At 63.5% G+C, this 56,678-nt stretch carries 54 protein-coding genes and 1 pseudogene (1 of these 55 running past the window's edge); 31 read left to right on the forward strand and 24 right to left on the reverse strand.

From position 1 onward, the window contains the following. Positions 1–219: 219 nt before the first annotated feature. The 3 genes from NKI15_RS27985 to NKI15_RS27995 all read right to left on the reverse strand — a co-directional run bounded on the left by NKI15_RS27985 (position 220) and on the right by NKI15_RS27995 (position 3,458). Positions 220–1,071, reverse strand: a complete 852-nt coding sequence (locus NKI15_RS27985) for a sugar phosphate isomerase/epimerase family protein (protein WP_023692014.1) — start codon at positions 1,069–1,071, stop codon at positions 220–222. Between the two features lie 125 nt (positions 1,072–1,196). Then, complete coding sequence (locus NKI15_RS27990; protein WP_352514965.1) at positions 1,197–2,384, reverse strand: Gfo/Idh/MocA family protein; 1,188 nt, start codon at positions 2,382–2,384, stop codon at positions 1,197–1,199. 18 nt (positions 2,385–2,402) lie between these two features. Then, entirely contained in the window at positions 2,403–3,458 is a 1,056-nt protein-coding gene (locus tag NKI15_RS27995; protein WP_023733624.1) for a sugar phosphate isomerase/epimerase family protein, read from the reverse strand. A 398-nt stretch (positions 3,459–3,856) separates the two neighbouring features. On the opposite strand from NKI15_RS27995, the gene NKI15_RS28000 reads away from it, so the two are divergent. The 5 genes from NKI15_RS28000 (at position 3,857) to NKI15_RS28020 (ending at position 8,088) form a co-directional block, all read left to right on the forward strand. Next, on the forward strand, positions 3,857–4,744 hold the full coding sequence (locus NKI15_RS28000) for a sugar phosphate isomerase/epimerase family protein (RefSeq protein ID WP_023669836.1): 888 nt from the start codon (positions 3,857–3,859) through the stop codon (positions 4,742–4,744). 9 nt (positions 4,745–4,753) lie between these two features. Beyond that, entirely contained in the window at positions 4,754–5,923 is a 1,170-nt protein-coding gene (locus NKI15_RS28005) for a mandelate racemase/muconate lactonizing enzyme family protein (protein WP_023700157.1), read from the forward strand. Positions 5,924–5,925: 2 nt separating this feature from the next. Next, positions 5,926–6,642, forward strand: coding sequence for a FadR/GntR family transcriptional regulator (locus NKI15_RS28010; protein ID WP_023686625.1), 717 nt, complete (start codon positions 5,926–5,928; stop codon positions 6,640–6,642). A gap of 85 nt (positions 6,643–6,727) precedes the next feature. After that, a complete protein-coding gene (locus NKI15_RS28015; protein WP_023686626.1) occupies positions 6,728–7,708 on the forward strand; it encodes an NAD(P)-dependent oxidoreductase in 981 nt (326 codons plus the stop codon). Positions 7,709–7,920: 212 nt separating this feature from the next. After that, positions 7,921–8,088: a hypothetical protein gene (locus NKI15_RS28020; RefSeq protein ID WP_245275068.1), complete on the forward strand. Its 168-nt coding sequence runs from the start codon at positions 7,921–7,923 to the stop codon at positions 8,086–8,088. Between the two features lie 22 nt (positions 8,089–8,110). Here the strand turns inward: NKI15_RS28020 and NKI15_RS28025 are convergent, their stop codons facing one another. Then, complete coding sequence (locus tag NKI15_RS28025) at positions 8,111–9,406, reverse strand: amidase (protein WP_352514977.1); 1,296 nt, start codon at positions 9,404–9,406, stop codon at positions 8,111–8,113. A 116-nt stretch (positions 9,407–9,522) separates the two neighbouring features. Here NKI15_RS28025 and NKI15_RS28030 point away from each other — a divergent pair, with 116 nt between their 5' ends. Next, positions 9,523–9,870, forward strand: coding sequence for a GFA family protein (locus NKI15_RS28030; protein WP_352514964.1), 348 nt, complete (start codon positions 9,523–9,525; stop codon positions 9,868–9,870). 88 nt (positions 9,871–9,958) lie between these two features. On the opposite strand, the gene NKI15_RS28035 is transcribed toward NKI15_RS28030, so the two are convergent. Further along, on the reverse strand, positions 9,959–10,165 hold the full coding sequence (locus tag NKI15_RS28035; protein WP_352514978.1) for a hypothetical protein: 207 nt from the start codon (positions 10,163–10,165) through the stop codon (positions 9,959–9,961). On the opposite strand from NKI15_RS28035, the pseudogene NKI15_RS28040 reads away from it, so the two are divergent. Beyond that, a pseudogene (locus NKI15_RS28040) lies at positions 10,098–10,397 on the forward strand (DUF4437 domain-containing protein); the annotation flags it as partial. The gene NKI15_RS28035 and the pseudogene NKI15_RS28040 overlap by 68 nt on opposite strands. Positions 10,398–10,424: 27 nt before the next feature. Here the strand turns inward: NKI15_RS28040 and NKI15_RS28045 are convergent. The 7 genes from NKI15_RS28045 to NKI15_RS28075 form a co-directional block, all read right to left on the reverse strand. Continuing rightward, positions 10,425–11,510, reverse strand: coding sequence for an ABC transporter ATP-binding protein (locus NKI15_RS28045; RefSeq protein ID WP_023669844.1), 1,086 nt, complete (start codon positions 11,508–11,510; stop codon positions 10,425–10,427). Then, on the reverse strand, positions 11,510–12,613 hold the full coding sequence (locus NKI15_RS28050; RefSeq protein ID WP_023704246.1) for an ABC transporter ATP-binding protein: 1,104 nt from the start codon (positions 12,611–12,613) through the stop codon (positions 11,510–11,512). The genes NKI15_RS28045 and NKI15_RS28050 overlap by 1 nt, the downstream gene beginning before the upstream one ends. Then, entirely contained in the window at positions 12,610–12,831 is a 222-nt protein-coding gene (locus NKI15_RS28055; protein WP_023704247.1) for a hypothetical protein, read from the reverse strand. Before NKI15_RS28055 ends, NKI15_RS28050 begins: the two co-directional genes overlap by 4 nt. Further along, on the reverse strand, positions 12,828–13,787 hold the full coding sequence (locus tag NKI15_RS28060; RefSeq protein ID WP_023682998.1) for a carbohydrate ABC transporter permease: 960 nt from the start codon (positions 13,785–13,787) through the stop codon (positions 12,828–12,830). The genes NKI15_RS28055 and NKI15_RS28060 overlap by 4 nt, the downstream gene beginning before the upstream one ends. A gap of 1 nt (position 13,788) precedes the next feature. Next, positions 13,789–14,694, reverse strand: a complete 906-nt coding sequence (locus tag NKI15_RS28065; protein WP_023682997.1) for a carbohydrate ABC transporter permease — start codon at positions 14,692–14,694, stop codon at positions 13,789–13,791. A gap of 68 nt (positions 14,695–14,762) precedes the next feature. After that, complete coding sequence (locus NKI15_RS28070) at positions 14,763–16,079, reverse strand: ABC transporter substrate-binding protein (protein WP_023669849.1); 1,317 nt, start codon at positions 16,077–16,079, stop codon at positions 14,763–14,765. Between the two features lie 358 nt (positions 16,080–16,437). Continuing rightward, complete coding sequence (locus tag NKI15_RS28075; protein ID WP_023704248.1) at positions 16,438–17,121, reverse strand: TetR/AcrR family transcriptional regulator; 684 nt, start codon at positions 17,119–17,121, stop codon at positions 16,438–16,440. Positions 17,122–17,232: 111 nt separating this feature from the next. On the opposite strand from NKI15_RS28075, the gene NKI15_RS28080 reads away from it, so the two are divergent. The 3 genes from NKI15_RS28080 to NKI15_RS28090 are packed head-to-tail and all read left to right on the forward strand — an operon-like array spanning position 17,233 to position 19,716. Next, the gene (locus NKI15_RS28080; RefSeq protein WP_352887617.1) at positions 17,233–18,426 is read left to right on the forward strand and encodes a Tm-1-like ATP-binding domain-containing protein; all 1,194 of its coding nucleotides are present in this window, start codon (positions 17,233–17,235) and stop codon (positions 18,424–18,426) included. A 13-nt stretch (positions 18,427–18,439) separates the two neighbouring features. Continuing rightward, positions 18,440–19,303, forward strand: coding sequence for a phosphoenolpyruvate hydrolase family protein (locus NKI15_RS28085; protein WP_023704250.1), 864 nt, complete (start codon positions 18,440–18,442; stop codon positions 19,301–19,303). Beyond that, complete coding sequence (locus NKI15_RS28090; protein WP_023669853.1) at positions 19,300–19,716, forward strand: cupin domain-containing protein; 417 nt, start codon at positions 19,300–19,302, stop codon at positions 19,714–19,716. The genes NKI15_RS28085 and NKI15_RS28090 overlap by 4 nt, the downstream gene beginning before the upstream one ends. A 170-nt stretch (positions 19,717–19,886) precedes the next feature. On the opposite strand, the gene NKI15_RS28095 is transcribed toward NKI15_RS28090, so the two are convergent. Beyond that, complete coding sequence (locus tag NKI15_RS28095) at positions 19,887–21,077, reverse strand: M24 family metallopeptidase (protein ID WP_023704251.1); 1,191 nt, start codon at positions 21,075–21,077, stop codon at positions 19,887–19,889. A gap of 363 nt (positions 21,078–21,440) precedes the next feature. Here NKI15_RS28095 and NKI15_RS28100 point away from each other — a divergent pair, with 363 nt between their 5' ends. The 6 genes from NKI15_RS28100 (at position 21,441) to NKI15_RS28125 (ending at position 27,415) form a co-directional block, all read left to right on the forward strand. Then, positions 21,441–23,045 (forward strand): ABC transporter substrate-binding protein, encoded by a 1,605-nt coding sequence (locus NKI15_RS28100; RefSeq protein ID WP_023704252.1) that lies wholly within the window; start codon positions 21,441–21,443, stop codon positions 23,043–23,045. Between the two features lie 270 nt (positions 23,046–23,315). Next, positions 23,316–24,302, forward strand: a complete 987-nt coding sequence (locus tag NKI15_RS28105; protein WP_023750075.1) for an ABC transporter permease — start codon at positions 23,316–23,318, stop codon at positions 24,300–24,302. Then, a complete protein-coding gene (locus tag NKI15_RS28110) occupies positions 24,299–25,129 on the forward strand; it encodes an ABC transporter permease (protein WP_023704254.1) in 831 nt (276 codons plus the stop codon). Before NKI15_RS28105 ends, NKI15_RS28110 begins: the two co-directional genes overlap by 4 nt. Continuing rightward, the gene (locus NKI15_RS28115; protein WP_352514963.1) at positions 25,126–26,127 is read left to right on the forward strand and encodes an ABC transporter ATP-binding protein; all 1,002 of its coding nucleotides are present in this window, start codon (positions 25,126–25,128) and stop codon (positions 26,125–26,127) included. Before NKI15_RS28110 ends, NKI15_RS28115 begins: the two co-directional genes overlap by 4 nt. Then, positions 26,124–26,909 carry an ATP-binding cassette domain-containing protein gene (locus NKI15_RS28120; protein WP_352514962.1) on the forward strand — a complete coding sequence of 262 codons (786 nt, stop codon included), beginning with the start codon at positions 26,124–26,126 and terminating at the stop codon, positions 26,907–26,909. The genes NKI15_RS28115 and NKI15_RS28120 overlap by 4 nt, the downstream gene beginning before the upstream one ends. Next, positions 26,906–27,415 carry an L-2-amino-thiazoline-4-carboxylic acid hydrolase gene (locus tag NKI15_RS28125; RefSeq protein ID WP_352514961.1) on the forward strand — a complete coding sequence of 170 codons (510 nt, stop codon included), beginning with the start codon at positions 26,906–26,908 and terminating at the stop codon, positions 27,413–27,415. Before NKI15_RS28120 ends, NKI15_RS28125 begins: the two co-directional genes overlap by 4 nt. 10 nt (positions 27,416–27,425) lie before the next feature. Here the strand turns inward: NKI15_RS28125 and NKI15_RS28130 are convergent, their stop codons facing one another. Genes NKI15_RS28130 through NKI15_RS28150 form a run of 5 tightly spaced genes read right to left on the reverse strand, consistent with a single transcriptional unit; the run spans position 27,426 to position 32,463 of the window. Further along, positions 27,426–28,208 carry a DeoR/GlpR family DNA-binding transcription regulator gene (locus NKI15_RS28130; protein WP_023686645.1) on the reverse strand — a complete coding sequence of 261 codons (783 nt, stop codon included), beginning with the start codon at positions 28,206–28,208 and terminating at the stop codon, positions 27,426–27,428. A gap of 2 nt (positions 28,209–28,210) precedes the next feature. After that, positions 28,211–29,014 (reverse strand): HAD-IIB family hydrolase, encoded by an 804-nt coding sequence (locus NKI15_RS28135; protein ID WP_023692036.1) that lies wholly within the window; start codon positions 29,012–29,014, stop codon positions 28,211–28,213. A gap of 7 nt (positions 29,015–29,021) precedes the next feature. Further along, positions 29,022–30,314 carry an iron-containing alcohol dehydrogenase gene (locus tag NKI15_RS28140; protein WP_352887622.1) on the reverse strand — a complete coding sequence of 431 codons (1,293 nt, stop codon included), beginning with the start codon at positions 30,312–30,314 and terminating at the stop codon, positions 29,022–29,024. A 14-nt stretch (positions 30,315–30,328) separates the two neighbouring features. Beyond that, complete coding sequence (locus NKI15_RS28145; RefSeq protein ID WP_352514959.1) at positions 30,329–31,786, reverse strand: xylulokinase; 1,458 nt, start codon at positions 31,784–31,786, stop codon at positions 30,329–30,331. Next, complete coding sequence (locus NKI15_RS28150) at positions 31,786–32,463, reverse strand: beta/alpha barrel domain-containing protein (RefSeq protein ID WP_352514958.1); 678 nt, start codon at positions 32,461–32,463, stop codon at positions 31,786–31,788. The genes NKI15_RS28145 and NKI15_RS28150 overlap by 1 nt, the downstream gene beginning before the upstream one ends. 161 nt (positions 32,464–32,624) lie before the next feature. Here NKI15_RS28150 and NKI15_RS28155 point away from each other — a divergent pair, with 161 nt between their 5' ends. The 5 genes from NKI15_RS28155 (at position 32,625) to NKI15_RS28175 (ending at position 37,077) form a co-directional block, all read left to right on the forward strand. After that, positions 32,625–34,013, forward strand: a complete 1,389-nt coding sequence (locus NKI15_RS28155; RefSeq protein ID WP_352887626.1) for an ABC transporter substrate-binding protein — start codon at positions 32,625–32,627, stop codon at positions 34,011–34,013. Between the two features lie 67 nt (positions 34,014–34,080). Beyond that, positions 34,081–35,004: a carbohydrate ABC transporter permease gene (locus NKI15_RS28160; RefSeq protein ID WP_352514957.1), complete on the forward strand. Its 924-nt coding sequence runs from the start codon at positions 34,081–34,083 to the stop codon at positions 35,002–35,004. 10 nt (positions 35,005–35,014) lie between these two features. Further along, on the forward strand, positions 35,015–35,848 hold the full coding sequence (locus tag NKI15_RS28165) for a carbohydrate ABC transporter permease (RefSeq protein WP_352514956.1): 834 nt from the start codon (positions 35,015–35,017) through the stop codon (positions 35,846–35,848). A 12-nt stretch (positions 35,849–35,860) separates the two neighbouring features. Further along, the gene (locus NKI15_RS28170; protein WP_023672937.1) at positions 35,861–36,916 is read left to right on the forward strand and encodes an ABC transporter ATP-binding protein; all 1,056 of its coding nucleotides are present in this window, start codon (positions 35,861–35,863) and stop codon (positions 36,914–36,916) included. Beyond that, entirely contained in the window at positions 36,913–37,077 is a 165-nt protein-coding gene (locus NKI15_RS28175) for a hypothetical protein (RefSeq protein WP_023672938.1), read from the forward strand. The genes NKI15_RS28170 and NKI15_RS28175 overlap by 4 nt, the downstream gene beginning before the upstream one ends. Before the next feature lie 22 nt (positions 37,078–37,099). Here the strand turns inward: NKI15_RS28175 and ggt are convergent, their stop codons facing one another. Genes ggt through NKI15_RS28200 form a run of 5 tightly spaced genes read right to left on the reverse strand, consistent with a single transcriptional unit; the run spans position 37,100 to position 43,653 of the window. Then, positions 37,100–38,686 (reverse strand): gamma-glutamyltransferase, encoded by a 1,587-nt coding sequence (gene ggt / locus NKI15_RS28180; RefSeq protein WP_352514955.1) that lies wholly within the window; start codon positions 38,684–38,686, stop codon positions 37,100–37,102. A gap of 39 nt (positions 38,687–38,725) precedes the next feature. After that, on the reverse strand, positions 38,726–40,027 hold the full coding sequence (locus NKI15_RS28185) for an NAD(P)/FAD-dependent oxidoreductase (protein ID WP_352514954.1): 1,302 nt from the start codon (positions 40,025–40,027) through the stop codon (positions 38,726–38,728). A 2-nt stretch (positions 40,028–40,029) separates the two neighbouring features. After that, positions 40,030–41,412, reverse strand: a complete 1,383-nt coding sequence (locus NKI15_RS28190; protein WP_352514953.1) for a glutamine synthetase family protein — start codon at positions 41,410–41,412, stop codon at positions 40,030–40,032. A 14-nt stretch (positions 41,413–41,426) separates the two neighbouring features. Continuing rightward, entirely contained in the window at positions 41,427–42,704 is a 1,278-nt protein-coding gene (locus NKI15_RS28195) for a glycosyltransferase (protein WP_023707564.1), read from the reverse strand. 10 nt (positions 42,705–42,714) lie between these two features. Further along, the gene (locus NKI15_RS28200) at positions 42,715–43,653 is read right to left on the reverse strand and encodes a GntR family transcriptional regulator (RefSeq protein ID WP_023698838.1); all 939 of its coding nucleotides are present in this window, start codon (positions 43,651–43,653) and stop codon (positions 42,715–42,717) included. A gap of 235 nt (positions 43,654–43,888) precedes the next feature. On the opposite strand from NKI15_RS28200, the gene NKI15_RS28205 reads away from it, so the two are divergent. The 9 genes from NKI15_RS28205 (at position 43,889) to NKI15_RS28245 (ending at position 51,830) form a co-directional block, all read left to right on the forward strand. Continuing rightward, on the forward strand, positions 43,889–44,953 hold the full coding sequence (locus NKI15_RS28205) for a polyamine ABC transporter substrate-binding protein (RefSeq protein ID WP_023686655.1): 1,065 nt from the start codon (positions 43,889–43,891) through the stop codon (positions 44,951–44,953). A gap of 94 nt (positions 44,954–45,047) precedes the next feature. Beyond that, positions 45,048–45,890 (forward strand): ABC transporter permease, encoded by an 843-nt coding sequence (locus NKI15_RS28210; RefSeq protein WP_352514976.1) that lies wholly within the window; start codon positions 45,048–45,050, stop codon positions 45,888–45,890. Positions 45,891–46,076: 186 nt separating this feature from the next. Next, complete coding sequence (locus NKI15_RS28215) at positions 46,077–46,868, forward strand: ABC transporter permease (RefSeq protein WP_023704267.1); 792 nt, start codon at positions 46,077–46,079, stop codon at positions 46,866–46,868. Next, positions 46,865–47,938 (forward strand): ABC transporter ATP-binding protein, encoded by a 1,074-nt coding sequence (locus NKI15_RS28220; protein WP_023704268.1) that lies wholly within the window; start codon positions 46,865–46,867, stop codon positions 47,936–47,938. Before NKI15_RS28215 ends, NKI15_RS28220 begins: the two co-directional genes overlap by 4 nt. A gap of 10 nt (positions 47,939–47,948) precedes the next feature. After that, positions 47,949–49,223 (forward strand): glycosyltransferase, encoded by a 1,275-nt coding sequence (locus NKI15_RS28225; protein ID WP_023704269.1) that lies wholly within the window; start codon positions 47,949–47,951, stop codon positions 49,221–49,223. After that, positions 49,220–49,570, forward strand: coding sequence for a cupin domain-containing protein (locus tag NKI15_RS28230; RefSeq protein ID WP_352514951.1), 351 nt, complete (start codon positions 49,220–49,222; stop codon positions 49,568–49,570). The genes NKI15_RS28225 and NKI15_RS28230 overlap by 4 nt, the downstream gene beginning before the upstream one ends. Before the next feature lie 21 nt (positions 49,571–49,591). Next, positions 49,592–49,933, forward strand: a complete 342-nt coding sequence (locus NKI15_RS28235; RefSeq protein WP_023701449.1) for a cupin domain-containing protein — start codon at positions 49,592–49,594, stop codon at positions 49,931–49,933. Between the two features lie 23 nt (positions 49,934–49,956). After that, a complete protein-coding gene (locus NKI15_RS28240) occupies positions 49,957–50,301 on the forward strand; it encodes a cupin domain-containing protein (RefSeq protein ID WP_352514950.1) in 345 nt (114 codons plus the stop codon). Positions 50,302–50,321: 20 nt separating this feature from the next. Continuing rightward, on the forward strand, positions 50,322–51,830 hold the full coding sequence (locus tag NKI15_RS28245) for an aldehyde dehydrogenase family protein (protein WP_352514949.1): 1,509 nt from the start codon (positions 50,322–50,324) through the stop codon (positions 51,828–51,830). Positions 51,831–51,885: 55 nt separating this feature from the next. Here the strand turns inward: NKI15_RS28245 and NKI15_RS28250 are convergent, their stop codons facing one another. Further along, a complete protein-coding gene (locus NKI15_RS28250) occupies positions 51,886–52,425 on the reverse strand; it encodes an invasion associated locus B family protein (RefSeq protein ID WP_502898727.1) in 540 nt (179 codons plus the stop codon). A 355-nt stretch (positions 52,426–52,780) separates the two neighbouring features. Between NKI15_RS28250 and NKI15_RS28255 the strand changes: the two genes are divergently transcribed. Beyond that, positions 52,781–56,678, forward strand: partial view of a beta strand repeat-containing protein gene (locus NKI15_RS28255; RefSeq protein ID WP_352887642.1) — the beginning only. The gene runs 8,261 nt beyond the window's last position; the window shows 3,898 of its 12,159 coding nt (coding positions 1–3,898); its start codon is at positions 52,781–52,783; the stop codon falls past the right edge of the window.

A 56,678-nucleotide genomic window follows, 5' to 3' on the forward strand; every position in this document is an offset into this window, starting at 1 on the left:
GCGTTCCTTCGCGGGAATCAGGTGACGTGAACAATCACCAGCCTGCCATGACCGCCCCCTCTCAGCGAATTTGCAGAACTCTCAGCACACTACCCAAAAAGAGGCGTCCATTCGCATCTCCTACCTGCACCGCTGCGGCGCGCGACAGTCGCGGCATGGGTCCTCGGGTCTCCGCGTCCGCTGCGCTCCCGCTCCGCCCGTGGATGAGGAAGTGAGCGGCTAAGCCGCCCGCTTCCACCCATCCCTGATATGCCTGTATCCCTCGCGATAAACTGCCTCCGGCGTCTCGGAAAAATCCCGCCACACCTTGGTCGCCGCCGCCAGATCCTTCAGCGATCTGCCAAACGCCTCGATCGTCAGCCAGTCGTCATAGCCGCTCTTGCGGATGGCCGCGAAAGTCTCTTTCCACGGAATGTTCCCGCGCCCCGGCACGCCGCGATCGTTCTCCGAAATGTGGATGTGCACGACATTCCGCCGGTGCTTCATGTAGGCGCCGATCGGGTCGGCTTCCTCGATATTGGCGTGGAAGGTGTCGTACATCGCCTTGATGTGCGGCCGGTCGATGGCATCGACGTGCTCGGACAGATCGGCCATCGTGTTCAGCAGATAGCACTCGAAACGGTTGAGCGCCTCCAACCCGATGGTAACGTTCCGCTTGCCGGCATGATCGCCAATGGCGCGCTGCGAGGCGATCGAGCGCTTCTTCTCGGCAGCGGTCGGCCCGCTGCCGGAGAAGGCGCCGAGCGTCGAATGCAGCGGCCCGCTCAGCGTACTCGCGCCGAGCGCCTGGGCGCAATCGATCGCCCATTTCATGTAGCCGATGCCGGCCTTGCGGGTCGCGGCATCCGGCGAAATCAGATTCATCGCCGGGTCGCCCATCGCCGTAACAGCCGTGCGCTCCAACCCGATGCGGTCGAGCAGATCGCCAAGCTTCTTGTAGTCCTCTGGCGTGCCTGAGAAGATCGGTATCTCGACGCCGTCGAAGCCGGTCGCCTTGATGTCGCGCAGCAACGGCTCGTGTTTCTTAGACACGGAAGTCGTCCACAAAAACATGCACATGCCGATTTTCATCGACAGCCCCTCCCCGTTTGACGGCGCGCGCTGGTTTCTTTCGCACCTCGCACCATGCGCCCTCATTCGGCCGCTTCGCGGCCACCTTCTCCCCGAAGGGAGAAGAGACTTGGCGCCGGCGCTCCCTAAAGTTTCGTCCACGCCCCGTTCTTCTTCGATGACTTAACGCAGGCCTCGATGAACGCCATACCTTCGACGCCGTCCTGGATGGTCGGGAACACCACGTCCTTGCCCGGCTTGCCGCCCTTCTTGCGTGCCGCGCGGATCGCCCGCGCCGCCTCCTGGTAGATGTTGGCGAAGCCTTCGAGATAGCCTTCCGGATGGCCAGACGGAACGCGGCTGACGCGTCCCGCAACTGGCAGCGCGCCGGCGCCGTTGCGGGTGAGCAGCTGCTTGGGCTGGCCGAAGGGCGTGTACCAGAGATAGTTCGGATCGGCCTGCACCCATTCCAGCCCGCCTTTCGAGCCATAGATGCGCAGCTTCAGCCCGTTCTCGTGGCCAGGCGCCACCTGGCTTGCCCAGATCATGCCCTTGGCCGGATGCACCTTGCCTACCGGCTTGAAGCGCAGCATGACATTGACATTGTCGTCGAGCAGCCGCCCCGGCACGAAAGCGTCGAGATCGGCCGACAGGGAATCGAGTTCCAGACCCGAGACGAACCGCGCCAGATTGTAGGCATGGGTGCCGATGTCGCCGAGCGCGCCGCCCGCGCCCGCCTGCTTGGGGTCGGAGCGCCACGCCGCCTGCTTCTGGCCGGTGGCGGCAAGGTCTTCGGTCAGCCAATCCTGCGGGTACTCGGACTGAACGATGCGGATGTCGCCAAGCTGCCCCTTGGCCACCATCTCGCGCGCCTGCCGGATCATCGGATAGGCAGTGTAATTGTGGGTCAGCACGAACACCTTGCCGGTCTTTTCGACTATCGCCGCTAGCTTCCTGGCTTCAGCCAAGGTGGTCGCCAGCGGCTTGTCGCAGATGACGTGGATGCCGGCCTCGAGAAACGCTTTGGCCGCCGGCACGTGCACATTGTTGGGGGTGACGATCGCCACCGCCTCGATGCCGTCCGGGCGCTTGGCCTCGGCCTTGGCCATCTCGGCATAGGAGGCGTAGCTGCGCGCCGGGTCGAGACCGAGTTCGGCGGCGGAAGCCTTGGCGCGCTCGGGATTGGCCGACAGGGCGCCGGCCACCAGCACGAAGTCATTGTCCATGCGCGCCGCGATCCGATGCACCGCGCCGATGAAGGCGCCTTGGCCGCCGCCGACCATACCATAGCGGATCGGGCCGCCCCCCGCTTCCGACTTCGATGCGCCGACCATGTCTTTCTCCTGCTTGTCTCAAATACCCATCATGGCGCGCAGCATCTTCTTGTCGGTGGTGCCGCCGGCGAAATCATCAAAGGCCTTTTCCGTCACCCGGATAATGTGGTGCTGGATGAAGGGCGCGCCTTCGGCCGCGCCGTCCTCCGGATGCTTGAGGCAACACTCCCATTCCAGCACCGCCCAGGAATCGTAGCCATACTGGGTAAGCTTGGAGAAGATGCCGCCGAAATCGACCTGCCCGTCGCCAAGCGAGCGGAAGCGGCCGGCGCGATTGGTCCAGCTCTGATAGCCGGAATAGACGCCTTGCCGCCCCGTCGGATTGAACTCGGCATCCTTGGCATGGAAGGCCTTGATCCGCTCGTGATAGATGTCGATGAATTCGAGATAGTCGAGCTGCTGCAAAAGGAAATGCGATGGGTCGTAGTTGATGTTGCAGCGCTTGTGGCCGCCAACCGCATCGAGGAACATTTCGAACGTGGCGCCGTCGAAGATGTCCTCGCCAGGATGGATCTCATAGCCGACATCGACGCCGTTCTCGTCATAGACGTCGAGGATCGGCTTCCAGCGCTTGCCGAGTTCGGCAAAGGCCTCCTCGATCAGCCCGGCCGGCCGCTGTGGCCAGGGATAGAGATACGGGAAGGCCAGAGCGCCGGAAAACGTCACCGAGGTTTTCAGGCCAAGATTCTTCGAGGCCTTGGCGCCGAACTCCATCTGTTCGACCGCCCATTTCTGCCTGGCCTTGGGGTTGTTGTGCACCGCAGGCGGTGCAAAGCCGTCGAACTGAGCATCATAGGCCGGGTGCACCGCCACCAGCTGCCCTTGAAGATGCGTCGACAGTTCGGTGATCTCGACGCCGGCATCCGCGCAGATGCCTTTCACCTCGTCGCAATAGGTCTTGGAAGATGCCGCCTTCTTGAGGTCGAACAGGCGTGCATCCCAGGTCGGGATCTGCACGCCCTTGTAACCGAGACCGGCCGCCCATTTGGTGATCGAGGCCAGCGAATTGAACGGCGCGGTATCCCCCGCGAACTGCGCCAGAAACAGCCCCGGACCCTTCATTGTCGACGGCATCGGCATCCTCCCAATCATTTTTCCAAGGACCCAGCATAGCGTCTGATGAAAGCAGGGCCAGCCTCTTTGGTCTCTCGTGATGTGCATTCTCGTATCGGCATTCTGGTATTACCAAATACCGAAAATGGGTCAAGCCATTTGACTCACGCACAAAGCTGCCAGGGCATTCCATTTTTGGCGATATATACCAGCATAATCAATACGGTACACAGATGCCGATATCGCATGGCGGCGGTTCTTGCCGCGCGACAAAAATTGCTGTAGACCTCCATTAGGGCCCAATTGGTCGAACCAGTTGCGCAAAAACGCTGGAGCGCCTTGGGGAGGAAACACGCGACGCGCCTTGTGGGGCGCATCGCAGGCGAACTGGCACAGACGAATTCTGGGAAGGATAGACCATGCATCTTTCGACGCACAACTGGATGCGCGCGGAACCGTTGGAGGTGACGCTGAAGCGCATCAAGAAATTCGGCTACGAGTCGATCGAGATTTCCGGCGAGCCCGAGCAATACAAGACCAAGGAGACCCGCGCGCTGCTGAAAGAATACGGCATCCGCTGCTGGGGGTCGGTGACGCTGATGCTGGGCGAACGCAACCTTGCCGCCAGGGACCAAGGCCAGCGCGAACGCTCGGTGCAGTACGTCAAGGACGTGCTGACCATGGTCAGCGAACTTGATGGCGAGATCATAACGCTGGTGCCCGCGACCGTCGGCAAAGTGGTACCGGACGGCACCGAGGAAGAGGAATGGAAGTGGGTGGTCGACGCCACCCGCGAATGCTTCACCCATGCCAAGAAGGTCGGCGTCAAGATCGCGGTCGAGCCGCTCAACCGCTTCGAGACCTATCTGTTCAACCGCGGCGCGCAGGCGTTGGCCCTGGCCGATGCGGTCAGCCCCGAATGCGGCGTCTGCCTCGACGCCTATCACATCCACATGGAAGAATTTAACGTCCATGACGCGATCCGTCAGGTCGGCAAACGGCTGTTCGACTTCCACGTCGCCGACAACAACCGCTTTGCCGCCGGCCTTGGCCAGATCGATTGGCCACGGATCGTGCAGACGCTGAAGGAAGTCGGCTATGACGGCGCGCTGACCAACGAATTCGTCGCGCCCGTCGACCGCACACCCGCCGCGCCCTATCCCGACATGGTCGACCGGAATCCGGTCGACATTTCTCCCGAACAGCTGAAGTTCATCCAGGATCACGGCTCCAGCGTGCTGACGGAGAAATTCTACACCGACCAGATGCGCATCACGGCCGAAACGCTGCTGCCGCTGATCAAGTAGCCGATCGGGATGCGCATCAAAACGGTCCAGGCGTGGTGGGTCCGCGTGCCGATTGAGGCCGCGAAGCAGCATCGCAGCGACTTTGGCCAGGTGACGACGTTCGACGCCGCCATCCTGCGCATTGAGACTGACGACGGGCTGATCGGCTGGGGCGAGGGCAAGAACGCCGCCGGCAGCGCCGGCAGCTATGGTGCGCTGGTCTACATGCTGAATCACGAGGTCGGGCCGCAGCTGATCGGCCGCGACCCCGCCGACATCGGTATGATCTGGGAGATGCTCTACAACGGCGTGCGCCATGACAGTGCCGCGCGCGCCGGCCATGCCATGCCGCAGCTGGCGCGGCGCGGCATGAGCATTGCGGCAATCAGCGCCGTCGATATCGCGCTCTGGGATATTCTGGGGAAGTCGTTGGGACAGCCGGTGTGGCGGCTCATCGGCGGCCGCAAGCTCGACCGCATGCCGGCCTACGCCTCCGGCGGCTGGGCTGCCGCCGAGGCTATCGGCGAGCAGCTCAAATCCTACATCGCCAAAGGCGGCTTCAGGGCGCTGAAGATGCGCGTCGGCGCCATGGACGGCGCCCCGCACATTTCCGCCGCCCGCGTCCGCGCCGCGCGGCAGGCGCTCGGTCCTGACGTCGAGTTGATGGTCGACGCGCACGGCACCTATACGGTGGCCGAGGCCAAGCGCTTCATCAGCCTGGCCAGCGATCTCGACCTCGCCTGGTTCGAGGAGCCTGTTATCGCCGACGACAAGGCTGGTATGGCCGAGGTGCGCGCCTCGGGCTCGATCCCGATCGCCACCGGCGAAAGCGAAGCGACGCGCTACGCCTTCCGCGATCTCGCGGTGCTGAAATCCGCAGACATCTTCCAGCCGGATCCGGCCTTTTGCGGCGGTATCAGCGAGGCGATGAAGATCGGCACCATCGCCAGTGCCTTCAATCTGCGCTTTGCCCCACATCTGTGGGCCGGCGCGCCATGCTTCTTCGCCGGCCTGCATGTTTGTGCAGCCTCGCCTGCCAGTTTTACCGTCGAATATTCGCTCGGCGCCAACCCGATGATCCACGATCTTATCGAAGAGACTGTCGAAGCAAGGGACGGTATGATAGCGATCCCTGAAAAGCCGGGTCTGGGATTCACCATTTCGGAGCGGTTCCTGGAGGCGCACGCGCAACGCGGTTGACGATGAAAGAAAAGAACCTTCTCGCCGAGCTCGCCGCCTATCTCTTCGCCCATTCGGACAAGGAGACCGGCCGCACGCCTTCGGAGCGCGAACTGGCGGAGCATTTCGTCGTCAGTCGCGGCCAGATCCGCGAGGCGCTGGCCATTCTGGAGGCCATGCGCATCGTCGAGCGCCGCGCCAAATCCGGCATCTATGTCGACACCAGGCAGGCCAGTGTCGAGGCGCTGGCGCTGTTTGCCCGTGCCGGCCTGCCGCTCGACCCGGTGCAAATCTACGAGACCGTCGAACTGCGCAAGATCCACGAGATAAAGGCCGCCGAACTTGCCTGTTCCCGCGCCACTGAAGAGAATTTCGAACGCCTGCGGGAGATCCTGAAAGCCTCGGAGGAGTGCATCGCCGCCGGCGAAGGCCTCGCCAAGGAAGACCGCGAATTCCACCTCGAAATCGTGCGGGCGACCAAGAACGGCGTCTTCCACAATATCTGCAGTGTCTATTACCTGATGGGCGAGCAGCGGCTGCCGATCTACTTCAACGATCCCGAGCGCTCAGTACGCTCGCATGCCGAGCATATCCAGATCTACGAGGCGCTGCTGCGTCGCGACGGCAATCTCGCCCAGGCGCTGATGAGCGCCCACCTGCAAGGCGCGGAAAGCTACTGGAAGGGGATCATCGAGGGCCGGGAGGCGCAAGCGCAAAGCCTGGCACTTGAGAAGGTCTAGTGCAATTCCAGGAAAGGTGTGAAACGGTTTTTCTGGGAAAAGCGCGCGGCGCTTTCCTTTGAGAATTGCGACTAGCGAGAGCCCCATGCCCAGAATCCTGTCGACGCACACGCTGCATCCGCGTGCCTCCGCAATGCTGGCGGGCGCCGGTGAACTCGTCGTCGCCTCAGCGCTTGATGCGGCAACGCTGACCGCCGAGGCGAAGCATGCCGACGTCATCATCGTTCGCGCACCGCTGCCGCCGTCGCTGTTCGAAAACGCCACGAAACTCAGAGCAGCTGTCCGCCACGGCGCCGGGCTCGACATGGTGCCGATGGAGGCCGCGGCCGCGGCCGGCGTGCTGGTCGCCAACGTGCCGGCGGTCAATGCGCGTTCGGTCGCTGAATATGTGATGTTCGCGGCCCTTGCCCTGCTTCGGCGCTTCCGTTCGGTCGACCGCGACTTGCGCGCCAAGGGCTGGAATGCCGGCCGCGACCACGCCAGCCATGCCAGCGAGCTTGCCGGCAAGACCATCGGCATCATCGGCTTCGGCGCCATCGGTCAGGCGGTCGCCCATATCGCCGCGCACGGCTTCGGCCTCGACGTCGTGGCGACGACCCGCAGCATGCAGCCGGCACCCGACAGGATCGGCTTCCTGTCGATCGATGCGCTGATCGAACAGAGCGACATCATCGTGCTCTGCTGCCCGCTGACGCCGGAAACGCGCGGCCTGATCAGCCGCGAACGCATTGCCCGCATGAAGCCGGACGCGCTTTTGATCAACATTTCGCGCGGACCGGTGATCGACGACGAGGCGCTGATCGAGGCCTTGCGCCAAGACCGGATCGGCGGCGCCGCACTCGACGTCTTTGCCACGCAGCCGCTGCCGGCAAACCATCCCTATTTCGGTTTCGACAATGTTATCGTCACCCCGCATATGGCGGGGATTACCGAGCAATCGATGATGCGCATGGGCGTGGGCGCGGCCGGCGAGACCTTGCTGGTGCTGGCCAACCGGCTGCCTGTCAATCTGCGCAATCCCGACGTGGTCGAGCATTACCGCAGACGGTTCCCGGCGGACGCGTGAACCATGTCCGGTTTTCGCTTCGCATCTCTGGTTCTCGCAGTGTCGTCGATCGTGGCCTTACCTTCGCTCGCGGCGGCACAAAGCAGCGATTATGTCTATTGCAGCAATGGGATCGTCTGCATGATGGCGCCCTGCCCGTCAGGCAATGCGCTGGATCTGACCACCGGCAATGTCGTTAAAGGCGTGGAGCTCAACACTACGGAATTGCCGCCGTGGACAGATCGGCACCTGACCTCTCCGACAAGCTTTATGCTGGAAAACTCGTCGTCCGAGGATCGATCCAGCATCGCGGCCAGCCGAACGATCCGCCGATGCTGGTCGTTACCAAAATCGAACGCTCCTCCAAGAAAAGCGAGCGCAAGCGCTGCGCGGCACGTTGACTGCCGACCTACGGCTCGCTGCCTATCGGAGCAGCCGCTCGACTTCAGCCGCGATGCGCAGCAGATGGTGGTCGTGGCCATTGCGCGCCACCAGCATCAGTCCGGCCGGCAGCGTCATGCCGGGCATCGGCAGCGAGATCGCGCAGAGGTCGAACTGGTTGGCGACCTGGGTATTGCGCAGCAGCAGACCTTCGGTGCGTTCACGCAGAGCCGTATCCTCGGCCATCGAAACGATAGTCGGCGCTGTCACCGGCGTGGTCGGCAGAGCTAGCACATCGACCGAACCCAACCGCTCGTCCATGGCTATGCACAGTGCCGCGCGACGACGCATTGCCCTGATATAAACCGGCGTCGGTATGGCCGCCGCCCGCGACAGCGGCCCGCTGACATGGGGATCGACCGGCACCGATGCGCCCGTCGCCAGCCAGTCGGCATGGATTTCAGAACCTTCCATGGCCGCGATCGAGCCGCGTTTGGTGGCCAGGCGCAGATCGGCAATGAGGTCGTCGATCGAAATGTCCGTGAGCCACGCGCCTGCCTGCTCGATCCCGGCAAGGCTGCGATCGAACGCGGCGGCAATCTCCGTTTCCGTGTCTTCGAAAAGCAGGCCGCGCGGAATGCCGACACGAAGCCCGGCAAGCGCTAACGGCAGGTGCAGTTGCGGCATCTGCTCGCCCGTCATCGCGGCGTCAGCCAGGGCACACGCAGCAACACTCAGCGCCAGCGGCCCGATCGAATCCAGCGTCGCGGAAAGGGGATAGGCACCAGTCAGCGGCACGCGCCGCGCCGTCGGCTTGAAACCGACGACGCCGTTCAGCGATGCCGGGATGCGCACCGAACCGCCGGTGTCGGAGCCGATGGAAATGTCGCTCGTCCCCTCGCCAACGGACACGGCGGCGCCCGACGACGAACCGCCTGGAATGCGGCTGGTGTCGGCGGCATTGCCCGGTGTGCCGTAGTGCATGTTGTCGCCGATAGCGGTGAAGGCGAATTCGGTCATGTTGGTCTTGCCGATGATGACGGCGCCGGCCTGGCGCAGACGGTTGACGATCGCCGCATCGTGCCGACGGGGCGCGGTGTCCCTCAGCATCAGCGACCCGGCCGTGGTCGGCTCGCCGGCGACATCGAACAGATCCTTGATCGACACGATGGTGCCGTCGAGCGGCCCGAGCGATACGCCGGCCTTCTTGCGCGCATCGGTGGCCTCGGCCGCTGCGCGCGCCGCCTCGGCATAGAGTTTGGTGAACACCTTCTCGCCTGCCGCGCAACTGGCAAGACGTGACAGGATGATCTCGAGACGATCGCGGATTGATTGCATGTCGATGTCGGATTCCGTCAAGGTGGAGCGTCTTTAAGGCATATGGGCCGCTAGGTCAGCGGAAGGAATAGCCCGGACAGCGTGCCTTTGCACCTGCCAGCGATAGGAAGGGACTGATGCTGTACAAAGGCAGCTGCCACTGCGGCAAGGTTGCGTTCGAATTCAAGGCGCAGCTGACCGGCGCCGTGCGGTGCAATTGTTTGATCTGCTCGCGCAAGGGCGCGCTGTTGGCCGCCATCCCGCATGACAGCCTGACGGTGCTGGCGTGGGGCGACGATCTCGGCACCTACACATTCGGCAATCATGCAATGGCGCATCGCTTCTGCCGCACCTGCGGCATCCATCCCTTTGCCGAGGATGTCAGTCAGGGCAGCGAACGCAGCGCCTACATCAACCTCAACTGCGTCGCCGATTTCGATCCCACCGGCCTGCCGGTCTTCGACTTCGACGGCCGCGCGGTCTGACCCTACGGTGGCCTCTCACCACAAAAGCAACGCCCCGAAAACCTTGATAGTTCTCGGGCCCGCTGCTTTAGCCAAGGATGGCTATCGGCTATTCGACGCGCTTAGGGCCGCGCGCGAACACAACGATCGCCGCCAGCAAGGTCGCAGCGCCACAATAGGCGAAGGCGCTGGCCACACCGGCATTGTCGACCACCAGGCCGCCGAAGACGGCGCGTTTCTGGTGCTCGCCGTTTCTTGCGTCTTTCCCGCTCGCGCCTTTGCCCTCGAGGACAGCCTTGCTGAAAGTTCCCGGCAACTGGCGCGCGCCGGTTCATGCGCACACCGCCGACTATCGCGCGTTGGTCATCAAGGGTCTGTGGGCGCATTGGCAAATGGACGGCGGCGAAGCGACGAAGGTCGAATTGCCGCGGGGATCCTACTGGACCCAGAAGGCCAACGAGATGCACGACGACGCCTGCCTCTCAGAGACGGAGTGCGTGATCCTGCTGATCAACGATACGCCTTACGAGACCTACTTCCAGAAATAGTCAGGCGGCGCCGTCGTTCGACCGCAACTAGCTGGCGTGCCGCAAGCTCACGCCGCTGCCCTTGTCGAACAGCACCACCTTGTCCTGATTCCAGGCAAAGCGCACCGGCTGCTCGATCTGGACATCGGTTCTGGCCGGCACCGTGGCGCGCAGCGTCGTGTCGCCGACCCGCAGAGTCAGGATCTTTTCCACGCCATGGTTCTCGACATCGTGGACGCGTGCCTCGACCGGCGCACCGCTTTCAAGATACACATCCTCAGGTCGAATACCGAAGACGAGCGGGCGACCGTCGGTCGCACCGCCCGCCTTGGCACCCCCAGAGAAAGGCAGTTCGAAATTCAGCGGCGCCATCACCGCGCGGCCGTTGACCAGCTTGCCATCGATCAGGTTCATCGGCGGCGAGCCGACGAAGCTGGCCACATAGGTATCGCGCGGATTGTTATAGATCTCGTGCGGCGTGCCGGTCTGGATGATGCGGCCATGGTTGAGCACGCCCACCTTGTCGCCCATCGACATCGCCTCGATCTGGTCGTGAGTGACGAACAGAAAGGTGGCGCCGAGCTGGATCTGCAGGTTCTTCAGTTCCGTGCGCAGCGCCTCGCGCAGCTTGGCGTCGAGCGCCGACAGCGGTTCGTCCATCAGGAACACGCGCGGCTTGCGCACGATGGCGCGCCCGATAGAGACGCGCTGCATTTCGCCGCCTGAAAGCCGGTCGGTCTTGCGGTCGAGCAGATGCTCGATCCGCAGTGTCTTGGCCGCTCGCGCAACACGGTCCTTGATCTCGGCATCCGGCAGCCGACGTATCTTCGGCTTCAGCGGGAATTCGAGATTTTCGCGCACCGTATAGCGCGGATAGAGCGAATATTGCTGAAGCACCAGCGCCACGTCGCGCTCGGCCGCACCCCAGTCGGCGACGTCGACGCCGTCGATGAACACCTGACCCTCGGTCGGCTTTTCCAGACCCGCGATCATGCGCAGCGTCGTCGTCTTGCCCGCGCCGGTCTCGCCGAGCAGCACGAAGAACTCGCCATCGGCGATCTCGAGATCGAGCCCGGTCAGTGCGGTGTGGTTGCCGAAGCTCTTGGAAATATTCTTGAGCTGGATATGAGCCATCAGAGCCTCACCTCAAGCGACTTGCCGCTTGCCGTGTCGAAGAAATGTGCCTGCGTCGGATCGATCCTGGCGAAGACCTTTTCGCCCGGGCCGCCGACGAAGCCGCTCTTGGTGCGCGCACGCAGCATCTTGGAGCCGACCTTGAGATCGACAATGTCGAACGAGCCGAGCGGCTCGACGATCTGCGTCTCGACCGGCAAGAAACCCTCCGCCGCTTCATGGCGCACCAGCACGCCTTCGGGCCGGATGCCGAGCGCCAGCTGGCCGCCGGCATGACCGTTGAGCTTGGACAAAAGCGCGCGCGGGAACTCGAAGCCGGCGGCAGCGCCACCGACGGTGACGGAGGCCGCCGAAGCGGTCTCGGCGATCGCCGCATCGGCGACGTTCATCACCGGGCTGCCGACGAACTGCGCCACGAACAGATTGGCTGGATGCGAATAGACCTCGTCGGGCGAACCGACCTGCTGCAGCACGCCCTCATGCATGATCACGATGCGGTCGGCGAGGCTCATCGCCTCGATCTGGTCGTGCGTGACATAGATGGTGGTCGAGCCCTGTTTGATGTGCAGCCGCTTGATCTCGGCCCGCATCTCTTCGCGCAGCTTGGCGTCGAGGGCGCCGATCGGCTCGTCCATCAGCATCGCCTTCGGCCGCCGCACCAGAGCCCGGCCGATGGCCACACGCTGCATGTCGCCGCCCGACAGCGCCGACGGCTTCTTGGCCAGCAGTTCCGTAATCTGCAGCGTCTTGGCGACCGAGCGCACCTCGCTATCGATCTCGGCCTTGCTTTTGCGCGTCGCGCGCAAGGGAAAAGCAATGTTCTCATAGACGCTCATATGCGGGTAGAGCGAGAACGACTGGAACACCATGGCGATGTCGCGGTCGGCGGCCTTGAGGTGTTGCACCGGCTTGCCGTCGATGAGGATGTCACCGCCGTCGATCGTCTCCAGCCCGGCAACCGCCCTCAATGTCGTCGTCTTGCCGCAACCCGACTGACCGAGCAGCACGATGAACTCGTTGTCGTCGATCTTGAGGTTGAGGTCCTTGATGACCTGGACCGCACCGAAGAATTTCTGGACGCCGCGAAGCTCAATCTGGGTCAATGCTCTGCTCCCGGATTGCGCACCTGGCCGGTACCGGCCTTCTCCGCCGGCGCGATCTTCGAGGTGATGTTGAAGCCGATCAGGCCGATCAGGGTGATGGTCACGCCATAGCTGTGCAGCAGCAGGTTCCACGGCTGGCAAAGCGCGATGATGCCGAGGACCATCAGCACCTGAGACCCCGGTTCGAGATATTTCTGGTTGATGGCTCGAAAGCTCATTTGCGGATCGCTCCGAAGGACATGCCGCGCAGCAAATGGTTGCGGAGCAGGAAGGTGAAGATTGCGACCGGCAGCAGGAACAGGAAGGTTCCGGCGGCGATCACCGTCCAGTCGGGCAGGCCGGCGCCGACCTGGCTGGGGATGAAGGGCGGCGCCGTCTGGGCGCGGCGGTTGGTCATGATCAGCGCGAAAGCATACTCGTTCCACGCCGTGATGAAGCAGAAAACCGCGGTCGCGGCGATGCCGGTGGCGGCCTCCGGCAGCACGATCTTGAAGAAGGCTTCCATGCGGGTGTAGCCGTCGACCAGCGCTGCCTCTTCATACTCCTTCGGGATCTCGTCCATGAACCCCTTCATCAGCCACACCGAAAAGGACAGGTTGAAGGCGGTATAAAGGATGATCAGCCCGATATGGGAATCGTTGAGGCCGACGGCCCGGTACATCAGGAACATCGGGATCGCGACCACCACCGGCGGCAGCATGCGCGTCGACAGGATGAAGAAGAGCAGATCCGCCTCCCCCTTCACCTTGAAGCGCGAGAAGCCGTAGGCGGTGAAGGTACCCATGCCGACAGCCAGCACCGTCGAGGTGATGGCAATGATCAGCGAGTTCATGAAGCGGCTCGGATAGCCCGACCATTGCACCTGGCCCTTGCCGTCGCGCACGATCTTTTCACCGCCATCGAAGACGACACGTTCCCACCAGGGTGCCGCCGCATACTCTTCCGGCGACGGCGGGTTGCGCATTTGCGAGCGCTTGGTGAACAGCTTGACGAAGGGCGAAATCTCCGGCTGGAACACCACCGTGGGCGGGATGGTCGTGGCAAGGTTGCGCGGCTTGAACGCCGTCGAGGCGATCCAGTAGATCGGCGCCAGGAAGATGATCGTCACCAAAAGGACGGCGACGATGGCGACGCGATTGAAGCCGATTTCGGAAGAAGTGCGGACGGCGGCCATCTCAGCGCTCCTTCACCTTGTTGAGGTACTTGACGTAGATGTTGGTGATGGCCAGCACCATGATCAGCACGATGTAGGCGAGCGCGCAGGAGCGCCCGGTCTGCCATTCCTGGAACGCCATCTTGTACAGCCGGATAGAGATCAGCTCGGCCGTCGGCTGGCTGGTCAGGATATAGGCGAGGTCGAAGGTCTTGAACGCTTCCATGGTGCGGAAGATGACCGCGATCATCAGGATCGGCGCGACCAGCGGCAGCGTGATGCGGAAGAAGGTGTAGAACGGTCCGGCGCGGTCGATCGCCGCTGCTTCGTAGAGATGCTTCGGCACCGCTGAAAGGCCGGCCAGCGACAACAGCATGACAAAGGGCGACCACATCCAGATGTCGGTCAGCGCAACCGCATAGAGCGCCATCTTGGGATCGGCCAGCCACTCGAAATTGCCGAGGCCAAGCGCATAGTTGATGACCCCCCATGACGGATCATAGAGCAGTTTCCAGAACAGACCGACGACGGCCATCGACAGCATCATCGGCAGCAGAAGCAGCGTTGTGATGAGACCCTTGAGGGGAATATCCCGGTTGAGCAGCATGGCCACGCCGAAGCCGACGAGCAGCTGACCCGCGACCGAGATGATGACGTACTTCGCGGTGATGGCGAAGTTGGACCAGACATAGGGATCGTTGAGCAGATCGCGATAATTCTGCAGCCCGACGAAATTCGCCGGCGCGTTGGTCGACGCGCGGAAATCGGTGAAGGAATAGCCCAGCGAATAGATCAGTGGGAAAATATTGAAGACGATCAGGAACAGGATCGTCGGGATTATGAAGAGGTTGCGGATCGACATGTCGCTCAAGCCGCGTGCAGCGGCCCGCGAGGAAGTGTCCAGCGTGGTGATCATCGTGGTCGCCAAGACCCTGCTCCCGTTTCGGAAAAAAAGAACGGAGGAGGCACGGATGCCTCCTCCGCGAGAAAAGCTGCTTATTGGCCGCGGCCGTATTTCTTGAACGTCGCGTTCCAGTCGCCTGCGAGCGCGTCCAGCGTTTCCTTGGCGGTGCCTTCGCCGCCGATCATGTAGGGATAGACGCGCTGGTTGAGCTGCTGCAGCAGCTCGGCATATTCCGGCACCGCCCAGAAGTCCTTCACCTTGAACATGGTCTCGTAGAAGGCCTTGTTGTACGGCGTGGCGTTCTGGAATTCCTCCGACTTGAGCACGGCGGCGCTGCAGGTGTAGCCGCCGAGCGCCGCCCACTTCTTCTGGGTCTCGTCCTTGATGAACCATTCAAGGAACTTCGTCGCCTCTTCCTGCTTCTTGGAGTAGGAGACGATGGAGATGCCCTGACCGCCGAGTGCGGCGAACTGATCGCCGTTCGGGCCTGGAGGATTGGCGAAGAAGCCGGTGTTCTTGGCGTTCGGGTTCGACGCCTCGTTGATCAGCGAGGGGAAGAACGCGAAGTAGTTCATGCTCATCGCGGCCAGGTTTTCGGTGATCGCCTGGTTGTCCTCGACGAAGAACGACTTGGCCCAGCCCGGAGGCGTGAACGTGTAGAGTTCCTTGTAGGCGTCGAGTGCGGCGATTGCCTTGTCGGAGTTGATGAAACCGTCGACCTTGTAGGTCTTGTAGTCACCCAGTTCGCCGCCGAAGGAGAACAGCGCGTTTTCGAAGCCCATCGCCATCGCGTCATAGGAATTGTCGGTGTAGATGGCGATGCCGTATCGCTTCTGATCCGGCCGATAGAAGAACTCCGCGATGTCGCGCAGCGCCTTGAAATCCTTCGGCACGTCGAGATCGTAGCCGTATTTGGCCTTGAAGGCTTCCTTTTCCTTCGGGTCCTCGAACCAGTCCTTGCGATAGGACCAGCCGACAGCGTCGCCTTCGAGCGGGATCGCCCAGTACTTGCTGCTGCCGCCCGGATACTCGGCGTAATATTTCACCGTTGCCGGCGCCATCACTTCGCCAAGCTTGTGCTTGTTGAAGAAGTCGGTCAGGTCGACATAGTGGCCGCCGGTCGAGCCGGCGCCGAGCCATTGCGAGTCGCCGACGACCATATCATAGGCGTCGCCATGGGCGTTGAACTCGGTGAAAGCCTTGGTCTGGAAGTCGGACCAGGGCGTGGTTTCCACCGTGATCTTGACGCCGGTTTCCTTCTCGTACTCGTTGCCGAGTTCCTGCAGATAATTGGCCGGATCCCATTCCGCCCAAAAGATGGTGAGCTCCTTGTCCTGCGCGTAGACGGACGTTCCGCAGGCAAGTACTAAGCCGATACCAGCAAGCAGGCTGGTCATTGTCTTGCGCATAATGATTTCCTCCCTTGTGCGCATTCTACCTTGTCATGCTAGCCGGCGGTGAAGCCGGCCTGGTAGTTCCTCCCGAGATCGCACCTTTCCGGTTCCAAGCCTCCTCGCTTTGCCGGAAACTGGATCGCAGCTCTCACTTTCGATCCGCTTTTCTGTCCTGATCTGGTATTACCAATTTTAGATAGCCGTCAAGCTCTTTCTTGGACCACCACCGGACCTTGTATAACCGGATTCTTCATGTATCCGACTGTTTTCCCTGAATTTTCCTACTCGTTGATATAGGAGAGCCTTGTTTCGGCACTGCCATCCCGGTTAACATCAATAGTGGGCATCCAAATCTGGTCGAACCAGATTGGCGCTATTTCGCCAATGCCGCTGTCGGGGCCGCATCGATTTCAGCCGTTGATTCCGCCACCGCGGCGCGCACAAGGGCGCCCGCCGCCCATTGCGCGACCGACCGCATGCCGCGGCTATCGAGCCCCCATATATCCTTCAGCACGATCAGCACTTCGACGCCGAACATCATCGACAGCGCCTGCGCCAGGCGCTTGAACTCGCGCGGCGGCAGCCGGCCCTTGAGCGGTGCGATGGCATCCTTCAGCAGCTGGACGCGATGTCCGCGCGTGAATTGCGGCTCGCCGCCCAGCGTGCCCGCCTGCCGCTGCGCCCATTGGTCGAGCGACAGTTTCAGCGCTGCCTTGAAAGTTGCCTCGAAAGCTTCGATGCGCGGCATGGCGGTATCGAACAATTCGGCAACGCGCCGCCCGGCATCGGTGGACGTCGATTGCCAGGTCAGGATCGGCCCAAGCCCCTCGTCAACCACCGCCTGCACCAGGGCTGCCTGGCTGGGGAAATAGCGATAGGCGGTGGCGCGCGACACTTGCGCCGCCTCCGCGACTTCGCTGACCGACGGGGTGACGCCCGCCTGCATCAGCCGCGTCGCCGTCTTCAGCATCAGCCGTTTTGTGCGGGCCCGTGGGCCGCGTTCGGCAGCCTCGTTGGCGTCGTCGTTCCCAGCGGCTTGTTGACGTGAGACTTCCATGTCAATACGATACGCGCGTCTCAAAAAATTGCAATGACCTTTGCCCACCGAAGGGCCGGCAAAGGGCGACAGGCGGCCCGGCGCCGGTCGGCCGGTGACGGGAGAAACGCGATGAAGCGCATCTACGTGGTGGGCACAGCCGACACCAAGGGCGAGGAACTTGCCTTCCTGGCCGATGCTATTGCCGCCACCGGCAGTTCGGTTGCCCGCGTCGACATCGGAACGCGCGGTGCCACGGTGCCGGTCGATATCCCGGCCAGCGAGGTCGCGGCGCATCATCCGGGTGGAGCCAGTGGCGTGCTCGGCATCGATGATCGCGGCACGGCAGTGACCGGCATGGGCGCCGCCTTCACCAGTTTCATTCAGTCGCGCGACGACATATCAGGCGTGATCGGCATTGGCGGCGGCGGCGGCACGTCGATCATCACTGCTGGCATGCGCGCGCTGCCGCTTGGGCTGCCCAAGATCATGGTCTCGACGCTCGCCTCCGGCGACACCGCGCCCTATGTCGACGTCTCCGACATCATCATGATGCCATCGGTCACCGATATGGCGGGACTGAACCGGCTCTCCCGCACGGTGCTGCACAACGCGGCGCAAGCGATCGCCGGCATGGCCGCAAAGCCGGCGCCGACTGCCACCGGCAAGCCGGCACTCGGGCTCACCATGTTCGGCGTCACCACGCCTTGCGTGACCGCCATCGCGGATCAGTTGCGCGCCAACTATGACTGCATGGTTTTCCACGCCACCGGCACCGGCGGCCGCTCGATGGAGAAGCTCGCGGACTCGGGCCTGCTCGCCGGCGTCATCGACATCACCACGACGGAAGTCTGCGACCTGCTGCTCGGCGGCGTGCTGCCTGCGACGGAGGACCGCTTCGGCGCCATCGCCCGCACCAAGCTGCCCTATGTAGGCTCGGTCGGCGCGGTGGACATGGTCAATTTCTGGGCGCCGCCGACCATTCCCGAGAAGTTTAGGGGCCGGCTGTTCTACGAGCACAATCCCAACGTCACACTGATGCGCACCACGGTGGATGAATGCCGCGGTATAGGCGAGTGGATCGGCACCAGGCTCGCTCGCTGCGAGGGCCCTGTGCATTTCCTGATCCCCGAAAAAGGCGTCTCGGCACTCGACATCGAGGGCGGCGCCTTCTTCGACCCCGAAGCCGACGCCGTGCTGTTCGGTGCCGTCGAGCGCACCATCAAGCCGAACGCCGCGCGCCGGGTCTCACGCCTGCCGTTGCACATCAACGATCCGGAATTTGCCAAAGCCGCAACCGCGGCCTTCCTCGACATCGCCAGATAGTGAGAGCCAACAAATGCCCGCAATACCGCGCAAGGACATATTGAAGAAGTTCAAGGCGATGATCGCCGACGGCGTGCCCATCGTTGGGGGCGGCGCCGGCACTGGCCTGTCGGCCAAGGCCGAGGAAGCCGGCGGCATCGACCTCATCATCATCTACAATTCCGGCCGCTATCGCATGGCCGGGCGCGGCTCGGCTGCGGGCCTGCTCGCCTATGGCAACGCCAACGAGATCGTCAAGGAAATGGCCTATGAGGTGCTGCCGGTGGTCAAAAAGACGCCGGTGCTGGCCGGTGTCAACGGCACCGATCCGTTCGTCATCATGCCGCTGCTGCTTGCCGAGCTGAAGACGATGGGCTTTTCCGGCGTGCAGAATTTCCCGACCATCGGCCTGTTCGATGGCAGCATGCGCCAGAGTTTTGAGGAAACCGGCATGGGCTTCGGGCTGGAGGTCGACATGATCGCCGAGGCGCACAAGCTCGATCTTCTGACCACGCCCTATGTCTTCAACCCCGACGAGGCGCGCGCCATGACAAAAGCCGGCGCCGACATCGTCGTTGCCCATATGGGGGTGACGACCGGCGGCTCGATCGGAGCCACGTCGGCCAAGTCGCTCGACGACTGCGTGGTCGAGATCGACGTCATCGCCAACGCGGCGCGCTCGGTGCGCAAGGATGTCATCCTGCTTTGCCATGGCGGGCCGATCTCGATGCCGGATGATGCCCGCTACATCCTCGACCGCTGCAAGGGCCTGCACGGCTTTTATGGCGCGAGTTCGATGGAACGGCTGCCGGCTGAAGCCGCGATCGCCAGGCAGACGGCGGATTTCAAGGCCGTCATGCTGCACGACCAGAAGAAAAAGAAGGGGATGAGATCATGACCGACAAGAGCAAGGTATTCGTATACCCGAAGGACGTGAGCGCCTTCGGCTTTGACTGGGGCAAGCTGTCGCTGACGGTGGCGCCTGAAGTGAATGGCGCTGAGCGCTTTTCCGGCGGTGTCGTCGACCTGCCCTCAGGCAAGGGACACACGCGCCACAACCATCCCGGCGCGGAAGAGATCATCTTCGTTATTTCGGGCAATGGCGAGCAGATGGTCGAGGACGAGGAGGGCAATCCGGTCGTCGCCAAGGTCGGCCCCGGCTGCACCATCTATGTGCCGGAAAGCCGTTTCCATTCGACGCTGAACACGGGCGATGGGCCGATGCAGCTCTTCGTTGTCTATTCGCCGGCTGGACCCGAACTGGTGCTGCGGGAGCTGCCGGATTTCAGGCTGATCCCGGCGGGGAAGTAATCGCGAAAGGCCCCCTTCATCCGGCCGCTTCGCGGCCACCTTCTCCCCGAGGGGAGAAGAGGCAGAAGCCAGCGCCGGCGCAAACTCCTCTCCCCTCGGGGAGAGGTCGGATAGCCCCGAATTGCCCTTCGCAATTCGGATGGCAATCCGGGTGAGGGGGTAGCGCCGAGCTAGGCTATCCCACCTCTATTCCACCCCCGCGCCCGATCCCCAAACATCACATATCCCGCATCCGTCACCGCCAACGTGTCCTCCAGCTTGATGAACCCCCGCGTCGGGTGAAGCATGGTCGTCTCCACCGACAGCACCATGTTTGTCTCCAGCGGCTTGGCGGCATAGGTGCCTTCATAGGTCACCGGATGGTTGGTCATCAGGAACGGAGCCTCATGCGTGATCAGGCCCATGCCGTGGGCGAAGAAATCCGTGTAGGGCGCGACCTTGGAGGCCTTCAGCACACCCTCGGCATGCGAAATCATGTCGCCGCCGATGGTGCCCGCCCTCACCTTCGAGAACGCCGCCTGCTGCACCGTCTCGACCTCGGCCAATAGATCCTCAAGCTCGGCATCCGGTTCGCCCAGAATGCCCATGCGGCAGAGATCGCCAATATAGCCGTGATAATTGCCGCCGGAATCGATCGACAGCACTTCGCCCTTTTTCCACGCCTGCGGTGACGCCGCGCGGTTGTGGCTGGCGCCCAACGTCAGCAGGCAATATTCGAAATGCGCGCCGCGATTGGTTTCCTCACGCCGCAGCTGCTCGATGATCTCCGCCTTGGTCGTGCCTTCATGCGCCCACCGGATGGTCGCCAACATGGAATCGGTGATCAGCTCGGAGGCGATACGCAGCTTTTCCAGCTCGGCGTCCGTCTTGATGGCGCGCATGCTCTCCAGCATGCCGGTCGCGTCGATCAGCCTGGCATCCGGCAACGCCTTGCGGATCAGCGCATAGGCGTCCGACGGCAGGAAGGCCGGCTCGATGCCGAGGCGGGCGCCGGCCTTGCCGATCTTGCTGATGTGCTCGACCGCAAGATTGGCAGCATCGAGCGTGCCCCAGCAGGCGGCATGCAGCGTCGGCGTCCAGAACGGGCTGTTCTGGTGCTCGGCGCCTTCCATGCGGTTGCCGATATAGGCGGCATGACCGGGCCCGCCCTTTTCATAGAGGACGATAGGCAGGTAACGGCTATGGCCGATCGCATCCATGGCGGCAAAGAAGATGAACTTGTAGCCGCCAAGCAGATACTGCGTGTTGTGCTTGGAGGTCGCGAGCAGAACATCGATGCCGGCCTCTTCCATCAGCCGGTCGACCCTCGCCTGGTCGAACGGGATATTGCTGACGGCGCTCTTGCCCGGGGCAATGTTCATCTTTCTCTCCCTGATATCAGTGGGATCGCCAGCCGTACTGCGTCCAATCCCTTGGCTTCGATCAAATCTGCACCATTTCGTTAACTCTGGTCCAGCCAGAAACAGGTTAGATTGCTTCGGCAGGCTGTCACCACTCGTCATTGCTGCACACTAAGGCAATCTGGTCCTACCGGAATACCAGAATGAAAGGGCCACCTCTAAAACTGGTCCAGAGGACGAAAATTTCAAAGCCAAGCAAAGATGCGCCAATTCCGTCTCTGGCGAAACCCTTGGCAAGGGCCATAATCGCCGCGAGGATGCTGGCGGGTGCCGCTAGCTTCGAGGGGTGCGCCCATCTGGTCGCGGAGAGGACGGAGGTTGATCATGTCGGATATTTCCAGACGCACGCTGCTAGGCGGCTCAGTTTTACTGCTGGCCTCCACCGCCATGCCCACATTCAGCTGGGCGCAGACGCCGAAGAAGGGCGGCCGCCTCGTGCTTGCCGCCGATTCCGAGCCGCGCAACCTCAATCCCGCCATCGTCGCCTCCAACGGCGTCTTCTTCATCTCCAGCAAGATCGTCGAAACGCTGGCCGAAGCCTCGTTCGAAGGCAAGGACGGACTGGAACCCCGTCTTGCGCTCTCCTGGGAAGGTGCCGCCGACGGGCTGTCGGTGACCTTCAAACTGCGCGACGGCGTCAAGTGGCATGACGGCGAGCCGTTCACCTCGGCCGACGTCGCCTTCTCCGCGCTGCAGATCTGGAAGCCGCTGCAAAATCTCGGCCGCACCGTGTTCAAGGATCTGGCCAGCGTCGACATCCCTGACGATCTGACCGCCGTCTTCAAATTCGCCAAGCCAACGCCGTTCCAGCTGATCCGCAACGCGCTGCCGGCGCTGTCAAGCGTGGTGCCGAAGCACATCTACGAGGTCGGCAAGATCGAGGACAACCCGGCCAACAATGCACCCATCGGCACCGGGCCGTTCAAGTTCGGCGAATACAAGGCCGGCCAGTATTACAAGCTGACCAGGAATGCGGATTACTGGGCCAAGGACGAGCCGTATCTCGACGAGATCATCTACCAGGTGCTGCCCGACCGCACGTCGGCTGCAGCGGCGCTCGAGGCCGAAGAGATCCAGCTCGCCGCCTTCTCCGCCGTGCCCCTGGCCGACCTCGACCGCATCTCCAAGGTGCCGGGCCTGAAGGTGATCTCCAAGGGCTATGAGGGGCTGACCTATCAGCTCGTCGTCGAGATCAATCATCGCCGCCAGGAACTGGCCGACGTGAAGGTCCGCCAGGCGATCGCGCATGCCATCGACAAGGACTTCGTCGTCAAGACGGTGTTCCTCGGCTATGCCGCCACCGCCACCGGCCCGGTGCCGAAGAACGATCCGCAATTCTACACTGCCGACGTGCCGATCTATCCATTCGACGTCGCCAAGGCCAACTCCTTGCTCGACGACGCGGGGTACAAGCGCGCCGATGACGGCAAGCGTTTTGCGCTGAAACTCCTGCCGGCACCCTATTTCAACGAGACCAAGCAGTTCGGCGACTATCTGCGCCAGGCGCTGGCGGCAATCGGCATCGACGCCGTGATCGTCAACAACGACTCGGCCGCGCACATCAAGGCCGTCTACACCGACCACGCCTTCGACCTCGCCGTCGGCCCGCCGGTGTTCCGCGGCGACCCGGCGATCTCGACCACCATCCTGGTGCAGAGCGGCATTCCCAACGGCGTGCCGTTCTCCAACCAGGGCGGCTACAAGAACGCCGCGCTCGACGCGCTGATCGCCAAGGCTTCGGAGACGCTGGATACGTCAGCGCGCACCGACCTCTACAAGGAATTCCAGAAACAGGTCGCGGCGGACCTGCCGCTGATCAACGTCGCCGAATGGAGCTTCATCAGCGTCGCGCGCGATACCGTGGGCAACATCGCCAACAACCCGCGATGGGCGGTTTCGAACTGGGCGGACACGTATCTGGAATCGTGACAGTATTTCGCGGATGAAAGTTCGCGAAGAAATTGGTGTGAAGGCATGGCGTAGGGCCGCGTTTCGTCACACCCCCCTCTGTCCTGCCGGACATCTCCCCCGCAAGGGTGGAGATCAGCAGCTTCGCTGTCGCGTACATTCGGCATCGAAGATTGGCGAAGGCAGAGGCGAAATCCAATCTCCCCCCTTGCGGGGGAGATGTCCGGCAGGACAGAGGGGGGTGCCTAGACACCGCACTTCTCCCGACTGGCGCGCCGCCATGCGTCCCCCATGACCCGCGCCCTCACCCTCATCCGCCGTCGCCTCGTCGGCAGCATCTTCGTGCTGCTGATCGTCATCATCGGCACATTCCTCCTCCTGGAAGCCGCCCCCGGTGACGCGGTCGACGCCTACATCGTCTCGACCGGCAGCGACGCCGGCATGATCGAATTGCTGCGTCATAGCTGGGGCCTCGACCAGTCCGAGTTGACCCGGCTCGCGAACTATCTCTGGGCGCTGCTGCATTTCGACCTCGGCCAGTCCGTCACTTTCTCAAGGCCGATCCGCGACGTCATCCTGGAACGCCTGCCGACGACACTGCTCCTGATGGTCACCGCCACCGCGCTCTCCTTCGGGCTCGGCTCGGCGCTCGGCATCTATGCCGGCGCCAGACCCGGCAGCTTTCGCGACCGCTTCCTGTCGATCGGCTCGCTGGCGCTTTATGCCGTGCCGGGTTTCTGGCTTGGCCTGGTGCTGATCGTCGTCTTTGCCGTCGACCTGCGCTGGCTGCCGATCGGCGGCATCGAGAGCCTGGCCTCGGACAAGACCGGTTTTGACCGCGCCATCGACATCGCCGTCCATCTCATCCTGCCGGTTTCCGCGCTCGGCTTCATCTATCTCGCGCTCTATCTGCGCATGATGCGCGCCGGCATGGCCGAGGCGTGGCGGCAGGATTTTGTGCTCGCCGCCCGCGCCAGGGGGTTGTCGCGCCGCCGCATCGTGCTCGCCCATGTCGCCCGCAACGCGCTCTTGCCGCTGGTCACCATGCTCGGCCTGCAATCGGCGCAGATGCTGGGCGGCAGCGTCGTCATCGAAAGCGTCTTTGCCGTGCCCGGCCTCGGCCGGCTGGCGCAGGAAGCGGTCGCCTCGCGCGACACGCCGCTGCTGCTCGGCATCATCCTCACCAGCGCCGTCCTCGTCATTGCCATCAACCTTGCAGTCGACATCGCTTACGCCTTCCTCGATCCGCGCGTCGGTGCCAGCGAGGCCAGCGCGTGAGCGCGCTGCCGCGGTTCCTGCGCCGGCCGGAAGCGGTCGCCGGCGCGATGATCCTGGCGCTTCTGTTCGCCATGGCGCTGTTTGCGTCGCTGCTCTTCCCCGGCGACCCGCAGGCCATTGCCGGACCAGCACTGCTGCCGCCGTTCCAGGACTGGTCGCTGCCGCTCGGCACCGACCGGCTCGGCCGTGACGTGCTGGCCGAACTGTTCCACGGCGCCCGCACCTCGCTGGCGGTCGGCCTGGCGGCGGCAGCGGCGGCACTCTTCATCGGCGCGGTCGTCGGCACGCTGGCCGGCTTTGCCGGCGGCCTTGTCGACGAGGGGCTGATGCGCATCACCGATGCCTTCCAGACCGTGCCGAGTTTTCTCCTGGCGCTGGCCTTCGTCAGCGTCGTCGGGCCGTCGCTCGGCGTCGTCGTCACGGCAATAGCGCTTGGCGCCTGGACCGGGCCGGCGCGTGTAGCGCGCGCCGAAGTGCTGTCGATCCGCGAGCGCGATTACGTCGCCGGCGCCCGCGTCATCGGCATGCACCCGCTTGAGATCGCTTTTCGCGAGGTGTTGCCCAACGCGTTGCCGCCGGTGCTGGCCTTGTCCTCGGTGATCGTGGCGGCCGCGATCCTCACCGAGGCGGCGCTGTCCTTCCTTGGTCTCGGCGACCCCAATCGCGTTACCTGGGGCGGCATGATTGCCGAGGGCCGCACTGTGCTGCGAACCGCGCCCTTTCTGTCGATCGCTCCGGGCATTGCCCTGGTGCTGACCGTGCTCGGCGTCTATCTCGCCGGCGAAGGCGTGGTCGAAACGACGGCGGTGCGGAGGAGCCTGTCATGACCGCACTGGCTGAGGTACGCGACCTGTCGGTGCGCTATCGGCGGGACGGGGGCGAAGTGACGGCACTGAAGGGGGTCAGCCTGGATGTTATTGCCGGCGAGCGGCTGGCGATTATCGGCGAAAGCGGGTCGGGGAAGAGCACGCTGGCGCTGGCGGTGGCTGGACTGCTGCCGGCGAGCGCCAAGATTGAAGGGCATTTCAAGTGGCAATTTCAGGCGCCGCGATCCTTCCCACCCCCCTCTGTCCTGCCGGACATCTCCCCCGCAAGGGGGGAGATCAGCAGCTTTGCCGACGGCTTCCCTTCTGCAACGTTCGTGGTTGGCGAAGGCGGAGATGAGAGAGCAATCTCCCCCCTTGCGGGGGAGATGTCCGGCAGGACAGAGGGGGGTGTGACGGAACGCCGACCTCTCAAATTAACCGAGCCCAGCACGCTCCCCCTTCCCGGCCGCGACATTGGTTTCGTCTTCCAGGACCCCTCCGCCAGCCTCGACCCCGTCATGGCCGTCGGCAAACAGATCGCCGAAGTCGCCCGCACCCACCTCGGCCTCGACTGGCCACAAGCTTACGCCAAAGCCAAAACCCTGCTCCAACGTGTCCGGTTGCCCGACCCACAAACCGCCATGCGTGCTTTCCCGCACCAGCTCTCCGGCGGCCAGAAGCAGCGCGTTGCTGTTGCCGCGGCCATTGCAGCCGGTCCGAAACTGCTGATCGCCGACGAGGCGACCAGCGCGCTGGACACCATTGTGCAAGCCGAAATCGTCAGCCTCATTCGGCAACTGGTGGCGGAGGACGGCATGACGCTGCTGTTCATCAGCCACGACATCGCGCTGGCCGCCGAACTCGCAGAGCGTATCGCTGTATTCCGGAACGCCGAACTGATCGAACTCGGCCCGACGGAGCAAATCATAAACGCCCCGCGCCATGCCTATACGCGAACGCTGCTCGACGCCCATCTCGGCCTCGACGCCGATCCGCTGCTACGACGGGCGCCGGCATGAACTTGCTCACCGTCTCCGGTCTTACCAAGCGATACCGTCGTGGCGGCAAGGCCATCGCGGCCGTCGACGGTGTCTCCTTCGCCATCGAACCCGGCGAGACGCTGGCGCTGGCCGGGCCCTCCGGCAGCGGCAAGTCGACGATCGCGCGGCTGGTGCTTAGGTTGATCGAGCCCGACGCTGGCACCGTCCAGTTCGACGGCGATGACTTTCTGCTCTTGAAGGGTGCGGCCCTGCGCACCAAGCGCGCGCGCCTGCAAATGGTTTTCCAGGATCCGCTCGCCGCGTTCAACCCGCGCGCCACGGTGGCTCGCGTGCTTGACGATCCCTTGCGCATCCATGCCATCGCTTCCCGCGCCGAGAGGCCGGCCCGCATTGCTGCCTTGCTGGAGCGCGTCGGGCTGGCAGCCGATCTCGCCTCGCGCGCCATTCACGAAATCTCCGGCGGCCAGCGCCAGCGCGTCGCCATCGCCCGAGCCATCGCGACCAAACCGTCGCTGATCGTGCTCGACGAAGCGGTGTCGGCGCTCGACGTTTCGGTGCGCGGACAGATCCTCGAGCTGCTGCTCGACCTGCAGGTCAGGGAACGGATCGCCTATCTCTTTATTTCCCATGACCTCGGCGTGGTGCGGGCCATCGCCCACCGCGTCGTTCTTCTCGACGCCGGGCGGATCGCCGAGAGCGGCGACGCCCGCAACGTTATCGACGCGCCGCAGTCGGCAATTGGCAAGGCGCTGGTTGCGGCGGCGCCAAGATTGGACAGAAGCAGCAGGCAAGTACCATGACCGAACCAGAAGCCAGAGCCGAAAAACTCTCGCGCGAACTCGATTCCGCCTTCCGTAACCGCGCCGATCTCTACCGTCTGTTTCTCGACGAGCTGACCGGCGAACTCGGCGCGGAAAAGGCCGAGGCGATCATGATCCGCATCATCGAGCAGCGCGGCAAGGAGGTGGCGGCGGCCGCCTTCGCCCGTTTCGGACCTAACGACGCGCCGGCCATCGGCGAGGCATTTTTGGCCGTCAGCCCGGATGGCGGCCTGATGTATCCGACGGATGTCGAGCGCGGGCCGGACCACATCGCCTTCAAGGTGAAGCGTTGTCCGCTGAAGGACGCCTGGGTCGAGGCCGGTGTCGGTGATGAAAAACTCGCCACGCTCTGCCGCATCGCCGGCGCTTTCGACCGTGGTCTGTTCAAGGCAACGGGCGTGCGCTTCGACAATGTCACCTGGACGCCGGGCCACGGCCCCGGCTGCTGCCACATCGCGCTGACCAACCGGGATGCCGCCGGATAGCCAATGCTGATCAGTCGGCGGCAAACACATGCAGCTCCGTGCCCGCCTGTTCGGCAGCAGTGCGCAGGTCGGCCTTCGGTTCGCTGTCGGTGACGATATCGGCAATGTCATCGAGCCCGCAGATGCGTTCCAGACTGCTGCGGCCAAACTTGTCGTGGGTCACCACCAGCACCGTCGACAGTGAACGCGATATCATTGCGCGTTTAACGGCTGCGGCGCCCGAGATCATGTCGCTCGGACCATCGGCGCTTATCCCCGATGCCCCGATAATGGCGACGTCGGCATTGTAGCGGCGCAGGAACTCGACGGTGTCTTCGCCAAGCACGCTGCCTTCGCGGCTGTCATAGGTCCCGGGGCAAAGCAGCACGCGGAAGGTCGGATTGGCGCCGGCCACCGAGGCCACGCCGGTGGAATTGGTGATGATGGTCAGGTCGCGCTTCAGCTGCGAAAGGTTGCGCGCCACCTCATAAGTGGTCGAACCGCCATCGATCATCACGATCTGGCCCTTCTGGACCAGGCCCGCTGCGCCGCGGCCGATGCGGGCGCGCTCCTCGACCAGGGTCAGGCCGCGCTCCGAAATCACCGGCTCTGATGTCACCAGCGAGATCGTCGCACCGCCATAGGTGCGGTTGATCAGCCCGGCATCGCCGAGTTCGATAAGATCGCGGCGGATGGTCTCGCCGGCGACGCCGATGCGCCGTGCAAGTTTGGAGATGCGGATGGACGCCGACCGGCGCACTTCCGAAAGGATAAGCGCGTGCCGCTCCTTCTTCGTCAGTCGGCCCTGATCCATGATTATTCCATTCCCTTTGCAGCAATCAGTGCGTCGGCAAGCTCGGCAAACCCTTGCGCGCCGCGCCCGCTTGTGACGAAGGCAGGAGATGCCGGAAGTTCGCCGGCGAAGTCCAGCACATTAGCGACACCGACGCTGTTGGGGAAGAAGCCGAACATTGGCGCATCGTTTGGACTATCGCCGACGAAGACAATGCTGTCCTTGTCGTGGTCTATGTCTATACCAAAACAGTCGCGCAAGAATAGCCGGCTTGTTGACAGTTTGTCGTATTTGCCGAACCAGCCATTGACATGGATGGACGAGATTTTCGCCGCCGCTCCATAGCGCTGAAAGATAGCGACGATCTTCAGCACTTCAGATTTGGGCAGCGGCGCGACATCCTCGCGAAAATCGATCGCCAAATCGGCTTCGCGATAGGCCTGGTCAGCGGCGACCGCCGCACCCGGAATTTCCGCGAGCACGGCGCGTTCGATCTCGCGCAGGCGCGCCGCGTCAGCCTGCCTTTCGCCGGCACTCCTGGCATAGTGACGAACGATGCGCTTGGCAGTGCCGTCATAGCGGAAATAGAAAGCGCCGTTCTCGCCGATCACGCCATCGACCGGCCATTGCCGCGCGATCAGGTCGCACCAGCCGGCAGGGCGGCCGGTCACCGGCGCGACAAGGAAGCCGGCCTGCTTCAGCCGCTCGAGCGCCGCATAGGCTTTTGCCGGCAGCCGTCCCTTGTCGGTCAAGGTGTCGTCGATATCGGTCAGAACGACGGCGATGTTGCGCCGGTCTAGCGCGGTGAAGTCGGCAAGCGGACGCAGCACCCGCTCAGGCTCCCGCCGCAACCGTTTCGAGCGAGGCAGCCGCGACGTCGAGCATGGTGAACCTGTCGCGGATCAGCCGGGCATTGGCGACCGCCTCGTCGTAGAAGCCAGCCGGTATGGCAACCTCCTGCGGCGTGGTCGGCGCGCCGGCGGCGCGCAGTGCTGCCGCGATCTCGCGCGCCGGGCGTGCCACCCGCACCAGCCTTTCACGATGCGAGCGCCATTGCTTGGCCAGCATGGTGTTGAGGGCGTTTGCCCGTTCGCGGTCCAGCAGCTTGGGCTTGAATGCCGCCCAGCAGGAACGTCCGAGCGTTTCGCCGAAGATTTCGATGAAGCGGTCTGGCGTATCGGCGGACGGCGCGAGCTGCAGCTCCCGCAGCGCCAGCACGCGTTCCTGCAGCCGCGCCATCGTCAACGTCGTCACCGCTATGTGCTCGCCGTGATGCGCCTCGGGCAATCCCTGGCCCCGCATGTCGATATAGTGGGCGATGAGATGTTCGCCCTGACTGGCCGGATAGGAGCCGCCGCACAAAGTCATGCCAAGGCCTGACATGACCAGCGTGCGCACCAGCACTTCCATCGCCTCAAGGTCGCCGGTCCCGAGTTCGCCGGCTTTGGCGATAAGCGCCTCCTCGTCCTCGGCCAGAAGCATGAACGGCGCCTCCCGGTAGGGCGTGCCGAGCAACAGATGCGCCATCAGCCAATCGGTCTGCGCGGTCGACCGCGCCATCGAATCGCCGAAGCCGGCAGCGATCAGCCGGTGCGGCGCTCGCGCCATGACATCGAGATCGAGGAAGACACCGACCGGCAGGCTCGCCGTTAGCGATTTCTTCAGGCCGTCCTCTGTGATTGCCGCAGACACCGAGGTGTAGCCGTTCATCGACGGCGCGGTGCCGAACACCGCATAGGGCTTTTGGGTCAGATGGGCGGCATATTTGGTGATGTCATTGATCGAGCCCGATCCGACCGCGACTAGGCCGCTGGCGTCTTTCGTGCGGGCGATCACCGATCGCACGGCGTCCATGTCGGGATGCGGATGGCGCGGCAGGATGATCTTGTCGACATCGCTGGAGCCGCGCAGCGCAATCGACACTCTCTCGCCGAGAGCCAGCCTTGTGTCGGGATCCATGACAACGGCGAGCCTGCGGCCGAGCGGCAGTGGCTCGACCAGCGCATCGGCTTCGTCGCCGAGACCGCGCCCTATGACGATGGTCTTCAGCGGCACCGACAGCATTCCCTGGCTATCCGGGTCAGGCAGCGTGCCGGCAATAAGGCGATCGAGCATTTGTCTGGACATAGGATGCAGTCCGGTCAGTCAGCATGAAGCGGGGTCAGGGCATCGAACAAGGTGCGATACCGGCGGTAACTTCTGTCGTAGGCGGCCTTGGCGGAAGGATCAGGGTCGATCGTCTCGATGTGGCCGGCCAGCCTTTCAGCCGCCTGCTGCACTGAGGAGGTAAGGCCGATGGCTGCGGCGGCAAGGATTGCCGCACCGATCGGCGAGGCATCGGCCGCACCCGCGATCTCGACCGGCCTGCCGCTGACATCGGCACGGATTTGCGCCCATACCTGGCTGCGCGCGCCACCGCCTGAGAGCCGGATGCGATCCGTCGCGATATCGAGATCGTCCAGCCGGTCGACCACGTCCCGCATGGCAAAGGCACAGCCCTCCAGCACGGCACGGGCACAAGCGGCTTTGCCGTGGAAGGATGTCAGGCCGTATAAAGCGGCACGCGCTTCGGCGATCCAGCGCGGCGCCATGGCACCGGACAACGCGGGCAAGAACAGCAAATCGTCGCTGCCGGCAACCACCGTCGCCGCCAGTTCCGACATCGCCGCCGGCGAATCGACGCCGAAGGTTGTTAGAAACCACGTCACCGCGCCGCCCGAGAGCCATCCGGGATTGGAGATGAAATAGCCGTCGCCGAGAAAGCCATGGGTCTCGACCAGGCCGCCGGGGTCGAGGCGAAGCGTGCCGGACACCGCGCCGACCACTTCGGCCGTGCCGAGATTGCAGGCGACGACACCGGGCACGACAACCCCGGCGCCTATGGCGGCCGAAAAATCATCGCCGGTGCCGACCGCCAGCGGCGTGCCCACAGGAAGACCGGTGAGCTCGGCGCCGGCGTGGGTCAAGGCGCCGGCGATCTCAGATGCATCGTCGATGCCGGGCAATTTATCTGCATCGATGTCGAAGGCCGCCAGCAGATCGCCGGCATAATTGTGCTCCTTCAGTCCATAGAGCATGGTCGTCGAGGCCAGCGCGTGATCGATGACGGCACGACCGCACAACGCTGCGACCACGAACGATACCGGTTGATGCCAGAGCGCCACTCGGCGCGCTTCGGGCAGGTTGCGCGCGGCCCAGCGGATTTTCGCCGCCATATGGGTGGCGTCCAGAACGAGACCGGTGCGCTCACGGATGAAGTCCGGGTCGATGCCGGCGATCTCTCCTGCCGCCCGCCGGTCCATCCAGATGATGCACGGAGCCAGCACCTCACCATTGCGATCGACCGCGACGCAGCCGTCGAGCTGGCCGGCAATGGCAATACCCTTGATGTCGGACGGCGCAAGCCCAGCCTTGTCGAGCGCGCCGGCAATGGCCGGCTTGAGCGCCGCCAGCCACAGCGCCGGGTTCTGTTCGGCCCAGCCGGGCGCCGGGAAGGCCGGCTGGTACAACACAGCGGCCTCACCACGCAGCCGCAATTCGTCATCGACAACGATCGCCTTCAGGCTTTGTGTGCCGAGATCGATGCCGATGACTGGCATTAGACACGCTCGCAATCCGCGAGGACATCCCGCAGTTGCGAGAGGATAGAACCTTTCGTCGGCGAATAGGAGCCATCGAAAACCGCTGTGCCAATGGTAAAAGCGTTGGCGCCGGCCAGCTTGATTGCCTTGATCCGATCGGCTGATGCCACAGCGCCGGCGACGATCAGATGCCCCGACGGACCAAGCCCGCGCCGGGCTGCGCGCACCAGTTCGGCCGGGTCGGCCTCGGTGGCGCGATAGGCGAGGATATCGCATCCCGCACAACCCTTCTCGGCGAAGGCGCGGCAGTCGGCCTCGACATCCTCGGCCGAACCGCCGAGCTTGGTCGGATGGCCGACCGGCCGCCCGGGAAAAGGGTAGTATTCGGTGCCGCTCCCCTCCAGCAACGCCATGATCTCGTCGACCTGAGTACCACCGAGCAGGCGCTGGATGCCGAGATCCCTGGCGATGCGCGCGGAATTAAGGCAGGCCTCAGCCGTCGTCGAGACAACTTCCATGTAAGTGGTGGCGCCTGTCCGGGCAATGGCGACAGCGAGCTTGCGCAGCACATCCGGCGCGACGCCAATATCCTTGAAACCGACATGCTTCAGGCCGACCGGCTCGATCAACTCGACGAGGTCGAGACAGTCCTCGACCGTGCGATCGTTACGCGTCAGCATGAAGATGAAGTCCATCCGAAAGGTCCCTCGCCTGGTCGGGAAAGCCGGTTTACCGCCGGTCTGTTAACACCTCCCAACCATTTGTTGCAAGGTGCCACATTTTGATTTGCAGTACCACACATTTTATGACAGAACGGGCGCCGGCCCGACAGGCACGACTTCTAGGGAGAGGAAGAATGCTCAAGCCGCTGAGACGTACCGCGTCCAGACTGCTCATCGCAGCCGTATTCATGTGGCCCCTGACGTGGCGAGTGACACAAGCGGCCGCATGGGATCTGAAAGAGGCGTCGAAGCCCTATAGCGGCCAGACCATCCGCATGGTCGGCGAGGCGCTGCCGCCCCTCGAAGCGCTGAAGAAGATGGCGCCGGAGTTTGAAAAACAGACCGGCATCCATGTCGAAGTCGAGATGTACGAGCACTCGGAAGCCGTCAACAAGGTGCAGCTCGATCTCAACTCGCACCGCGGCCGCTACGACGTCATCATCCAGCCGCATCGCGAACTCGGCAAGTTCGCCACCAACAACCATCTGGTCGAAATCGCCAAGATGATGGCCGACCCGGCTTTGCGCGATCCGAGCTTCGAGCCGGAGAAGCAGCTCTACCAGACCGCCTGGCACGAAATCTCCTGGTATGACGGCAAGGAGTACGGCTTCCCCTTCACAGTGCTCAACATGTTCATGTGGTATCGCTCGGACCTGCTCGCCGATCCCAAGGAGCAGGCAGGCTTCAAGGCCAAGTATGGCAACGACCTCGCTCCCGCCAAGGACTGGAAGCAATACCGCGATATCGCCGAATGGTTCTATCGCCCCGACCAGGGTTTTTACGGCACCGCCCTGCAGGGCAAGCGCCATGAGGCGCTGTGGTATGAGTGGCTCAATTTCCTTTATTCCTTCGGCGGCGACGTGCTCGACGTGAAGAGCGGCTCGGCCTGCGGCCCGGTCATCGTCAACAGCCCCAAGGCCGTCGCCTCGCTCGAATATTACAAGAGCCTGCTGCAATTCTCGCCGCCGGACAGCCTCAACTATTTCTGGGATGATGTCATGGCGCTGATGCAGCAAGCCAAGGTCGCCGAGCTGATTATGTGGAACGACGCAACCTATGCCGTATCGGTCGACACCACGGCCTCCACCGTGGTCGGCAAGGTTGGCTTCGATCTCGTGCCGCAAGGCGACGGCGGCAAGATCGGCCAGGTCGAGGGCTGGACCTATCTGATCCCGGTCTATTCGAAGAACCAGCAGGCCGCCTTCCTCTTCGTCCAGTGGATGATGGGCTATGACCGCCAGCTCGAGCAGCATCTCAATGGCGGCGCCTCGGGCCGGCCCGATGTCTATGCTTCGGCGGAGGTGCAGAAGCTGCCCTATGCCAAGGCTTCGATGGAGGCCAACGAGCATGCGGTGCCGAAGGCGACGCTGCCGCAATCGGCCGAGATGACCGACATACTGGTGCGCGAACTGTCGTCCTACCTCGCCGGCGAAAAGGAGGCGCAGGCCGCCCTCGACACCGCCGCCACCGATATCTCGACATTGCTCGGTTCTTGCGCACCAATGACCTATCCGGCACGATAGGCCTTGAGATGTCGCGCAGAGGCTACCCGCACAAGCGGGTAGCCGTTCTTGTCCGCAGGAAACACCCGTGACGAACCGCACTCCATCGCCGCGCCGCGGAATGCCGCTTCTCGACCGTGGGGTGGGACCGCTCTTGATACTGCCGGCGACACTGCTCGTCGTCGTCTTCCTGGTCGGCCCGTTCTACTACATGGTCTACACCGCGCTGACCGACCTCAGCTTCGCTGATGCCAGCCATGGGGGCGCCTTCGTCGGCTTCGACAATTTCCGCAAGCTGATGCGCAACGATCCATTCTTCTGGGCATCGTTCCTGCTGACGCTGAAATTCGTCATCATCGCCGTCGGCCTCGAATTCCTGCTCGGCTTTGCGCTGGCCTTCCTGATCTTCCGCTTCGTCGCCAGCCAGCGGCTTCTCACCACACTGCTGCTCATCCCGATGATGATTGCGCCGGTCGCCGTCGGGCTGATCTGGCGGCTGCTGTTGCAGGGCGATTTCGGCATGCTCACCTTCTACATGCGCAAGGTTGGCCTGCTGGCGCAGAATTCGGCGGTGCTTTCGGCACCCGACCTGGTGTTTCCGACCATCGTCGCCATCGATGTCTGGCAGTGGACCCCTTTCGTCACTCTTATCATGCTCGCCGGGATGATGAGCCTGCCGCGCGCGCCGTTCGAGGCGGCGATGATGGATGGCGCAAAACCGTTTCAGATCTTTTGCGATGTCATGCTGCCGCTGCTGCGGCCCGTCATCGCGCTGGTGCTATTGCTGCGCGGCATCGACGCGTTCAAGGAGTTCGACAAGGTTTTCCTGATGACCGGCGGCGGTCCGGGAACGCTGACCGAACTGGTGTCGATCTACGCCTACCGCGTCAACTTCCGCAACTGGGACCTCGGCTACGGCGCCGCGGTCGCCTTCATGATCTATCTCGTCGTGCTGATCCTGTGCTCCGTCTTTTACTACTGGTCGAGCCGCAAGCAGGCGGCGTCGTTTTGAGGGCGCTGCGATGATCGATCAATCCACCAACCGCGCCTGGAGCAGTTTTGCCTGGGCCGTGCTGCTGGTCGCTGTCGTGGTGGCCTTGACGCCCTACGTCTGGATGGTGCTGGCCTCGTTCAAGAACCGCGTCGACCTGTTGTCCTCGGTGCCGAAATGGGCTTTTACGCCGACGTTCTCCAACTATCCGGCGGTCTTCATCGACAAGGAATACTGGCCGCTGGCGATCAATTCGGTGCTGATCTCGGTATCGTCGACAGTGTTGTGCATCGTCATCGGCGCGCCGGCCGCCTACGGCTTTGCCCGCTCGAATTTTCCCGGCAAGGAAGACCTGTTCTTCTTCTTCCTGACCACGCGCATGGCGCCGCCGATCTCGATCGCCGTGCCGCTGTTCCTGTTCTTCACCTCGCTGGGCCTGATCGACACCATCTACGCCGTGGTGATCGCCCACACCTCCTTCAACCTGTCGCTGGTCGTCTGGATGATGCGCGGCTTCTTCGCCGAAATCCCCAGGGAGATCGACGAAGCCGCGATGATGGACGGCCGCTCGCGGCTCGGCGCATTCTTCTTCGTCGTCGCGCCGCTGGCCGCACCCGGCATCGGCGCCACAGCGGTGCTCTGCTTCATCCTGTCGTGGAACGAGTTCCTCTATGCCTTCATCCTCGTCGCTTTCGACGGGCGGCCGCTGACCGTCGGCATACCCGGACTGGTGACGCCGCATGGCACGCTCTGGGGACAAGTCGCGGCAGTCGCGATCGTGGCAACGCTGCCGATCGTGCTTTTCACTTTCCTTGTCCAGAAACAGCTCGTCCGCGGCCTCACCTTCGGCGCGGTCAAGGGTTGAAGGGATCCTTGCATGGCAATTGTTTTCGACGGCGTCACCAAGGCCTTCCCGGACGGGACGGTGGCGCTGCAGGCGCTCGATCTTGCTTTCGAGCCCGGCGAATTCCTTGTTCTGCTCGGGCCCTCTGGTTCCGGCAAGACGACAGCCTGCCGGCTGCTTGCCGGCCTTGAACGTCCCACGGCCGGGCGCATCATGGTCGAGGGCCTCGATGTCACCGACCTGCCGCCGCGCCTGCGCGGCATGGGCATGGTGTTCCAGAACTATGCGCTCTACAGCCATAAGAGCGTCTACGAGAACATCGCCTATCCCTTGCGCATCCGAAAGATGCCGGCTGCCGAGCTTGACCGCTGCGTCCGCGCCATGGCCGAGCTGCTTGAGATCACCCGTTACCTAGACCGCCGCCCTTCGCAATTGTCGGGCGGCCAGGCGCAGCGCGTGGCTGTGGCCCGCGCCCTGGTCTGGCAACCTAGCCTCTGTCTGATGGATGAGCCGCTGTCCAATCTCGACGCCTTGTTGCGGCTCCACATGCGCACCGAGCTGAAGCGTCTGCATCGCGAGCTGAAAAAGACCTTCGTCTTCGTCACACACGACCAGGAAGAGGCGGTGACGCTGGCGACCAGGGTCGCGGTGTTGCGCGAAGGCGCACTGATCCAGTACGACGACCCGCGCGAGATTTATCGGCGGCCTGCCAATCGCTTCATCGCCGAATTCATCGGCCGTCCAGCGATGAACACGTTCGATGGCGATGTCCGCGCCGGCGTCTTCCACGCCAGCGGTTTCACTTGCCCGCTGCCGGGAAAGCCTGATGGTCCCATCGTGCTCGGCATTCGCCCGGAACAGATCCAGCTGGTCGACGCCTCCGCAAGCGATGCCATCCAGTTTGCCGTCGACGTCGTCGAACCGGTCGAGCCGGACGTCCTGATCTTCGCCAAGAGCGAGGCCAACGCGCTGATCGTCAGGACCGTGAATGACGATCGCGCTTTCGATCCCGGCCAGCCGCTTTATCTACGCTTTCCGCCGGCGGCGCTGCACACGTTCGATGCGGTTTCGGGAGCGCGGCTGCCGTGAGCACGCTGCTCGCTTTGGTGCCGCTGGCCGCCGCTGCTCTGGTCTGGCGGCTGTTCTACAGCTTCAACCGGTCGCGGCGCTGGTTCTCGATGGGCGAACTCATCTTCTGGGACGCCATTGCACTGGTAATCCTGCAGCTTGTCTGGCTGATCTGGTTCTGAATGCGCATTCCAGCAACGCAGATCAGTAGCCCAGCGCACAACCGTCCTTGCGCGGATCGGAGGCACCGGTGAGCGTGCCCTTTTCCCAATCGATCAGCACCAGCTGGCCGCCGCCATGCGGCTCCTCAGCGATCGAAACCTGATGGCCGCGCTGACGCAGGCCGGCGATCGCCTCAGCCGGAATGCCGCGCTCGGCCAGCACGGCATTGTCCTTGTAGAACACCCGTGGCGCATCCAGTGCCTGCTGCGGGTCCATGCCGAAATCGATCATGTTGGTGAGGAGATGGACATGGCCGAACGGCTGGTAGCCGCCGCCCATCACCCCGAACGGCATCACCACCTTACCCCCTCGCGTCGCCATGCCGGGCATGATGGTGTGCATCGGGCGCTTTCGCGGGGCGATGCGATTTGGGTGGCCTTCCGTCAGGCGGAAGCTGCTGCCGCGATTCTGCAAGATCACCCCGGTCTTTGGCCCGACCACGCCGCTGCCGAAGGAACCAAAGGTCGAGTTGATGAAGCTGACCGAATTGCGGTCGCGGTCGACCACAGAAATATAGACGGTGTCGCTGCGCGGAAGCTCAAGCCGCGGCAGATGCGTCATGGCGCGGCCCGGATCGATGGCGGCGCGCAGCCGCTCCGCATAGGCTGCCGACAACAGTTGCTCGACGGGAACCTTGACGAAATTCTGGTCGCCGATGAAAGTGTCGCGGTCCTGATAGGCAAGCCGGCCGGCTTCGATCTCGAGATGCAGCCGCTCGGCGCCGTTTGGCTCCAATGACCCGAGCGCAAAGCCGGAAAGCACGTTCAGCATGATCAGCGCCGTCAGGCCCTGATTGTTTGGCGGCATCTGATGGATGTCGTAGCCGCGATAGGACGTGTTCACCGCTTTGACGTAGTCGCCCTTGGTTGCAGCGAAATCGTCCAGCGCATGCAGCCCGCCGAGCGCGCCGAGACGCGCCACAAGATCATCCGCGACCTCGCCCTCATAGAAGCCGGCGCGGCCTTTGCTCGCGATGATGCGCAAGGTTTCCGCGAGCTCCGGCTGCCGATGCACATCACCGGCCTGTGGTGCCCGGCCGTTCGGCAGGAAGATCCGCGCGGCATGTTCGTCGGCGGCGAGCAGGGCAACCTCGTCAGCCCAATCGAAGGCGACGCGATCATGAACGACATAGCCCTGTTCGGCATAGCGAATGGCAGGCGCTAATGCGGCGTCGATGCCCTTCTTGCCGTGATCTTCAAGCAGCCGGCACCATGCATCGATGGCGCCTGGTATGGTGACGGCATGCGGTCCGGCCGCAGGCAGTTCGAAATGCCCCCGCTCCAGATACCATTCGGCGGCTGCCGCAGCGGGCGAACGCCCCGAGCCGTTGAAAGCGAGAACATCGCCCTCGCCTTTGGGACTGTAGAGCACAAAACAGTCGCCGCCGATGCCGGTCGATTGCGGCTCGACGACGCCTTGCACCGCTGCAGCGCACACAGCGGCATCCATGGCATTGCCGCCGGAGCGCAGCATGTCGATGGCGGCCAGCGTCGCCAACGGATGCGATGTCGCCGCCATCGCTTCGGTGGCGCGAACCGGCGAGCGGCCGGGGAACTGAAAATCACGCATGCAATCGCCTCCAATGGTTCGCGCCCGCCGGCAGCAGCCTCAATGCTTGATGCGGTCGCGCATGGCGTACCACAACATCCCCAGCACATAGAGCGGACCCCGTAGCGCCGTACCGCCCGGGAACGGCATCGGCGTCAGCGTCGAGAACAGATCGAGCCGTGAGGCATCACCGGTGATCGCTTCGGCGAGCAGTTTGCCCGACAGCGTCGACAGGATGACGCCCTTGCCGGAATAGCCATGCGCGAAATAGACCTCGCCATAGTGCCCGACATGCGGCAGCCGCGATGTCGTCACCGACACCAGCCCGCCCCAGGCATGGTCGATACGGCAGCCCTTCAATTGCGGGAAAGTGGCTTCCATATGCGGCCGCACGAAGCCGGCGATGTCGGCCGGCGGCGACGGCGTGTAACGCTCGCCGCCACCGAACAGCAGGCGTCCGTCCGCCGACATGCGGTAGTAGTTGACGACGAAGCGTGTGTCGGACACCGCCACATTGGCCGGGATGACATTGCGTTTACCCTCCAACGGCTCGGTGGCGACGATGTAGTTGCCGACCGGCATGATACGGCTGTTGACGCGTGGCTCCAGCCCATTGAGCAGCGCATCGCCCGCCAATACGACATGCTTGGCCCGTACCGAACCCTTCGATGTCGAGACCCGGATCGATGGCTCCAGCTCCAGCTTTACCGCGACGGAATTTTCATGGATGACGACACCGGCCGCCACGGCGGCACGGGCAAGGCCGAGCGTGTAGTTCAGCGGATGCATATGGCCGCCGAGCGGCTCATACATCGCGCCATGATAGGGCGTGTCCACCTTGCCGCGTGCCTGCGCCGCCGACAGGATCTCGACGTCGCGGAACTTCATCACGCTCTCGAGGCATTTGGCCTCGTCTTCGAGATCCCTGAGGTCGGAGCCATTAACGGCACCGACGAGATGGCCGGTCAGCCGCAGATCGCAGTCGATGGCGTGGCGCTCGATGATGTCGAGCACCAGGCCCCGCGCCTCGAAGGCGAGGTCGAACAGCGCCTTCGCCCGCTCGGGGCCGTAGAGCTTGACCAGCCCCTTGGCGCCTTTGCGCAGGCCGGGGATCATCTGGCCGCCATTGCGGCCCGACGCGCCCCAGCCGATCTTGCCGCCTTCGAGCAGCACCACCTTCAGGCCGCGCTCGGCGGCATGAAGGGCGGCCGACAGGCCGGTGCAGCCGCCACCGACCACCACCAGATCGGCGCCGACATCTCCCACCAGCGCCGGATGGTCCGGCGCCGGATTGGCGGTGGCGACATAATAGGAATTGCCGATATCGAGGCTCGAATTGAAACCCGTTGAGCCGGAGGCCATGATCACACCTTCAGCAGCAAATGGTCGCGTTCCCAGCTCGTCACCACGCTCTGGAACAGGTCGAGTTCGACGCTCTTGACGCGCAGATAGGTCTGGAAAAAATCCTCGCCGAGCAATGCCCGCACCGGCTCGCAAGCAGTGAAACGATCAAGCGCCTCCTCCATCGTTTTCGGCAGCGTGCTTTTGATCTTGTAGGCATTGCCCGAGGCCTCAGCCGAGCGCGCCAGCTTCTGCTCGACGCCGAGATAGCCGGCAAGCAGCGAACCGGCGATCGCCAGATAGGGATTGCAATCCGCACCCGGCAAGCGGTTCTCTACCCGCCGGGCGGCGCGGCCACCTGCCGGCACGCGCAGGCCGCAGGAGCGGTTGTCATGCGACCATTCGATGTTGGCCGGCGCGCTGTGGTTCGGCCGGATGCGGCGGAACGAGTTCACGTTGGGTGCGAATAGCGGCATGATCTCGGGCACATATTTCTGCAGGCCGCCGATGAAATGGCCGAACATTTCGGTGTCTGCATCATCTCTGTCGGCAAACAGCGCGGCGCCTGTCGTTTCATCGACGACAGACATGTGCAGATGCATCGAGCTGCCGGCCTGCGCGGCGATCGGCTTGGCCATGAAGGTCGCGTGCATGCCGCTCTGCTGCGCTGCCTGGCGCGTCAGCCGCTTGAACAGCAGCACCTGGTCGGCGAGTGGCACCGCGTCGCCGTGCAGCAGATTGATCTCCAGCTGCGCGGTGCCCGATTCATGGATCAGCGTGTCGAGCGGCAGGCCGGCGGCTGCGGCATAATCATAGACGCGCCTTATCACCGGCTCGAATTCTTCCAGCGCCACCATGTCATAGGGATGCTGCGAGCCCTCGGAGCGGCCATTGGCGCCAACCGGTGCCGTCAGCGGCTGGTCGGGATTCGGATTGGGCGCGGTCAGATAGAATTCGACTTCCGGCGCCACCACCGCGCGCCAACCGCGCTTCCGGTAGAGATCGAGCACGGCGCGCAGCACATGTCGTGGCGAGGCCATCCAGGGCTTGCCTTCCATGTGGAAGGCGTCGGCGAAGACATAGGCTTTGCCAGCGCCACCGCCCGGCGCCAGGCACAGCGTCGACATATCAGGCACCATGCGCATATCCGGGTCTTGATAGGCAAAGCCTTCGTCGATCGAACCGGAGTAGCGGCCATCGATGCTGACCAGGAAAGCGCTGCTCGGCAGGTAAAGTGCGCGGTCTTCCAGCGCCTTGAGGAATTTTGCTGTCGGCAGCGCCTTGCCGCGCAGCACGCCATTCATGTCGGGCACCAGGCACTCGACCTCCGTGATGCCGTGCTGGGCGAGCCAGGCCTTGGGATCGTTGCCGGTGAAGAGAGCGGTGTTGGTATTTTTGTCCTGCATTTTGGTTCACGTACCTATGAGAGAGAGAGTATGGCTTGCGCGGCCACATCCGTTCCAGGGGTCAGCGCCATCTTGGCAGCATTGTCCCTGAGGCGGGCGCGCATCGCATCGTCGGCCAGCAGGCCGAGAATGGCTCTCTCCAATCCCCCTTCGGTCCAGGCGTCGCGGCCGATATGGTCGCCGACGCCCGTCTCTCCCGCGCGTTGCGCATTGTCATGTCCGTCCCAGCAATAGGGCATGATCAGCGACGGCACGCCGAAGCGCAGCGCCTCGCAAAAACTGTTGTTGCCGCCATGGTGAATAAACAGGTCCGACTTCGCCACCACCGAAGGCTGCGGAAACCAAGCGTCGAGATAGACATTGTCCGGCACCGCGCGATAGGCGTCGCGCAGGCCGCCGGCATTGACGATGAAGCGCGCCGGCAGCCTGTCGAAGACGGCGAGCATGCGCTCGATCAGCCCGACATCCATCGCGCCGAGGCTGCCGAAGCTGACATAGACCAGCGGCCCGCCATTGCGCGGAAACACCGGCACCTCGAATGGCCCTTCCGAACGCACGCAGCCTTCGAGATAGACAAAGCGTTTGGGGTCGAGCGGCTCGGCCCGCTCACGCCGTACGATCGCTGGCGTCAGCAGCAGATTGAGGTCGGGTGATGTCTCGAGGAACAGGCCCTTGGGCAACGGCGCCAGGCCGGCATCCGCGCGAAAACGGTTGAAGCGCTCATGCGCGGGTGCGGAGGCCGCGAGATAGCGCGCTTCGAACGCCGCACGTTGCGGGTCGTCGGCACCCATCCCCGAGAGATAGGGCGGCACCTCGGCATCCGGCAGTTCCGTCTCGGCACAGGAGACGACGCGCACCCACGGGCAGCCGGCGGCGGCGATCGCCGGGAACATGATGACGTTGTCGAGCACCACCACATCCGGCTTCAGCCGCGCCAGCAATTGGCGCAGCGGCGCCTCGGCGTTGACGGCGGTGTCGACGATCGCTTGCCAGGTCGGCGCGACATAGGTCTCGAGCTGGTCGATCGGGCTCAGCCGGAAATGCGGCAGGTGCCGGCGCACGAAGGCCTGCCAATAGCTCTGGCGGTCGCTGTCGCTCAGCGGCTCATCCGTCGGCAGATGGTATTCCTGGAAGCCATAGTCGGTAAAGACGCCGGAGAAGCCGGCATGGCAGATGAAGACGGGGCGAGCGCCCCGTGCGCGCAATGCCTGTGCGATACCGACGCAATTCAACGCGGCGCCGAAACTGGCTTCGGGAAACAGCGCGATGGTCGGGCTGGCTTTACGCGTCAATTATTCCTCTTCAATCCGGCCGGCTGATCATGCTGAACAGTGCGGGAGCTCCGCGGCTGGCTGCTTGCGGTCGCTGGCTGCGGGAGAGCCGCAGGTGGATGCGAAGCAGATCGGCAGCCACCTCATACTGCCGGCTTTCAAGATAGTCGAGTATGCCCGAGTGTTCGCGCAACGATTGCCGCAGCCGAAACACGTTGACGCCGGAATAGATGCCCGGCAGCCGGCGCAGGCGGAGATGATCGGCCAATGCATCCGACACAAAACGGTTGGCGCAGCCCTCGGCGATCATGCCATGAAAATCCATGTCCAGCCGCTGGAACTCGCGCGTGTCGAATGTCTCGTCCGGCAGCGCTGCAAGCGCTTCCATGCCTTGCCGCAACATTGCTGCCCGCGCCCCGTCCAGCCGAAAGCCTGGCGTCAGGATGGCCGCCGGCTCCAGCACCAGGCGGAACTCGTAGCTTTCGCCTTGCGCCTCCGGATCGTCCGGCGCGCGGCGAAACAACCAGGATTGCCCAGGCGCACGATCCAGAAGATTCTCGTCGGTCAGTTTGTTAAGTGCTTTTAGTACCGTCTTGCGATCAGCGTCGTAGCGTCGCATCAGCCCCGCGATGGTCACCGTCTGGTCCAACCGTCGCGCCGAGCGGTCGCGCAGGATGGCTTCGGCGAGCTCGTCTTCCTCCGCACTAGGTAGTTCGGCGGCAATGGCGGGCTGGGCGGCGAGGTCGACCGTCAGATGATAACCGCTGTCGGCCTCCCAGCGCACCACGCCCCGTTCCGCGAGCAGGCCGAGTGCGGCGCGTACGGGCGTGCGCGAGACATTGCACAGCGAGGCGATCTGCTGTTCGGGCAGGCGGGCGCCAGGCTCGAAGCCACGCTGCCGCGCCACATCCAGGATGCGCTGCGCCAGATCGAGATGGTTGGTGCGAGGTCGTCTGGCTACGGCTTGCATGACTTTTCTCGAATGCGAATGTGGCGCATTGGTCTGGCTGATCGCCGGAACAGGGACAATCGGCCAAATTCCTCCGTCGGTTGACAGATTATGGATTGACGTACTTTTTTCTGCAATAGTACTGTCGGCACAATCGGCGAGAAAAGACCGAGGGAACAGGATCGAGGCAGGCGCGCGCGTCGCCGGCCTTGGTCCGGCAAATGATTTCGACGATCAAACCGAATGGGAGACTGCCATGACCGCTACCAGCCTGCGGCGCCGTGCGCTCAATACATCCTCAATCGCTCTCGGTCTCGCCCTGACGCTCTCGGGGCCGGCCGCCGCAGCCGACCTCGTTATTTCGAACTGGGATGGGTACATGGCACCCGACGCCATGGCCGCTTTCAAGACCGCCACCGGCATTGCCGGCGAAGTGGTGGTGCACGCCACCAATGAAGAGATCATGGGCAAGCTGATTGCCGCCGGCGGCAAGGGCTATGACGTGGTCTTCGTCTCCTCGCCCTTCGCCGAAGTATTAAACAAGCTTGGCCTGACCGAGCCGATCGACCATGCCAAGATCCCCAACCTCGCCAACCTCTATCCCGAAGCGACCAAGCTGCCGCACGATGCCGGCAACGCTTTCTCCGTGCCTTACACCTGGGGCACGACGGGCCTCTGCTACCGCTCTGACCTTGTCAAGACGGCGCCCACGAGCTGGAGCGACCTGCTCGCCCCTTCCGACGAGATGAAGGGCAAGACCACCATGCTGGCGACCGATCGCTGGCTGCTGGCCGCCGGGCAGCTCGACAAGGGCTATTCGGTCAACGAGACCGACCCGGCCAAGATGGCCGAGGTCAAGGACCTCTTGATCTCCGCCAAGAAGACCCTGCTCGCCTATGACGACACCACCTTCTATTCCAAGCTGGTTTCCGGCGAGGCGCTGATGGTGCAGGCCTGGGACGGCTGGTGCAATTACGGCATCGCCGACAAGCCGGAGATCAAATACGTCATCCCTAAAGAAGGTTCGGACCTGTGGGTCGACACGATGGTGGTGATGAAGGCGTCCGAGCACAAGGACGACGCCTTCAAGTTCATCAACTTCATGCTCGACGCCAAGAACCACGCCTGGGCGGCGCAGAACATCGACTACAAGGTGCCGAACAAGCCGGCGATGGAAAGCCTGCCGGCCGACTTCCTGGCCAAATTCCCCAACATGGCGATGCCGGTGGCCGATCTCGTCAAGTTCGAGCAGTTGCGTGACGTCGGCGAAGCCCAGCGCGACTATTCCAAGATCGTCAGCGAGATCAAGGCCGCGCAGTAAGCGGCGCAGACTTCACGGCCGGCAGCACTTCTGCCGCCGGCCCTGAGCGGTACCCGAGAAATTGTCCCAGACCCGACTTCGTTCCTCTCTGCTGATGGCCCCGGCGCTGGTCTGGCTGACCGCGCTGATGGTTATCCCATGCGCCCTGGTGCTGGCGCTCGCCTTCTTCCGGCGCGGCGTCTATGGCGGCATCGACTACACTTTGACGCTGGAAAATTTCGGGTTGGTCTTCGACCCGCTCTATGCCGGCATCTTACTCAAATCGGCGCGTATCGCCGGCACCGCGACCCTGATCGCGGTGGTGATCGGCTATGCCGCCGCCTATGCGATCGCGGCCGCCCCGCGCCGGTGGCAGCCGGTGTTCCTGTTTTTCGCCGTGCTGCCGTTCTGGTCCAACTACCTGATCCGCACCTATGCCTGGATCGTGCTGCTGAACCGCGAAGGCCTGATCACCCAGCTCTTGCGCTGGTTCGGCTACACCGGCGAACCGCCCTCGATGCTCTATACCGAAGGCTCGGTCATCGCAGGCCTCGTCTACAACTATCTGCCCTTCGTCATCCTCGCCTGCTACGCGCCGCTGTCACGCCTCAACCCGGAACTGGCCGAGGCCTCACGCGATCTCGGCGCCTCCGCTGCCACCACCTTCCGACGTGTCATCCTGCCGCTGACCGTGCCCGGCATCGCTGCGGGTGCTGTCTTCGTCTTTGTGCTGTCGATCGGCAATTTCGTCACCCCGGCGCTGCTTGGCGGCGGCCGCTTCCAGATGATCGGCAACCTCGTCTACGACCAGTTCCTGACTGCCAATGACTGGCCGTTCGGCGCAGCGCTCGCCATGGCGCTGATCGCCATCATGCTTCTGGTGCTGATGGCGCAGGCGCTCGCCGCCGACCGCGCCGCGGGGCGTGCGGCTGAGGCAAGGGGCGACGTCGATGGCTGAGCGCTGCCCAATTCTTGCCTTCTCCCCGTTCACGGGGAGAAGGTGCCCCAAAGGGGCGGATGAGGGGCGGCGTCAACCTTTGCGACGCTCAGCGCTGCCCCTCATCTGCCTGCCGGTATCTTCTCCCCGTGAACGGGGAGAAGGACTCTGGTCGTTCGCTTGCCTTCCAATTGCCGGAGGCCGGCGATGACCCATTCCTTCACCCGTACGCTCGGCATGCGGACGATTCTCACCCTCGTCTTCGCCTTCCTCTACATCCCGATCGCCGTGCTGGTGGCGCTGTCCTTCAACGAAGGCGGATTGCCGACGGCATGGTCGGGCTTCTCGCTGAAATGGTACATTTCGCTAACTTCGAACAGCGCCATCCTGTCTGCAGCGCTCAACACGCTGATCGTGGCGCTGGTCTCGACCGCAATCGCCACATTGCTCGGCACGCTGCTGGCGATCGGCGTCGAGATGCGCCGGCAATATGGCAAAGGCCTCGAAGCCCTGATCTTCGCGCCGATGATCATCCCCGACATCGTGCTGGCGATTGCGCTTCTCTCGTTCTTTTCGATGCTCAACCTCACCATGGGCCTGCACACCATCATCCTCGCCCATGTCGTCTTCAACCTCGCTTTCGTCTGCTCGGTGGTGCGCGCAAGGCTGAAGAGTTTCGACTGGTCGATCGTCGAGGCCTCCGCCGACCTCGGCGCCTCGGCTCTGACCACCTTCCGGCGTGTGACATTGCCGGTCATCGCGCCGGCAGTGATTGCCGGCGCTCTGCTTGCCTTCACGCTCTCGGTCGACGAGTTCATCATCGCCTTCTTCACCGCCGGTGCCGGCCGCGCCTCGACGACGCTGCCGATGCAGATCTACGCCATGATCCGCTTCGGCATCACGCCGGAGATCAACGCGCTGGCGACCATCGTCATGGCGGTATCGATCACCGCGCTGACCCTGTCGCAGCGGATCAACCGTGGGATCATCGGCCCATGAGCGAACCGCGCACGCTGCTGGCCATTGATAACGTGTCGAAGACGTTCGGCCGGGTCACCGCCGTCGACGGCATCTCGCTCGATATCCGCGAGAACGAGTTCTTCGCGCTGCTCGGTCCTTCCGGCTGCGGCAAGACCACGCTGCTGCGCATGCTGGCGGGCTTCGAGACACCTACGGGCGGCCGCATCCTGCTCGACGGCAAGGACATCGCCCGGACCCCGCCCAACAAGCGGCCGGTCAATCTGATGTTCCAGTCCTACGCGCTGTTCCCGCACATGAGCGTGCGCGCCAATGTCTCCTACGGGCTGGAGATGGAGCGCTTGCCGAAAGCCGAAATCCGTTCCCGCGTCGACGCCATTCTGGCCACCACCGAGCTTGTCCCCTTCGCCGACCGTAAGCCTGAGCAATTGTCGGGCGGCCAGAAGCAGCGCGTTGCGCTTGCTCGCGCCCTGGTCAAGCGGCCGCGGCTGCTGCTGCTCGACGAACCGCTGGGCGCGCTGGACAAGAAACTGCGCGGCGCCATGCAGTTGGAGCTGAAGCGCCTGCAGCACGAAGTCGGCATCACGTTCGTCATTGTCACCCACGACCAGGAAGAGTCACTCGTCATGGCCGACCGCATGGCGGTGCTGAAGGACGGCAGACTGCTGCAATGCGACACACCGCACGCGATCTATGAACATCCGGCCGACCGTTTCGTCGCCGACTTCATCGGCGTGATGAATTTCGTACCGGGCAAGGTGTCTGCCAATGGCGTGATCGCCGCGAACGGCGCGCGCATCACCGGCAAGGTTCCCGCCAAGCTCACACCCGGCGCTTTCGCTGTCGCTTCGGTGCGACCCGAACGCATCCGGTTGTTCCCGTCAGCCGACACCGCCAACCGCACCACGGGCACGGTCGAGGCGCTGGCCTATCACGGGCTCGACCTGCAGCTGCATATCCGCACGCCCTTGTCGCCAAAACCGTTCCTGGTGCGCGTCACCGCCGATGCCGCCGACCGCCGGCCGGTCTCCTCGGGCGACCAAGTCGAACTCGGCTGGGACGCCGCCGATGTCAGAATTTTTGCAGAATAGGAGAAGCCTGATGGCGCAGAAGACGATCGCGTTTTTTCCCGAAGCGGCCTACGGCCCGGCGCTCAATTCGGTCGGCATCGCGCAAGCCGTCGAGGCGCGCGGCCATAAGGCAGTGTTCCTGTCCGACCCGGGCTTTGTCGATGTCTACAAGGGTTACGGCTTCGAAGCGCATCCGGTGAACCTGTCGGAGCCGATGCCGCCCGAGCAGATGGCGAAATTCTGGGAAGACTTCATCAACGGCCACATCCCGAACTTCCGCAAATCGCCATACGATCAGGTCGACAATTACGTGAAGGATTGCTGGACCGCGATCGTCGACAGCGCCAAATGGGCGCAGAAAGATCTGCCGCGCGTTCTGGCCGCCATCAAGCCGGACGTGATCTGCGTCGACAACGTCATCCTGTTTCCGGCCATCAAACAGTTCGGCAAACCCTGGGTGCGCGTCATTTCCTGCTCGGAAAACGAGATCGAGGATGAGGACATCCCGCCGCATCTCTCGGGCTGCGGCGAGAACGACCATGTCGGCCACCAGCGCTACCGCGATCATTTCAACGCGGTGATCAAGCCCATCCACGACGACTTCAACGCCTTCCTCACCGCAAACAATGAAGCGCCCTACCCCGTCGGCCAATTCTTCGAGGCCTCGCCCTATCTCAATCTGCTGCTCTATCCCGAAGCGGCAAAGTTCAAGCGCCGCCATCCGCTCGACCCGGCAAAGTTCCAGTATCTGGAAGGCTGCGTGCGGCAGGAAAAGCCCTATACCGTGCCGACCTTCCCCGAGAACAATGACGGGCCGCTGCTCTATGTCTCCTTCGGCAGCCTCGGCGCCGGCGATGTCGATTTGTTGAAGCGCATAATCGCAACACTGGGCAAGACCCGTTACCGCGCGCTGGTCAATGTCGGCGGCTACAAGGACCAGTACACGGATGTGCCGGACAACGTCATCGTGGAGAGCTGGTTTCCGCAGCCTTCAGTTATCCCGCAGGTCGATGCCGTAATCCACCATGGCGGCAACAACTCGTTCACAGAGTGCCTCTATTTCGGCAAGCCGGCCATCATCATGCCCTATGTCTGGGACGGCCACGACAACGCCACCCGCGTCCAGGAAACCGGCCACGGCTTCGGCATGCCGCGCTACGACTGGAGCGACGCCCAGCTGATCAGCAGGATCGAAGCCTGCCTGACTGACCCCAAGATGAAGATCAGGCTGGCGAAGACCTCGGCGCAGATGCAGGCCCAGAACGGGCCTGAGAAGGCAGCCGGGCTGCTGGAGGCGCTGCTGTGACCTCCTCCGCCCCGCATCTCTACCAAGCCTCCACCCGCACCGACCTCGTCGACTGGGGCGCCCAGTCCGACGCGCTGGACGGCGCGTCGCACTCGACCGGCAGGCTTGTCCACAAAGGACCCAACAACCAGCCGGAATCCGGCATCTGGGTCTGCACGCCCGGCCGCTGGCGGCTCTCGATTCCGCGCGACGAATTGTGCCATTTCGTCGCCGGCCGCGCGACGTACCGGTCGGATGCCGGGGAGGTGGTAGAAGTCGCAGCCGGGACCGTGGTCATGTTCCCTGCCGGCTGGACAGGCGAATGCACCGTGCATGAGACCATGCGCAACATCTACATGCTGGCTTGAACAGCAACGGAGCTTCCCAATATGCCGACACCGCGCTGGCCAAAGGCCTCGACCGTGAAACTGGAGGACTGGGGCGGGGGCAGCAACACGCTTGCCGGCTCGCCGCGCGCCTCGGGCAGGATCCTCTCGCAGAACCCGAACGGCTCAAGCGAATGCGGCCTGTGGTCGTGCACGCCAGGCAGCCGCAAGATTACCTTTGCCGCCGAGGAGTTCTGCCATTTCCTGTCGGGCCGCGGGACCTATGTCCGCGAGAATGGCGAAGAGATCCCGGTCGAGGCCGGCATGCTGGTGTTCTTCCCCGCCGGCTGGGCCGGCACCTCCACCATCACGCAAACACTGACCAAGGCCTTCATGTGCCGCTGAGCACTTTTTTAAAGGAAATCGCCATGACCACGCCCATCATGGAATCCCCGCTTGCCATCACCGACCTCGTCGACTGGGGCGTCATCCCGACCATGATCGAGGGCGTGTCCCACACCTCGGGCAAGCTGCTCTACAAGGGGCCGGAGGGCCGTTCGGAATGCGGCCTGTGGGTCTGCACCCCCGGCAAATGGCACTGCCATGTCACCCGCGACGAGTTCTGCCACTTCCTCGAGGGCCGCTGCACCTATGTGCACGAATCGGGCGAGGTCATCGAGATCGAGCCGGACACGGCGGCGTTCTTCCCGCAGGACTGGAAAGGCGTCTGCACCGTCCATGAGACCATCAAGAAAGTCTACATGATCCGCTGAGCGGACCTGAAAGGACGACCATGCAATTCTCCGCTGAACGGCCGGCTTTCTTCGTCAATCCGGACTACCGGCCGATGACCGGCACGGCAAAACCGGTGATCGATCCGGCGACGCTGGAGACCGTCGGCTCGATCTCCGCCGCAACGGACGGTGAGGTCGATGCGGTGCTGTGTGCCGCAACCACGGCACAAGCCGCCTGGAAGAAGCTCGATGCCAAGAGCCGGGCAAAGCATCTGCATGCGGTCGCCAACGCCATCGAGGCGGCGGACTTCACGCGCTGCGCCGAGCTGATGGTGCGCGAGATGGGCAAGCCCTATCCCGAAGCGATCGGCGAGATCGCCAATTGCGCGCCGATCTTCCGCTACTATGCCGAGATGGCGCGCGACGACGCCGGCAAGATCGCCGGCACGACGCAGGCCGGGTCGTTCCAGTATGCGCGCTACGAGCCGTATGGCGTCTCCGTGCACATCATGCCTTACAACTTCCCGATCCTGCTGATGTGCTGGACCGTTGCGGCCTCGCTTGCCGCCGGCAACGGCTGCGTCATCAAGCCGGCCGAAGCGACGACGCTGTCGACGCTGGACTACATGACGGTGTTCCGTTCACTGCCGGAAGGGCTGGTCGCCTGCCTGCCTGGCACGGCCGCCACCGCGCAGGCGCTGATCGCCTCCGAGCGCACCCACGCTGTCGCCTTCACCGGCTCGGTCGCCGCCGGCAAAGCCGTGGCAGTCGCCTGCGCCGAGCGCATGAAGCCTTGCGTCATCGAAGCCGGCGGCAGCGATCCGCTGATCATCAGCGAGCACGCGCCGCTCGACGTGGCGGCAGCCGGCAGCGTCACCGCCGCCTTCCACCTGACCGGCCAGGTCTGCACCTCGGCCGAACGCTTCTTTGTCGTCGACTCGGTTCACGATCGCTTCGTCGAGCTGTTCGCCGAGAAGACGCGGGCGCTGCGCATCGGCAATGGCATGGACAAGACCGAGATCGGCCCGCTGGTCAGCGAAGCCGCCCGGGCGAAAGTGATGCGGCTGGTCGATGATGCTATCGGCAACGGCGCTATAGCCGTTGCCGGCGGGCGCATTCCGCCGGCGCACAACACTGGCTGGTTCTACGAGCCAACGATCCTGACCGGGGTTACGCCCGATATGGCGATCATGGGCGAAGAGTGTTTCGGGCCGGTCGCAGCGATCTGCCGCGTAAAGGATTTCGACGAAGCGATCCGGCTTGCCAATGACAGCCCGTTCGGGCTCGGCGCCTCGGTCTTCACCACCGACCTCGCCGAGGCGCATGAGGCGGCCGAGCGGCTCGAGGCCGGCATGGTCTGGGTCAACAACCCGCTGATCGACAATGACGCCTTGCCCTTCGGCGGCTGGAAGGCATCAGGCCTTGGCCGCGAGCTGGGACGCCAGGGACTCGACGCCTTCCGACGCTCCAAGATGGTCATCATCGACCACAGACCGGCGATCCAGGACTGGTGGTATCCTTACCCCGACAGCTGGTTCCGCGAGACAGGCGGCCGCAAGCACGTGTGAGCCCGGCCAGTCCATAACGTAAGCTGATGCTTACGCATCTGCCGAGATGGGCCGGCTATTTCAACGCTTGAAGCTTGTCGATCGCGGCAGTGAATCCGGCAAGCGAGACCGGAATGGTCACCGGCTTGCGCGTCACCGACTCGATGCCGATGTTCAGGTTGGTTCCCGATTTCATCGCCTTGACGAGGTCCGCCGACAAAGGGGTCGCGGCATAGGCGCCGTTCTGGTCGCTGGTCTGGATGGCAATGGTCGTCTTCTGCCCCTGGTCGATCTGGTACGAGGCGCCGGAAGGCAGGAACAGCCCGTGCGGCAAGGCCAGCAGCATCGCGAGGTTGCCATTGCCGTTGTCGCGGCGAACCGTAACGGTAAGAACGCGCTGCCCCGTCTTGGCCTCGGTAAGGTTTTGCGAAACCTGCCATTGAAGCTCGGTTCCGGTTGATCCGCTGGAGCAGTTTAGCGCCCACGGATTGCCTTCTGCAGGCTTTGTCTCGGCAGATTTGGTTGACTTCGGCTCTTCGGCAAGCGCCGACCCTGCCGACACGACCAGCCATAGCGCGCCGACCCAGGCGGCCCGCCCACAAACGGTTCTCAGCAATGAAGCCACCCGATCCTCGTCGTGTCAGGGTTTCGCCGAGCGCGTTGATACAACAGCCGAGCCTGGCGGGGAAGCCAATACGGTACATGAGCGCCGGCTAAATTACTGTTGCTGGATTACCACAATAAACAACTTTGAAATCTTGTATGTGTAAAGCAAACAATCGATGCTCGCTATACACTGGCATTCGGATAGTATTATCGACGGAGCGTGTACTCGTCGGGGTTCGCAAGGGATGGAGACGACCGAGAAAACTCGGCAGATCAATGACATGGCGACGCACGGAAGAAGCTTCCGGGCGAATAGCAAGTATCGCCGGTCAGGTTTCTCCAGGCATCTCTGGAAGACGACTGCGTTGTCCACTCTGGCACTTGCCCTTTCCGGCATAGCCGCCCATGCCGGCGACACCGGACTGTGGCAGCCGCAGGTCCGCGCCATCATCGGCGCCAACAACAATGGCGGCAACACGGCGATCGAGGGTTTCCTGCCGCTGAAGCAGAACCTCGAATCCGTTCTCTTTCTCGATGTGCGCTCGAAATACGATTTCGACGACGGCTTCGGCCAGGACGTCGGCCTCGGCGTTCGCCGCATCGTGAATCCGGATCTGATGATCGGCGGCTACGCCTATCTCAACATCCAGAACCACGACAGTCACCAGTTCGTCGCCTCGACGCTCGGCCTCGAGGCCATCACCTCAAAATACGATGCGCACGTAAACGTCTATCTGCCGATCAGCGGCGACCGCAGCACGGCCGGGCAAGAGTCGAGCCTGTCGCTGGTCGGTCATCAGCTGATCGAGCAGATATCGGCCATCGCCCACCGCGATTACGCGGCCTGGGGCATCGAGGGCGAGGTCGGCGTTCAGGTGCCGCTCAACCTGCCCGAGAACCATTCACTGCGTTTCGATGTCGGCGCCTACCATTTCGGCGATCCCGACGGCGACGACGGCAGCATCACCGGCGCCAAGGCCGGCCTGGAATATTCGATCGGCGACGTCATCGGCAAAGGCACGTCGCTGACCTTCACCGGCGAGGTGCGCAACGACAACCGCGATGACACCCAGTTCGCCGGCAGCATCCGGCTGACGGTGCCGCTCAACGCTTTCGACAAGGGCTCGTCTTCGGCCGATGACGGCGCCGAGCCGGTCTATCCGGTCAGCCCCGGCCTGCGCAAACGCGTCAACGAGCGCGTACGCGGCGACATCGGCGTTCGCATCGAGAGCCAGGACAAAGTTACCGGCACGTCGACGCGGGTGGCGATCAATGCCGCCACCAACACGGCATTCGGCCAGTTCTTCTTTGCCGATGGTGACAACGACGCGCTCGGCCTCGGCACGATCGGCGACCCGACCACGCTCGACAATGCAGTCGCCGGCGCCGGCGCTAACGGCGTCGTCGTCGCGCTGAGCGGCAAGGGCAACATTACGACAGCCGGCGTGACGCTCGCCAACGGACAGACCGTTATCGGCGGTGGCGGCGGTGTCCAGGCGCGGCTCGCCGACGGCAGCATCGGCACCTACAATTTCGGCGGCTCCAACGGCACCATCCAGGGCACTAACCCCGCCAACAACGTCCTGACGCTCGCCAATGGCAACACGCTGAGCGGTATCACCATCACCGGCGGCAAGGACGGCATCTTCGGCAACAACATCGCCGGCGCCACGCTGACCAACGTCACGGTCACCGGCACCGGCGGCCACGGCGCCGACTTCACCGGCACATCGACCGGCGTCAATGGCTCGAACTTCACCGCGACCGGCAACGGCCTCGACGGACTGCATATCGAAGGCGACGGCACCTACAATTTCACCGGCACGACGCTGCTGCAGGGCAATGGCGACGACGGCCTGGATATAACCGGCCACGGCACCTACACATTCGCCACCCTCAACGCGCTCGACAACAATGATGCCGGCATAGCCGTGAAGGGCACCGGGGTCGCCGGCTCGATCACCATCACCGGCGGCCAGGTGTCGGGCAACAAGGCGCTCGGCGATGACGGCGTCGGCGTCCTCATCGATCCGATCACCGCCCATATCGTGCTGGATTCGATCACCCAGACCGGCGGCACATCGGGCGTCGTGCTCAAGAATCTTTCGGGCAGCTTCACCGTCAACGGCGCGACGACGATCTCGAACACGACCGGACCGGCCATCGCGATCACGGATTCGCCGGCCGCGATCCGCTTCGGCGACATCAACATCACCAATCCCGGCTCGGACGGCACGGTGTTTGCGGGCGCCAACACATCGATAATTGCCGGCAACATCGTCATTGCTGGCCTCGGCTCCGGCGTCGGCCTCGATTTCTCCGGCAGCCAGACCAATTTCAGGGCGCAGTCGCTCAACATCACTGGCACAGGCGCCGCCGGCTCGATCGGCATCGATCTGTCTTCGCCCAGCGCGGGCGGGGCGACGATCGTCATCACCGATGGCGGCGCGATCGCCAATGTCGATACCGGCGTGCGCTTCGGCATTTCCGGCTCGCTGGCCAATTCGGCCAATGCCCAATTCAGTTTCGGCGGCGGCTCGATTGCCGGCATCACCGCCTCGCTCGACGCGCGGGGGCTCAACCAGACGCTCGGGCTCTATGCTTTCGGCTCGACGACCTTCAGCGGCCCGCAGCTGTTCGACCAGCAGAATGTGATTTTCGTCGGCGCGACCGCGACCGGTTCGGGCACCGGATCCTCGCTGCTCGACCTGGCGACGGTCGCGACGGCCGATGCCAATACCGACGGCACCGCGATCTTCGTGCTGGTCAATCGCGGCACGGACATAGACGATGCGGACGGCTTCTCGCTGAGCGCCGGCCAGACGCTGGCTTCGTTCGGCAATGGCCGCACGTTCTCGCTCGGCGGCATCCCGATCAATGTGACGGGCGACAATGTCGTGCACAGCAGCACCGTCTCCGACGCCGGCGGCGCAGCCACGCTGACCAATAGCGGTGCCGGCGACACGGTGACGCTCGCCAACAATACCTCGCTGCTCGACTTCAACCTGTCCAATACCGGTGGCGGCAACGCGGTTCACGGCAGCGCCGTCAGCAATGTCACAATGACGGGCCTAGCCGTCAGCGGCGCCGACCTGAACGGCTTGCTGTTCGACGGCACCAATACCGTTGCCGCCACCAACCTCAGCTCGACCAACAATGGCGGCGCCGGCTTGTCGATCCAGGGCGACGGAACCTATTCGTTCAACGGCACGACGACGCTGTCGAACAACGGCACCGACGGCCTGTTGATCAACGGCAACGGTACCTACGGCTTCGAGACGCTTGACGCCAAGGTCAATGGCGGCAGTGGCGTCGACGCCACATCGACGGGCGCCGGCAAGCTGACGACCACTGGCGGAACGATCTCCGGCAATGGCGGCAACGGATTCAGCGCATCCCAGATTGGGCTCGATGTCACGCTGACCAGCCTCAACCAGATTAGTGGCGGGACCGGTGTCGGCCTCACGAACGTCACCGGCAGCTTCGATATCTCCGGCTCGACGAAAATTTCGAACGTCGCAAACGGCATTGTCATCCAGAATAGCTCGGCAACGGTAGGCTTTGGCGGCAATGTCACGGTCACCGCTCCTTCTGGCTCTGGTATCATACTGGCTGCCAATTCCGGTGCCATCACTTTCGGCGATGTCGCGATCGACCAGCCGGGCCAAAACGCGATCGACATTTCCGGTACGAACGGCACGATCAGCTTCGCCAACATCGACATCACCGGCCTGCCGACCGGCAAGACCGGGCTCGACCTGTCGGGCAGCCAGTCGACCTTCACCGCCACCTCGCTCGACATCACCGGCGCCGGCACTTCGACCGGCATCGACCTTTCCGGCACCACCGGCGGCTCGGTGACGATCGGCACCGGTGTGATCTCCGCCGGCACCGGCGTCCAGATGGGCACCAACGGCGCGGCAGGCACCAGCGCAAACACGACCTTCTCGTTCGGCGCCGGTGTCGGCACCAGTTCGATCACCGGGACGACCGCCTCGCTCGACATGCGCGGCCTGCTAGCCGGCAACGGCACCTATGCCTTCAACGCCACCCATCTGGTCGGCCCGCAGCTGTTCGACACCGCCAACGTCATCTTCGTCGGCGCAGCAAACACCGGGACCGGCTCCGGCGCGAGCGTTGGCGACCTTATCAACGCCGACGCCGCCGACGGTCTGACGACCGAAGCCAACACCATCTTCGTCCTTGTCAACAACGGCGCTGGAACCATCAACACCGATGCCGACGGCTTCACGCTTGCCGACG

Origin of the sequence: Mesorhizobium sp. M0862, assembly GCF_040319795.1 — a bacterium.
Taxonomy (GTDB): domain Bacteria; phylum Pseudomonadota; class Alphaproteobacteria; order Rhizobiales; family Rhizobiaceae; genus Mesorhizobium.

What these genes read in the sequence shown, in the direction of transcription:
- NKI15_RS27985 (WP_023692014.1), bottom strand. Translation starts at nt 1,071, where the DNA reads ATGAAAATCGGCATGTGCATGTTTTTGTGGACGACTTCCGTGTCTAAG.
- NKI15_RS27990 (WP_352514965.1), bottom strand. Translation starts at nt 2,384, where the DNA reads ATGGTCGGCGCATCGAAGTCGGAAGCGGGGGGCGGCCCGATCCGCTAT.
- NKI15_RS27995 (WP_023733624.1), bottom strand. Translation starts at nt 3,458, where the DNA reads ATGCCGTCGACAATGAAGGGTCCGGGGCTGTTTCTGGCGCAGTTCGCG.
- NKI15_RS28000 (WP_023669836.1), top strand. Translation starts at nt 3,857, where the DNA reads ATGCATCTTTCGACGCACAACTGGATGCGCGCGGAACCGTTGGAGGTG.
- NKI15_RS28005 (WP_023700157.1), top strand. Translation starts at nt 4,754, where the DNA reads ATGCGCATCAAAACGGTCCAGGCGTGGTGGGTCCGCGTGCCGATTGAG.
- NKI15_RS28010 (WP_023686625.1), top strand. Translation starts at nt 5,926, where the DNA reads ATGAAAGAAAAGAACCTTCTCGCCGAGCTCGCCGCCTATCTCTTCGCC.
- NKI15_RS28015 (WP_023686626.1), top strand. Translation starts at nt 6,728, where the DNA reads ATGCCCAGAATCCTGTCGACGCACACGCTGCATCCGCGTGCCTCCGCA.
- NKI15_RS28025 (WP_352514977.1), bottom strand. Translation starts at nt 9,406, where the DNA reads ATGCAATCAATCCGCGATCGTCTCGAGATCATCCTGTCACGTCTTGCC.
- NKI15_RS28030 (WP_352514964.1), top strand. Translation starts at nt 9,523, where the DNA reads ATGCTGTACAAAGGCAGCTGCCACTGCGGCAAGGTTGCGTTCGAATTC.
- NKI15_RS28045 (WP_023669844.1), bottom strand. Translation starts at nt 11,510, where the DNA reads ATGGCTCATATCCAGCTCAAGAATATTTCCAAGAGCTTCGGCAACCAC.
- NKI15_RS28055 (WP_023704247.1), bottom strand. Translation starts at nt 12,831, where the DNA reads ATGAGCTTTCGAGCCATCAACCAGAAATATCTCGAACCGGGGTCTCAG.
- NKI15_RS28060 (WP_023682998.1), bottom strand. Translation starts at nt 13,787, where the DNA reads ATGGCCGCCGTCCGCACTTCTTCCGAAATCGGCTTCAATCGCGTCGCC.
- NKI15_RS28070 (WP_023669849.1), bottom strand. Translation starts at nt 16,079, where the DNA reads ATGCGCAAGACAATGACCAGCCTGCTTGCTGGTATCGGCTTAGTACTT.
- NKI15_RS28075 (WP_023704248.1), bottom strand. Translation starts at nt 17,121, where the DNA reads ATGGAAGTCTCACGTCAACAAGCCGCTGGGAACGACGACGCCAACGAG.
- NKI15_RS28080 (WP_352887617.1), top strand. Translation starts at nt 17,233, where the DNA reads ATGAAGCGCATCTACGTGGTGGGCACAGCCGACACCAAGGGCGAGGAA.
- NKI15_RS28085 (WP_023704250.1), top strand. Translation starts at nt 18,440, where the DNA reads ATGCCCGCAATACCGCGCAAGGACATATTGAAGAAGTTCAAGGCGATG.
- NKI15_RS28090 (WP_023669853.1), top strand. Translation starts at nt 19,300, where the DNA reads ATGACCGACAAGAGCAAGGTATTCGTATACCCGAAGGACGTGAGCGCC.
- NKI15_RS28095 (WP_023704251.1), bottom strand. Translation starts at nt 21,077, where the DNA reads ATGAACATTGCCCCGGGCAAGAGCGCCGTCAGCAATATCCCGTTCGAC.
- NKI15_RS28100 (WP_023704252.1), top strand. Translation starts at nt 21,441, where the DNA reads ATGTCGGATATTTCCAGACGCACGCTGCTAGGCGGCTCAGTTTTACTG.
- NKI15_RS28105 (WP_023750075.1), top strand. Translation starts at nt 23,316, where the DNA reads ATGACCCGCGCCCTCACCCTCATCCGCCGTCGCCTCGTCGGCAGCATC.
- NKI15_RS28115 (WP_352514963.1), top strand. Translation starts at nt 25,126, where the DNA reads ATGACCGCACTGGCTGAGGTACGCGACCTGTCGGTGCGCTATCGGCGG.
- NKI15_RS28120 (WP_352514962.1), top strand. Translation starts at nt 26,124, where the DNA reads ATGAACTTGCTCACCGTCTCCGGTCTTACCAAGCGATACCGTCGTGGC.
- NKI15_RS28125 (WP_352514961.1), top strand. Translation starts at nt 26,906, where the DNA reads ATGACCGAACCAGAAGCCAGAGCCGAAAAACTCTCGCGCGAACTCGAT.
- NKI15_RS28130 (WP_023686645.1), bottom strand. Translation starts at nt 28,208, where the DNA reads ATGGATCAGGGCCGACTGACGAAGAAGGAGCGGCACGCGCTTATCCTT.
- NKI15_RS28140 (WP_352887622.1), bottom strand. Translation starts at nt 30,314, where the DNA reads ATGTCCAGACAAATGCTCGATCGCCTTATTGCCGGCACGCTGCCTGAC.
- NKI15_RS28145 (WP_352514959.1), bottom strand. Translation starts at nt 31,786, where the DNA reads ATGCCAGTCATCGGCATCGATCTCGGCACACAAAGCCTGAAGGCGATC.
- NKI15_RS28150 (WP_352514958.1), bottom strand. Translation starts at nt 32,463, where the DNA reads ATGGACTTCATCTTCATGCTGACGCGTAACGATCGCACGGTCGAGGAC.
- NKI15_RS28155 (WP_352887626.1), top strand. Translation starts at nt 32,625, where the DNA reads ATGCTCAAGCCGCTGAGACGTACCGCGTCCAGACTGCTCATCGCAGCC.
- NKI15_RS28165 (WP_352514956.1), top strand. Translation starts at nt 35,015, where the DNA reads ATGATCGATCAATCCACCAACCGCGCCTGGAGCAGTTTTGCCTGGGCC.
- NKI15_RS28170 (WP_023672937.1), top strand. Translation starts at nt 35,861, where the DNA reads ATGGCAATTGTTTTCGACGGCGTCACCAAGGCCTTCCCGGACGGGACG.
- ggt (WP_352514955.1), bottom strand. Translation starts at nt 38,686, where the DNA reads ATGCGTGATTTTCAGTTCCCCGGCCGCTCGCCGGTTCGCGCCACCGAA.
- NKI15_RS28185 (WP_352514954.1), bottom strand. Translation starts at nt 40,027, where the DNA reads ATGGCCTCCGGCTCAACGGGTTTCAATTCGAGCCTCGATATCGGCAAT.
- NKI15_RS28190 (WP_352514953.1), bottom strand. Translation starts at nt 41,412, where the DNA reads ATGCAGGACAAAAATACCAACACCGCTCTCTTCACCGGCAACGATCCC.
- NKI15_RS28200 (WP_023698838.1), bottom strand. Translation starts at nt 43,653, where the DNA reads ATGCAAGCCGTAGCCAGACGACCTCGCACCAACCATCTCGATCTGGCG.
- NKI15_RS28205 (WP_023686655.1), top strand. Translation starts at nt 43,889, where the DNA reads ATGACCGCTACCAGCCTGCGGCGCCGTGCGCTCAATACATCCTCAATC.
- NKI15_RS28210 (WP_352514976.1), top strand. Translation starts at nt 45,048, where the DNA reads ATGGCCCCGGCGCTGGTCTGGCTGACCGCGCTGATGGTTATCCCATGC.
- NKI15_RS28215 (WP_023704267.1), top strand. Translation starts at nt 46,077, where the DNA reads ATGACCCATTCCTTCACCCGTACGCTCGGCATGCGGACGATTCTCACC.
- NKI15_RS28220 (WP_023704268.1), top strand. Translation starts at nt 46,865, where the DNA reads ATGAGCGAACCGCGCACGCTGCTGGCCATTGATAACGTGTCGAAGACG.
- NKI15_RS28225 (WP_023704269.1), top strand. Translation starts at nt 47,949, where the DNA reads ATGGCGCAGAAGACGATCGCGTTTTTTCCCGAAGCGGCCTACGGCCCG.
- NKI15_RS28235 (WP_023701449.1), top strand. Translation starts at nt 49,592, where the DNA reads ATGCCGACACCGCGCTGGCCAAAGGCCTCGACCGTGAAACTGGAGGAC.
- NKI15_RS28240 (WP_352514950.1), top strand. Translation starts at nt 49,957, where the DNA reads ATGACCACGCCCATCATGGAATCCCCGCTTGCCATCACCGACCTCGTC.
- NKI15_RS28245 (WP_352514949.1), top strand. Translation starts at nt 50,322, where the DNA reads ATGCAATTCTCCGCTGAACGGCCGGCTTTCTTCGTCAATCCGGACTAC.